46 protein-coding genes and 1 pseudogene are annotated in these 56,077 nt (G+C 32.1%); 13 read left to right on the top strand and 34 right to left on the bottom strand.

Translation table 11 applies throughout. The annotated features are described in order from the left end of the window. The 5 genes from FH144_RS10960 to phoU all read left to right on the top strand — a co-directional run. Window positions 1-523, top strand: a 523-nt coding sequence (locus tag FH144_RS10960) for a substrate-binding domain-containing protein (RefSeq protein ID WP_242315850.1), incomplete at its 5' end; no start/stop codon positions are given. A 183-nt stretch (window positions 524-706) separates the two neighbouring features. Continuing rightward, window positions 707-1,633, top strand: coding sequence for a phosphate ABC transporter permease subunit PstC (gene pstC, locus FH144_RS10955; RefSeq protein ID WP_242315848.1), 927 nt, complete (start codon window positions 707-709; stop codon window positions 1,631-1,633). Window position 1,634: 1 nt separating this feature from the next. Beyond that, entirely contained in the window at window positions 1,635-2,555 is a 921-nt protein-coding gene (pstA, locus tag FH144_RS10950; protein WP_107507950.1) for a phosphate ABC transporter permease PstA, read from the top strand. A 92-nt stretch (window positions 2,556-2,647) separates the two neighbouring features. Next, on the top strand, window positions 2,648-3,529 hold the full coding sequence (gene pstB, locus FH144_RS10945) for a phosphate ABC transporter ATP-binding protein PstB (protein ID WP_107507951.1): 882 nt from the start codon (window positions 2,648-2,650) through the stop codon (window positions 3,527-3,529). Window positions 3,530-3,538: 9 nt separating this feature from the next. Beyond that, window positions 3,539-4,177: a phosphate signaling complex protein PhoU gene (gene phoU / locus FH144_RS10940; protein ID WP_242315846.1), complete on the top strand. Its 639-nt coding sequence runs from the start codon at window positions 3,539-3,541 to the stop codon at window positions 4,175-4,177. An 85-nt stretch (window positions 4,178-4,262) separates the two neighbouring features. Here phoU and pepF read toward each other — a convergent pair whose 3' ends face one another. Then, entirely contained in the window at window positions 4,263-6,071 is a 1,809-nt protein-coding gene (gene pepF / locus FH144_RS10935) for an oligoendopeptidase F (RefSeq protein ID WP_242315844.1), read from the bottom strand. Window positions 6,072-6,239: 168 nt separating this feature from the next. Between pepF and FH144_RS10930 the strand changes: the two genes are divergently transcribed. Then, window positions 6,240-6,584, top strand: a complete 345-nt coding sequence (locus tag FH144_RS10930) for a hypothetical protein (RefSeq protein WP_242315841.1) — start codon at window positions 6,240-6,242, stop codon at window positions 6,582-6,584. A gap of 75 nt (window positions 6,585-6,659) precedes the next feature. On the opposite strand, the gene FH144_RS10925 is transcribed toward FH144_RS10930, so the two are convergent. The 12 genes from FH144_RS10925 to FH144_RS10870 all read right to left on the bottom strand — a co-directional run bounded on the left by FH144_RS10925 (window position 6,660) and on the right by FH144_RS10870 (window position 20,589). Continuing rightward, entirely contained in the window at window positions 6,660-7,673 is a 1,014-nt protein-coding gene (locus tag FH144_RS10925) for a siderophore ABC transporter substrate-binding protein (RefSeq protein ID WP_242315840.1), read from the bottom strand. A gap of 85 nt (window positions 7,674-7,758) precedes the next feature. Then, window positions 7,759-8,532: an HAD-IIB family hydrolase gene (locus FH144_RS10920; RefSeq protein ID WP_242315838.1), complete on the bottom strand. Its 774-nt coding sequence runs from the start codon at window positions 8,530-8,532 to the stop codon at window positions 7,759-7,761. 1,146 nt (window positions 8,533-9,678) lie between these two features. After that, the gene (locus FH144_RS10915; RefSeq protein WP_242315836.1) at window positions 9,679-10,938 is read right to left on the bottom strand and encodes an aminoacyltransferase; all 1,260 of its coding nucleotides are present in this window, start codon (window positions 10,936-10,938) and stop codon (window positions 9,679-9,681) included. Between the two features lie 27 nt (window positions 10,939-10,965). Continuing rightward, a complete protein-coding gene (locus tag FH144_RS10910; RefSeq protein WP_242315834.1) occupies window positions 10,966-12,219 on the bottom strand; it encodes an aminoacyltransferase in 1,254 nt (417 codons plus the stop codon). 503 nt (window positions 12,220-12,722) lie between these two features. Next, on the bottom strand, window positions 12,723-13,457 hold the full coding sequence (gene trpA, locus FH144_RS10905) for a tryptophan synthase subunit alpha (RefSeq protein WP_242315832.1): 735 nt from the start codon (window positions 13,455-13,457) through the stop codon (window positions 12,723-12,725). Then, window positions 13,450-14,661 (bottom strand): tryptophan synthase subunit beta, encoded by a 1,212-nt coding sequence (gene trpB, locus FH144_RS10900; RefSeq protein ID WP_242315831.1) that lies wholly within the window; start codon window positions 14,659-14,661, stop codon window positions 13,450-13,452. Before trpB ends, trpA begins: the two co-directional genes overlap by 8 nt. Further along, on the bottom strand, window positions 14,636-15,289 hold the full coding sequence (locus FH144_RS10895) for a phosphoribosylanthranilate isomerase (protein ID WP_242315828.1): 654 nt from the start codon (window positions 15,287-15,289) through the stop codon (window positions 14,636-14,638). Before FH144_RS10895 ends, trpB begins: the two co-directional genes overlap by 26 nt. Continuing rightward, the gene (gene trpC, locus FH144_RS10890) at window positions 15,286-16,068 is read right to left on the bottom strand and encodes an indole-3-glycerol phosphate synthase TrpC (RefSeq protein WP_242315826.1); all 783 of its coding nucleotides are present in this window, start codon (window positions 16,066-16,068) and stop codon (window positions 15,286-15,288) included. The genes FH144_RS10895 and trpC overlap by 4 nt, the downstream gene beginning before the upstream one ends. Window position 16,069: 1 nt before the next feature. After that, entirely contained in the window at window positions 16,070-17,068 is a 999-nt protein-coding gene (trpD, locus tag FH144_RS10885; RefSeq protein ID WP_242315824.1) for an anthranilate phosphoribosyltransferase, read from the bottom strand. Next, the gene (locus tag FH144_RS10880) at window positions 17,043-17,642 is read right to left on the bottom strand and encodes an anthranilate synthase component II (protein WP_242315822.1); all 600 of its coding nucleotides are present in this window, start codon (window positions 17,640-17,642) and stop codon (window positions 17,043-17,045) included. Before FH144_RS10880 ends, trpD begins: the two co-directional genes overlap by 26 nt. After that, window positions 17,639-19,048, bottom strand: a complete 1,410-nt coding sequence (locus FH144_RS10875) for an anthranilate synthase component I (protein ID WP_242315854.1) — start codon at window positions 19,046-19,048, stop codon at window positions 17,639-17,641. The genes FH144_RS10880 and FH144_RS10875 overlap by 4 nt, the downstream gene beginning before the upstream one ends. A 503-nt stretch (window positions 19,049-19,551) precedes the next feature. After that, complete coding sequence (locus FH144_RS10870) at window positions 19,552-20,589, bottom strand: M42 family metallopeptidase (RefSeq protein WP_242315820.1); 1,038 nt, start codon at window positions 20,587-20,589, stop codon at window positions 19,552-19,554. A 153-nt stretch (window positions 20,590-20,742) separates the two neighbouring features. On the opposite strand from FH144_RS10870, the gene FH144_RS10865 reads away from it, so the two are divergent. After that, window positions 20,743-21,837, top strand: a complete 1,095-nt coding sequence (locus FH144_RS10865; RefSeq protein WP_242315818.1) for a prephenate dehydrogenase — start codon at window positions 20,743-20,745, stop codon at window positions 21,835-21,837. Between the two features lie 82 nt (window positions 21,838-21,919). On the opposite strand, the gene FH144_RS10860 is transcribed toward FH144_RS10865, so the two are convergent. Further along, the gene (locus FH144_RS10860; protein WP_242315816.1) at window positions 21,920-23,182 is read right to left on the bottom strand and encodes a Y-family DNA polymerase; all 1,263 of its coding nucleotides are present in this window, start codon (window positions 23,180-23,182) and stop codon (window positions 21,920-21,922) included. Between the two features lie 146 nt (window positions 23,183-23,328). Here FH144_RS10860 and FH144_RS10855 point away from each other — a divergent pair, with 146 nt between their 5' ends. Next, window positions 23,329-23,514, top strand: a complete 186-nt coding sequence (locus FH144_RS10855) for a 2-hydroxymuconate tautomerase (RefSeq protein WP_103166971.1) — start codon at window positions 23,329-23,331, stop codon at window positions 23,512-23,514. Between the two features lie 217 nt (window positions 23,515-23,731). Here FH144_RS10855 and FH144_RS10850 read toward each other — a convergent pair whose 3' ends face one another. Then, window positions 23,732-24,709: an LCP family protein gene (locus FH144_RS10850; protein ID WP_242315814.1), complete on the bottom strand. Its 978-nt coding sequence runs from the start codon at window positions 24,707-24,709 to the stop codon at window positions 23,732-23,734. A 146-nt stretch (window positions 24,710-24,855) separates the two neighbouring features. Between FH144_RS10850 and msrA the strand changes: the two genes are divergently transcribed. Next, window positions 24,856-25,368 (top strand): peptide-methionine (S)-S-oxide reductase MsrA, encoded by a 513-nt coding sequence (gene msrA, locus FH144_RS10845; protein ID WP_107508603.1) that lies wholly within the window; start codon window positions 24,856-24,858, stop codon window positions 25,366-25,368. Between the two features lie 89 nt (window positions 25,369-25,457). Here msrA and mprF read toward each other — a convergent pair whose 3' ends face one another. From mprF to parE, 6 genes and pseudogenes are all read right to left on the bottom strand, one after another. Then, window positions 25,458-27,980, bottom strand: coding sequence for a bifunctional lysylphosphatidylglycerol flippase/synthetase MprF (gene mprF / locus FH144_RS10840; protein WP_242315812.1), 2,523 nt, complete (start codon window positions 27,978-27,980; stop codon window positions 25,458-25,460). 196 nt (window positions 27,981-28,176) lie between these two features. Beyond that, window positions 28,177-29,406, bottom strand: coding sequence for an AI-2E family transporter (locus FH144_RS10835; RefSeq protein ID WP_107508601.1), 1,230 nt, complete (start codon window positions 29,404-29,406; stop codon window positions 28,177-28,179). A 77-nt stretch (window positions 29,407-29,483) separates the two neighbouring features. Beyond that, a pseudogene (gene glcT, locus FH144_RS10830) lies at window positions 29,484-30,337 on the bottom strand (glucose PTS transporter transcription antiterminator GlcT). A 154-nt stretch (window positions 30,338-30,491) separates the two neighbouring features. Next, the gene (alsT, locus tag FH144_RS10825) at window positions 30,492-31,958 is read right to left on the bottom strand and encodes a glutamine transporter AlsT (RefSeq protein WP_242315810.1); all 1,467 of its coding nucleotides are present in this window, start codon (window positions 31,956-31,958) and stop codon (window positions 30,492-30,494) included. Between the two features lie 232 nt (window positions 31,959-32,190). Then, window positions 32,191-34,590, bottom strand: coding sequence for a DNA topoisomerase IV subunit A (parC, locus tag FH144_RS10820; RefSeq protein ID WP_242315808.1), 2,400 nt, complete (start codon window positions 34,588-34,590; stop codon window positions 32,191-32,193). Then, a complete protein-coding gene (gene parE / locus FH144_RS10815) occupies window positions 34,587-36,587 on the bottom strand; it encodes a DNA topoisomerase IV subunit B (RefSeq protein WP_242315806.1) in 2,001 nt (666 codons plus the stop codon). Before parE ends, parC begins: the two co-directional genes overlap by 4 nt. 200 nt (window positions 36,588-36,787) lie before the next feature. On the opposite strand from parE, the gene plsY reads away from it, so the two are divergent. Together plsY and FH144_RS10805 are read left to right on the top strand one after the other, a co-directional pair. Continuing rightward, window positions 36,788-37,396 carry a glycerol-3-phosphate 1-O-acyltransferase PlsY gene (plsY, locus tag FH144_RS10810; protein WP_198611369.1) on the top strand — a complete coding sequence of 203 codons (609 nt, stop codon included), beginning with the start codon at window positions 36,788-36,790 and terminating at the stop codon, window positions 37,394-37,396. Between the two features lie 207 nt (window positions 37,397-37,603). After that, window positions 37,604-37,903, top strand: coding sequence for a HesB/YadR/YfhF family protein (locus tag FH144_RS10805; RefSeq protein WP_242315805.1), 300 nt, complete (start codon window positions 37,604-37,606; stop codon window positions 37,901-37,903). A gap of 118 nt (window positions 37,904-38,021) precedes the next feature. On the opposite strand, the gene menI is transcribed toward FH144_RS10805, so the two are convergent. From menI to FH144_RS10790, 3 genes are all read right to left on the bottom strand, one after another. Further along, window positions 38,022-38,492 (bottom strand): 1,4-dihydroxy-2-naphthoyl-CoA hydrolase MenI, encoded by a 471-nt coding sequence (menI, locus tag FH144_RS10800; RefSeq protein WP_242315803.1) that lies wholly within the window; start codon window positions 38,490-38,492, stop codon window positions 38,022-38,024. A gap of 92 nt (window positions 38,493-38,584) precedes the next feature. Then, on the bottom strand, window positions 38,585-41,290 hold the full coding sequence (gene acnA, locus FH144_RS10795) for an aconitate hydratase AcnA (protein ID WP_242315801.1): 2,706 nt from the start codon (window positions 41,288-41,290) through the stop codon (window positions 38,585-38,587). A 295-nt stretch (window positions 41,291-41,585) separates the two neighbouring features. Continuing rightward, a complete protein-coding gene (locus tag FH144_RS10790; protein WP_242315798.1) occupies window positions 41,586-43,226 on the bottom strand; it encodes a glycine betaine uptake BCCT transporter in 1,641 nt (546 codons plus the stop codon). Between the two features lie 213 nt (window positions 43,227-43,439). Here FH144_RS10790 and mscL point away from each other — a divergent pair, with 213 nt between their 5' ends. Then, complete coding sequence (gene mscL / locus FH144_RS10785) at window positions 43,440-43,793, top strand: large conductance mechanosensitive channel protein MscL (RefSeq protein WP_107508591.1); 354 nt, start codon at window positions 43,440-43,442, stop codon at window positions 43,791-43,793. Window positions 43,794-43,868: 75 nt separating this feature from the next. Here the strand turns inward: mscL and sbcC are convergent, their stop codons facing one another. From sbcC to sosA, 7 genes are all read right to left on the bottom strand, one after another. Further along, window positions 43,869-46,904 carry an exonuclease subunit SbcC gene (gene sbcC / locus FH144_RS10780; protein WP_242315796.1) on the bottom strand — a complete coding sequence of 1,012 codons (3,036 nt, stop codon included), beginning with the start codon at window positions 46,902-46,904 and terminating at the stop codon, window positions 43,869-43,871. Window positions 46,905-46,908: 4 nt separating this feature from the next. Beyond that, window positions 46,909-48,033 (bottom strand): exonuclease subunit SbcD, encoded by a 1,125-nt coding sequence (gene sbcD / locus FH144_RS10775; protein WP_242315794.1) that lies wholly within the window; start codon window positions 48,031-48,033, stop codon window positions 46,909-46,911. 187 nt (window positions 48,034-48,220) lie between these two features. Further along, entirely contained in the window at window positions 48,221-48,688 is a 468-nt protein-coding gene (locus FH144_RS10770; protein WP_107508686.1) for a CcdC family protein, read from the bottom strand. A gap of 491 nt (window positions 48,689-49,179) precedes the next feature. Continuing rightward, window positions 49,180-49,416, bottom strand: a complete 237-nt coding sequence (locus FH144_RS10765) for a YneF family protein (protein ID WP_103165796.1) — start codon at window positions 49,414-49,416, stop codon at window positions 49,180-49,182. A gap of 261 nt (window positions 49,417-49,677) precedes the next feature. Beyond that, complete coding sequence (gene tkt, locus FH144_RS10760) at window positions 49,678-51,666, bottom strand: transketolase (RefSeq protein ID WP_242315792.1); 1,989 nt, start codon at window positions 51,664-51,666, stop codon at window positions 49,678-49,680. A 205-nt stretch (window positions 51,667-51,871) separates the two neighbouring features. Next, on the bottom strand, window positions 51,872-52,114 hold the full coding sequence (locus FH144_RS10755; protein WP_242315790.1) for a DUF896 domain-containing protein: 243 nt from the start codon (window positions 52,112-52,114) through the stop codon (window positions 51,872-51,874). Window positions 52,115-52,252: 138 nt separating this feature from the next. Then, window positions 52,253-52,486, bottom strand: a complete 234-nt coding sequence (gene sosA, locus FH144_RS10750; RefSeq protein WP_242315788.1) for a DNA damage-induced cell division inhibitor SosA — start codon at window positions 52,484-52,486, stop codon at window positions 52,253-52,255. A gap of 143 nt (window positions 52,487-52,629) precedes the next feature. Between sosA and lexA the strand changes: the two genes are divergently transcribed. Continuing rightward, the gene (lexA, locus tag FH144_RS10745; RefSeq protein ID WP_242315786.1) at window positions 52,630-53,253 is read left to right on the top strand and encodes a transcriptional repressor LexA; all 624 of its coding nucleotides are present in this window, start codon (window positions 52,630-52,632) and stop codon (window positions 53,251-53,253) included. A gap of 229 nt (window positions 53,254-53,482) precedes the next feature. On the opposite strand, the gene FH144_RS10740 is transcribed toward lexA, so the two are convergent. The 3 genes from FH144_RS10740 to rpsN form a co-directional block, all read right to left on the bottom strand. Further along, a complete protein-coding gene (locus FH144_RS10740) occupies window positions 53,483-54,499 on the bottom strand; it encodes a CAP domain-containing protein (protein WP_242315852.1) in 1,017 nt (338 codons plus the stop codon). A gap of 23 nt (window positions 54,500-54,522) precedes the next feature. After that, on the bottom strand, window positions 54,523-55,500 hold the full coding sequence (gene guaC, locus FH144_RS10735) for a GMP reductase (RefSeq protein WP_107508582.1): 978 nt from the start codon (window positions 55,498-55,500) through the stop codon (window positions 54,523-54,525). A gap of 149 nt (window positions 55,501-55,649) precedes the next feature. Then, window positions 55,650-55,919, bottom strand: coding sequence for a 30S ribosomal protein S14 (rpsN, locus tag FH144_RS10730; protein ID WP_107508581.1), 270 nt, complete (start codon window positions 55,917-55,919; stop codon window positions 55,650-55,652). Window positions 55,920-56,077 lie beyond the last annotated feature (158 nt).

Genomic DNA, 56,077 nt, shown 5'->3' with positions numbered 1-56,077 from the left:
AATCAACACTGGCGAAGCTAAAACTTGGAAAGATGTAAACTCAAGTTGGCCAGATAAAGAAATTAAAGCCTTTTCTCCAAACTCAAGTCATGGTACTTATGACTTCTTTGAAGAAGAAGTAATGGATAAAGAAGATATCAAAGCTGAGAAAAACGGTGACACTAACGTAATCGTTCAATCAGTTGAAAAGAACAAACAAGGTATTGGTTACTTCGGTTATAACTTCTATGAACAAAATAAAGATAAATTAAAAGAAGTTAAAATCAAAGACGACAAAGGTAAAGCAACTGAACCAACTAAGAAAACAATCAAAGAAGGCTCTTACGCTTTAAGTAGACCATTATTCTTATATGTTAAAGAAAAATCATTAAAAGAAAATGATGTAATGAGAGAATTCATTAAATTCACTTTAGAAGATAAAGGTAAAGCGGCTGAAGATGCTGGTTATGTAGCTTCTCCAGAAAAAACTTACAAAGATGAATTAAAAGAACTAAAAAAATATGACAAAGATTCAGATAAATAATAATCAATTTTAATATCAAAGGGCTGGAAATTATTCAAGGGGGAGGACAAGGTGGCATTACCGCTACCTTGTTCTCGATTATATGGGTGATTGTTAAAATGTTGTAGATTAATTTGAACTCATTATTTACCTGATAATTTCTCGCTCTTTTTTATACATTGGGAGAAAAAGAGAGGGTTATATATGGCATCAGAAACAAATGTTAGAGAATTGATAGCTAAGAATAACGCCAAAAAGGGTGGTTTCAGTGATAAAATTGTTCCCATTGTTTTAGGAATTATAGCTGCTATCTCTATCTTAACTACAATTGGTATCTTATTTACGCTAGTAACTGAAACGATTACATTCTTTACACGAGTATCATTAGCTGAATTCTTATTTACTAAAAATTGGAACCCAACAGGCTCTGATCCTAAATATGGTATTTGGGCATTAATTCTTGGAACATTGAAAATTACAGTTATCGCTACAATCGTAGCCGTCCCAATTGGTTTAGGCGCTGCAATTTACTTAAGTGAATATGCAAGTGATAAAGCACGTCGTATTATTAAACCGATTCTTGAAATCTTAGCAGGTATTCCAACTATTGTTTTTGGTTTCTTTGCATTAACTTTTGTAACACCAATTATTAGAACAATTATTCCTGGCCTTGATAGTTTTAACTCTATTAGTCCTGGGATTGTAGTAGGAATCATGATTGTTCCAGTTATTACAAGTATGAGTGAAGATGCTATGGCATCTGTTCCTTCAAAAATTCGTGAAGGTGCTTATGGATTAGGTTCTACTAGATTTGAAGTAGCTACAAAAGTAGTTTTACCGGCGGCCGCTTCAGGAGTTGTTGCATCTATCGTATTAGGTATTTCAAGAGCTATCGGGGAAACAATGATTGTATCATTAGCAGCTGGTAGTTCACCAACATCTTCATTAAGTTTAACTAGTTCTATCCAAACAATGACTGGTTATATTGTAGAAGTTGCAACTGGGGACGCAACTTTTGGTTCAGATATGTACTACAGTATTTATGCTGTTGGTTTTACATTATTTGTATTCACACTAATCATGAACTTAATCTCATATTGGATTTCTAAACGCTTCAGAGAGGAGTATTAATATGACAGCTACTACAGATGCTAACTCAAAAACGTTAGTAGACCAAAACAAAGTTGAAAAGAATATAACGAGTCGTAGTAAAAAAAATAAACTTAATAAATGGTTGTTTTTCACTTGTATAGTGATTGCACTACTTGTCCTTGTAGCATTACTCGTTCAAACGCTTGTTAAAGGGATTGGTTATTTAACACCCGAGTTCTTTACAAGTTTCTCTTCTTCTACACCATCACAAGCAGGTATTAAAGGGGCCTTAGCGGGAACTATCTGGTTAATGCTAAGTATCATTCCTATTTCAATTATTTTAGGTGTAGGGACAGCAATTTACTTAGAAGAATATGCCAAAGATAATTTCTTCACTAGTTTCGTGAAAATCAGTATTTCTAACTTAGCAGGTGTACCTTCAATCGTCTTCGGTTTATTAGGTTTAACTCTATTCGTACGTGGTGGAGGTATTGAGGCCTTATCATTAGGTAACAGCGTTATCGCAGCAGCATTAACCATGTCTCTACTTATACTACCAATCATTATTGTTTCAAGTCAGGAAGCAATTCGCGCAGTACCTAATTCAGTACGTGAAGCTTCATATGGTTTAGGTGCTAATAAATGGCAAACTATTAGACGTGTCGTATTACCAGCATCATTACCTGGTATCTTAACAGGTTTCATCTTGTCTCTATCTCGTGCATTAGGTGAAACAGCACCTTTAGTTTTAATCGGTATTCCAACCATTTTATTAGCAACACCAACAAGTATCATGTCAATGTTCACTGCGTTACCAACGCAAATCTATACTTGGGCTAAAATGCCTCAAGCTGAATTCCAAAACGTCGCTTCAGGAGCGATTATCGTATTACTTGTTATCTTATTATTAATGAACGGCGTAGCGATATTCTTACGTAATAAGTTCTCTAGAAAATATTAATACTAATACAACTACACATAGCTTAAATTAGGGAATAGAGAAGGCGATGTTAAAGAAACTTCCTTCTCTCAGATATAAAAGGAGTTTTAATAATGACAAATACAAACTTAAAAGAGAAAAAACAAGAAGTAGCAGAACACACTGATCGTTCACAAGAACCTGTTTCAACAGTCGTTTCTTCAAATGAGCACCAACACATTCAACATAATGATAGCGATAAAAAAGTCGTTTATTCTACTCAAAATTTAGATTTATGGTATGGAGATACACATGCATTACAAAATATCAATTTAGATATTTTAGAAAATAATGTTACTGCCATTATCGGACCTTCTGGTTGTGGTAAATCAACATACATTAAAGCATTAAACCGTATGGTAGAATTAGTACCTTCTGTGAAAACTGCCGGTAAAATTTTATATCGTGACCAAAATATTTTTGATGAAAATTATTCAAAAGAAAAATTAAGAACTAATGTAGGAATGGTCTTCCAACAGCCTAACCCATTCCCTAAATCAATTTACGATAATATTACTTACGGACCTAAAACACATGGTATTAAAGACAAAAAATTACTTGATGAAATCGTAGAAAAATCATTGCGTGGCGCTGCAATATGGGATGAATTGAAAGATAGATTACACACAAATGCTTATGGCTTATCTGGTGGACAACAACAACGTGTTTGTATTGCTAGATGTTTAGCAATCGAACCAGACGTCATCTTAATGGATGAGCCTACATCAGCATTAGACCCAATTTCTACTTTAAGAGTGGAAGAGTTAGTTCAAGAATTAAAAGAACGTTACTCTATTATTATTGTTACACACAACATGCAACAAGCTGCACGTGTATCTGATAAAACTGCATTCTTCCTTAATGGTTATGTTAACGAATACGACGACACTGATAAAATTTTCTCTAATCCTTCTGATAAACAAACTGAAGACTACATTTCAGGACGTTTTGGTTGATATTCGATAATGGCCATTATTAGACAGAAATACGAAGGCCAACTTGGCGATTTAATTAAAGATATTCGTCGACTTGGTCTTCGTGTTTATTTTAATATCGAAAATGCATTAGTGTCGTTAAGTGAAAATGATAGAAATTTTGCAAGAGAGATTATTGAAAAAGATAAAACGATTAATAACCTAGATTACGAAATTAATGAAAAAGTAATTATGCTAATTACTAAACAGCAGCCGATTGCTACAGATTTAAGAATGATGATGTCGGCATTAAAAATTTCAACTGATTTTGAGCGTATGGGAGATAACGCGGCAAATATCGCACATATCCGTTTACGTGTGAAGATCACAGACCCTTATGTATTAACACGATTAAAAACAATGGGGAAATTGGCTATGCTGATGTTACAAGACTTAGATAATGCTTTTAAAAATGAGGATATCACTCTAATTAAAGAAATCATTGAACGTGATCATGATATCGACGATTTATATGTCAATATTGTTAATACGACGTATCTTATTGATAATGATCCATTTGTAGCTGGACAAGCACATTTAGCTGCGCGTAACTTAGAACGCGTAGGGGATCATGTAAGTAATATTGCTGAGAGTGTTTATTACTACTTTACTGGTGAATACTACGAATAAATTTTCTTCATAATAACCCAAATAAATAGAACGTAAAAGACCTGCTACTCATTGAATGATGAATAGCAGGTCTTTCATAATATCATTAATTTTGTTGTTCTATTTGATCCGTTAAGGTTTCGACTTCATTAACTAGTTCAGAAATATACTTAATGGTTGCTTTTAATGGAGCGTCAGTAGTGATATCCACGCCAGCAATTTTAGCAAGTTCTACTGGAGATTTGCTACCACCAGCTTTAAGTGTATTTAACCAAGCATCTACTGCAGGTTGGCCTTCTTGTTTAATTTTCTGAGAAACAACTGTACCAATAGTTAATCCGGCAGAATAAGTATATGAATATAATCCCATATAATAGTGAGGTTGGCGCATCCATGTTAATTCGGCACTGTTCGTTAATTCAACCGCGTCGCCAAAGAATTGTTCGTAAACATCTCGCATAATAGAATTAAGTACCGGAGCTGTTAACGATTCACCATTATCGACTTTACGATAAACTTCACGTTGATAGGCCGCTTCAAGTAGGTGAGTTACCATATTATGATAATACGTACGGGATAATATTGAACCAATCACCCAACGTTTAAATTTAGGGTCTTCACTGTTGCTAAATAAATAATTGGCCATTAACATCTCATTCATTGTTGAAGGTGCTTCAACGAAATACATAGATGCTTCAGAATCTAATAGTTTTTGGTGTTGTTGCGCAAGAGTGAAATGTCCTGCGTGGCCTAACTCATGTGCCAATACAAACGTTTCAGCCATTTTACCAGTCCATGAAATGAAAACATATGAGTGAGTAAAATAAGGACTAGCACAATAAGCTCCTGTGTCTTTCCCTTTATTTTGAGCAAAGTCAATCCAACGTTGATTATAAGCATTATCAATCATTTGTGCGTAATCATCACCAAGTACATCTAATGCACCATGAATATACTTTTTAGAATCTTCTATTGAAATTTCAGGTTCATAACTAGGATCTACTGAAATTTTTAAGTCTTCAAAACGCATTTTATCAAGGCCATGAATTCGTTGTAATAACTTCGCATATTTCTGCATCACAGGGGCTAAATCACTCATAATTACATCAATTTGACGGTCGTACATTTCACGAGTCACTTCTTGGTCATGTAATAAGTAATCAATGACTGAATCATAACCTCTGAGATCAGCTTCAATTTTTTCTTGTTGTACATGCTGATTATAAGTAGCAGCAGTCGTATGTTGATACTTACGTAACGCATTATTAAAACTTTCAAAACTTTTTCTTCTGAATTCAGGATCTGCATTGTCTTCGTATTCATTTTCAAACGTAGCGTAATCCATTGGATAATTAATGTGGTTATGTTCAAACGATTCAAATGCGATATCTAACATTTTAGTAGTTCCATATAGTTCATATGCACTTTGAAAAGTAGGCGACAGACTTGCTAACACTTCTTCAACTTCTGGTGATAATTGATATGGTTTTCTTTCAATTAACTTTTCAAGATAGTGAGGAACTTCTGAATTAGCCATTATACTTTCAATTTCGCTACTTGGTAATAGTAAAATTTCAGATTCTACGAAGGATAATTGACTCGCTATTTTACCGTAACTGGTAGATAATTTAGCGCTTAGTATTTGAGCATCTTCACTTGTAGTATCCACGCTTAATCTTAGTTCAGCATAGTTACCTAAACGGTCTAACTGTATAAGTATTTCTTCAAGTTCAGCTAATACTTTTTCAACTATACTTGCTTCTATTTTATCTTTATATGTTTGATTAAATGCTTTAGAAGCCTGTAATACTTCTTTTAAAGTAGTATAAAACTGTTCATCACTTTCAAATAAGTCTTTTAAGTCCCATGTTTCTTGTGTCGGAATATCTTTTTTAGATGGTAATCCTGTTGACATATATATCACTCCCTAAACTAAGTCTTACGCATATTATACACAATATTTTTTTCGAACTCATTATTAAGCCTTTAGCCTGAGTTGATGATTTATAGAAAGGTGTATAATTTATTTAAATAATATTGTATCATGAGTTAATAATTCATTTTATTATGTTAGGAGAGTAATATGACTATTTTTGATATGCCAAATTATCTTTGGGTTACTATAATAGCAATGATTATTTTAACTGTTTTTTGTTCACTTGTTTTGAAAAAGTGGTTCGCAGCTGCAGTCATCACATTTGTAGTGTTAGCTGTTTTAGCATTCTTTATACCAAATTTTTATGATATTTCATTCCAACCATTATTAGGTTATGCAGCTTTTTTAGCAATCATCAGTTTAATCATTAGTTTCTTATTATGGTATTTCACCAAAAATTGGCGTCGCGAACGTAAAAAGATACAATTAGAAAAAGAAATTCAGAAATACGAGCACGATGAACCTCAATATCGTCGTCGTGATAGAAGATAAAACTAATAGAGCGAGTAGGCCACTTTTTGTGACTAACTCGCTCTATTTATTTAGTAAAAAGTGAAGGAGAATCCCTTACTTTTTAAACGCTTTTTCGATTTTATCTAATTGTTCAATAGTAGTATGAATACCGCCTTCACTGAAATACCACGCATTTGTTTCGAATTGATAGATTTGATTATTTTTTACTGCTTTCATATTTTTAATTACATCGTTGTTCAACACTGATGGTAAGGTTTTGTCATTACCATTTTTCGTACGATCTATAACCAATAATTTATCTGGATTAACTTTATTCAAATATTCATAAGTAACTGTATTACCCGCTGAATTCTCTTTCATATTTTTATCAGCATGCTGAATACCTAAATCCTTATTTAAGAAGCCACCAAATCGACCTGTAGAACCAAAGGCTTTAATTCCTTTATCATCTACATTTAAAAATAGAACCGTATCATTATTAATTGCCTCTTTAGTATCTTTTACTTTATTGCTTAATTTATTATTAAGCTCCTTGGCCTTATCTTCTTTTTTGAAAATTTTCCCTAATAATGTTGTATGATCTTTAATAGAATGAATATAGTCATTATTATCAGGACTAACAAATAATATCTTAGCATTAGGCGCTGCTTTCTTCATTTCATCTAGGGTTTTTGTATGAGCTTGTCTAAAAGAAGCAAATATTACGTCAGGTTTAGATTTAGCTAACGTATCATAATTAGGTCTTCCAGGATTACCTAAATTAGCGTATTTACTGTTTTTAAATTCAGAAAGGGAAGAGGGTAGAAATGACGCCCCTTTACCTTTAGCAATAGACACTATTTTGTCTTGTAATCCCATTTGTTGCATGATATCTAACGCACCGTAGTCTAATACAGCTACACGATCAGGATCAACAGGGACCTTAACTTTCTGAGTCTTACTTTCGCCACTGCTATGCGTGTGTTTTTGATCTTTAAATTCATAAGTGTTCTCAACTGTAATGGTTTCCTTATTAGAGGAAGATGTAGAATTAGATTTATTGCTACATGCTACAAGTATTAATATTGTAGTAATTAATAATATGCTTAATTTAAATGTATTTTTCATAATGTAACCTCCTAGGCAACATTATAATTGCAAATGATAATCGTTTTCAATAAAAATTTATTAAAAATCTCAATTATTCTTCTTATTATCTACTCATTAAACTGTCTAATACCTTACATACCGAATTAATATTAGCATCAATGAAAGTAATTGATTCTTCATTTTCAAATAAATAAGCGCTCATCGTACTGTTATTAATAAAATAGGCAGCTTGCGCATGATTGAGCATTTTAATATCATTATGATCATTTCCAAATGCAATATAAGTTGGATTTGTACCAAGTATATGAGTAATAGCAAAATATTTATTAATATGTTTAGCAGTGATATCGATATTCAATTCATTTGAGTGATTAATTAATTCTAGTTGTTTACCATTTGTAGCTAGATATGTAGCAATATCTTTGAAATTGTGTTCGTTAATATTTAATAAAATAGTCTTAATAGGTGATTGAATGTCATTCATTGAAAGCTTTTGAGCAAGACGATGAGGGTCTAAACGTTGATAAATAGTATTAGTTGTTGCTACTTCAGCAGCATAGTTCCAGTCATCATCGATAATATAATTTAAATTATATCTTTCAATAACTTCCTTAATAAGCGCAAAATCTTCATTTGAAATAGTAGCTAGTGTTTGAATATGATTATTTTCAGAAATAATCGAACCATTGCCGCCAATCAATGTAAATTCGTGAAACTGTGTAGGAAGTACTGGTAATAAGTCGCGTATAGGTCTAGCTGAAGCAAAAATAATTTTATGTCCTATGTTATGTAAACTAGAAAGTCGCTCTATAATTCTTTTATCTATATGACGGCCATCAAAACAAACCGTGCCATCAATATCGAAGATGATATTCATATACAAACTCCTTATATTACATATATACGTATATATGTATGTTATATAAAGAATTCTACCATAATGCCGTAGTAATAAGCGTACGAATATAAATGTGTAGTGAAAAGATTAATGTTTTATTTGAGCAATAATTATTAAAGTAATAATAAAAGGAGTGGCCCCCTAAAGCTCAATACATTACTTCCTATAATATATATTATGTAAACTAAAATATTGAAAAATATCTATACTGCTATTCTTAACGCTGTCACGACGATTTCTGAGCATTTAAACTTCTTAAGCCGTATAATCATCTGTTAACGTTTTGATATGAACTTTAATTTTAATATAATCATGATAAACAAATTGTCTAGTTCGTTGTTATGATGCCTATATGTACGAATACGTTGATTGGAATTCTAAACCTTTAACTTACAATACTTATTAATCATTAATAAATTATTAGCCAATTCGAATTACAAGACTAAGACATTAGTAACTTATACTTTGAAAAATTCACGGACTATAATCCGATAAGTTTGAAAACATCAACATAGCTTCAATATAATCATTAAATTTGCTAATATACGGCCGTTAAATCAACATTTATTCAAATCGTAATAATTACGTTATAAATATTGATTGTTTTATCTCAGATAAAATGTTAACTTAACCAAATTTTTCGTTTTACAGATAATTTAAATTTTACTAAATAAAATAGTTTATCAATATTATTGTTAAAAATTATAAGTGTGCTATTATAAAACTGTAGGAATCAACATGCTATAACACCTAGAATTTTACCTACAACATATTGTAACTTGTCTCTATCACTCGTTACGATAAAAAAGCAAGATATTGAAATCTAAAGTTTTCGCAGGTTTTATTATCTCGCTCTAGCAAGGTTGGGGAGAGATGCAGAATGTATAATTTCAACGCCTCTCCCTTTCTCCCTCAACCTTCGCTAAAAGCATAGGAGTGGGACAGAAATCTAGGGAGCGAGACAGAAGTCTAATGTAATTTCAAAGATTTCGTCGTCCCACCCCGGCAAGGTTGACTAGAAATGAAGAACGTGAGGTTCAAACACCCCTTCATTTCAGACAACTACTGCCATAACTAAAGGCTGAACCATTTTTTTATATTAATGGCTCAGCCTCTTCTTAAAAGTTATTTTTTTATTTTCTTACGAATACTATTTAAAGTTGTGAATAGCCAATATTTCACTTTATTAATCGGTTTATAAAAATCTCCTATCAATTCTTCAATATAAACATTAAATCCTCGTTTAAAGCGATAAACACCATAATCCTCACTATTTTCAGTAAAGTCACCAGATAAACCATAGAAATTATAGCGATCATAACCATGTTCAAAGCAATAGTTCATCATGTGCCAGTGCATCATGTATGGCCCCATATAATTGTTGTATTTCTCTGATGATCCTCCTGAGAAGTAATTCACTTCATAGGCATTCGCAAAGAAAATACCTGAAGCTAGATTTAGAATTTGACCATCTGTTTGACGCAATTCGCTCGCGTTTAAGAGTTCTTTTTTATCGTGTTCAATTTGGCTATCTAAATCGGCAATTTTTCTTAATTGCTTATCATTTTTATTTTCTTTTGCCATCATTTGATCACGACGATTTTCTTTATCACTTAAAGCGTCTTGTAATGATTTTATGTATTCGTCTAAATCAATATAAGCTAGTGGAACAAGAACTTTATCACCATAGGTATCAAAGAAATTGTAGAAATATTCGTCAGTTTTTGATACAAATCCAGTACGTGCTTCTGTTTCACGATATAAATCTAAGAATAGATGGAATTCATCTCTACCAAGAAATCTAACTTTAACTCCGTAGTTTATCGCTTTATTTATATTACGTTTACGCTGGCTATCAAATTGTTTTCTTAACGATGCAGGCGTTTCACCTTTTAAGTAGCTGACGCCCATCCATCTCGCTTGACTTGAAGTATCATATTGAGTTGTAAAACCATGATGATTATAGCCGTGTGATTTAAATAAATTAACAATCGCATCATTTTTTTCGCGACCTTCAACAGGTTGTACATCTTTATCATAGATTTGGTAAATCCAATAAGGGTCAAGTTTAACGTATAAACATTGATGTTGATGTAGATACTTTTCTAATTCACGTAAATAGAAGTCTGCAAGACCTAAGTCAGAATAGTCCATGACTGGTCCACGGTTTGAGTAGTATACATAACTTCCCATAGTTGGTATTTTAGAAAAAAGACTAGCAGCAATGACTTTATTACTTTCATCTTTAACTCCTAACAATACTACTTGGAACCCATCATTTTCACGGGTCTGGATATTTTCTTTAGTTTGAAAGTAATGACTTTCTAATGATGGATTTTGTACAAAGTTTTCATACTCTTTTACTGTTAACTCTGTAAATTTCATATTAGTCTAATCCCCTCTTAATAAAATCTATTTTTTAACCCTTTTAAGTGTCTTATAAACAGAATACATTGGTTTGTTAATTGGTTTCACAAAATCACCAACATATTCAATTACATCTGCGTTAAAGCCTTTTTTGAACTTCACAACTCCTGCGTCTTCTGCGTCTTCACTGAAATGACCACTTATTCCATAGAAATTATATCTATCAATACCATGCTCTAAGGCATAGTTAATCATTGTCCATTGAACCGCATAGCTACCAGCAAAATGTCTGTATTTATTAGACGTTCCACCAGCATAGTAAACCACTTCGAATGGGTTAATAAAGAAGAAACCAGCTGAAATTGGTAATTCATTGCCATGTTCCTTTTGTAATTCTGTTGCTTCATCAATCTTTTGTTGATTAGCCTCTAATTGTTGTTCTAAATTGACTTGTTTATTTTGTGCCTTTTTATTTTCAGGACGTTTTTCTAAATCTTTGATAGCTTTATTTAAGTCTCTTTTTAATGTTTCTCTTTCATTTTGAAGTTCTTCAATGTATTCATCAAATTTAATGTATGCTAATGGGACTAATACTCTATCTTTAAAATGTTTAAATCGAGTGTAATAGAAACTATCTTCTCTATCTTTAAAATCTTTAGTTTCTGTTGTATCTTCCATAAACGATCTAAAGATTGGCAATTCTTCTTCAGTTAAAAATTTAACTTTAACACCATTTTTTTGAACTTTTTTGGTATTGCGTTTTCGTAAACTGTCCATATTATTCAAAATATCTTTAGCTGTTTTATCTTTTAAATCAAGCACAGAATGGAATCTAATTTGGAAAAGAGAATCGAAACCTGTTGTAAATCCTTGGTGTTCAAATCCTAACTCCTGCATCTTATCAAAGAGCCAATCATTACCTGCATCATTTGTAATTTCACCATCATGATTACGATATTGATAAGGTAAATAAGGGTCAACTCTTACATACAAACAGTTATGTTGTTTTAAATATTTAGTTAATTCATTAAAGAAGAAGTGAACAAGTTCTTTATTTTCATAATCAATCACAGGCCCACGATTTGAATAAAAGTATTTAAAGAATTTCATTACAGGCACTGCTGTTAACATACATGCTGCAATGACTTCATTATCCTTGTTTTTAATACCAACTAGGTGGGTTTCTGTCTTTTCAGCAACTTTCACTTCATAATTTTCGACCGTTTGCGTAAAATGACTGTACGGCATTTTATCTGTAAAATCACCGAATTCAGTCGCTGTTAAATTTGTAAACTTCATTTTTTTATAACTCCCATTTTAAAGAATCTTTCTCTCTTGACGTTCACTATTTGCATTATAGTTTTAATAATTATTATATGTATCATTAATAAAAATTTTTATCTTTCTAATCTCGTTAATTATACAATAGTTGACTATAAAACTGAAATAGAAACCATTTCTATAAGAGAATTATTAAACTACATGCAAATTAATAGCCTAGAATGTTTAATAAACATTCTAGGCTATTATAGTAATTATCTTGTCACTTATTCTAAATCATTTTGCTTTAATTTTCCAACCATTAAAACAAGGGAGCGAGATAGAAATCTAATGCAATTTCTAAGATTTTATCGTCCCGCCCCGGCAAAGTTAACTAGAGATGAAGAAAGTCCAGTTTGGATGCATCTTCATTCCAGTCAACCCCTGCCTAATCACATAGATTATAAATTTCACTCATGATAATTTAATAGGTTACAAGTTATCATAATGTAAAAGTCACGTTATTATTTTAAATTTCTTATTTATTCATACGAATCCAGTGTGGCCCTAATCTCGTTTAGATATGCTTCAAATTCCGTTGTATTCCCTTCCTCAATACGACGTACGATTTCACTTCCGATTACAATACCATCTGCTACAGCAGCTATACTGCGAACATGTTCAGGTGTTCGAATACCAAAGCCAGCTACTACTGGAATAGAAGTATATTCTTTTATCTTGTGTAGCTTTTCTTTGAGTTCAGGATGAAACGTACCATTTTCTCCAGTTGTTGCATTCATAGTTACTGTGTATACAAATCCTTCTGCACTTTCAGCAATTGTTTTGATTCTATCTTGGGAAGCGGTCATTGCTATAAGCGAAATAATCTTTACAGAAAATTTAGACACTTTGGCTTTCAATTGCTCTGTTAATTCAAATGGTAAATCTGGAATAATCACTCCATAAACATTCACATTTTGACATCGTTGGAAGAATGCTTCTTCGCCATAAGACAATATAATATTATAGTAAGTCATCAAAACATATTTATTTTTAATTTCACCTTTATGTTTTTCTAATTCTTCAAAGATGTAATCAATCGTTATGCCATCTTCAATTGCCTTATTACCTGCCTTCATAATTGCTGGTCCATCCGCTACTGGGTCTGAAAAAGGAACCCCAATTTCTATAATATCGGCACCATGTTTATCTAGTAATTTAACATCTTCGATAAAGCCTTTCGCTCCCATTAAATAAGGTATAAATAATTTAGTCATGTAAATCACCTCTTTCTTCAGTGTATTGACGAATTGTTTCCATATCTTTGTCTCCACGACCTGAAACAGTAACCACAATAACTTGATCCTTATCCATCGTTGGAGCTAATTTTTCAACATAGCTTAGTGCATGCGCACTTTCAATTGCTGGAATAATTCCTTCACATTGACTGAAGCGGATAAGTGCTTCCATAGCTTCTTCATCGCTAGCATTTTCATATTGAACTCTTCCTATATCATGATAATATGAATGTTCTGGTCCAATACCTGGATAATCTAAACCTGCTGAGATGGAATGTGCTAATTCAATTTGACCATGATCATCTTGAATAAGGTACATCTTAGAACCATGAAGTACGCCTGGACGCCCTTTTCCAATAGCCAGAGCGTGTTTATCTGTATTAACACCTTTACCAGCTGCCTCAATACCATATAGTTTTACATCATCTTGAATAAACGGATAGAACGTACCAATTGAATTGGAACCGCCACCCACACATGCAACCACCGCATCCGGTAAACGCCCTTCTTTATCAAGTATTTGAGTTTTAATCTCTTGGCCAATGACACTTTGGAAATCTCTAACCATAGTTGGAAACGGATCTGGTCCTAAAGCAGAGCCTAGCAAATAATGTGTATCGTCTACATGGCTCACCCAATACTGCAGTGCTTTATTTACCGCATCCGATAATGTACCCTGTCCATCATCTACTGCTTCCACTTTCGCGCCAAGCAGTTCCAATCTAAATACATTAAGTTGTTGGCGTTTAATGTCCTCTCTGCCCATAAACACTACTAGTTCCATATCGAAAAGTGCTGCAACGGTTGCACTCGCTACTCCGTGTTGCCCTGCGCCAGTTTCAGCAACCAACTTGTTTTTGCCCATACGTTTTGCAAGTAACGCTTGTCCTATCGCGTTATTAATTTTATGTGCTCCTGTATGATTTAAATCTTCTCTTTTTAAATATATTTTTGCGCCACCTAACTTTTCAGTGTAGGATTTCGCGTATGTTAATGGCGTTTCTCTACCTACGTAGTCTTTTAAATAATAAGCGATTTCTTTTTGGAATTCTTCATCTTGCTTAGCTTTCTGATAAGCTTGCTTTAATTCGATAATCGCTGGCATCAATGTTTCTGGTACATACTGTCCTCCATATTCTCCGAAAAATCCTAATTCATCAGCTTCTGTTTGTATATTTTTCATTTTTTAACACTCCTTTAACTAGTTTAACGATAGTAATCATTTTGTTTTTATCTTTATTTCCTGCTATTTCGATACCGCTCGAGATATCATAACCTGCATGTTTAAGACCCATTTTCTCTATTTGTGTAATCTTATTAGCGTCTATGCCTCCAGCAATTAAATAAGGTACTTCAATATCAATATGATTTAATAAACTCCAATCAAAAGACTCTCCAGTACCTCCATATTGAGTTGAAGGTGTATCAATAATAAATAAATCGACGAAGTCTTTATATAGTTTCATAGTTTCTGCAACTTTATGATCAGCTGACAACGCTTTAATTATCTTAATATTCTTGAAATTATCCCTAATATTTTTTATAAATTCTGGTGATTCTCTTCCATGAAATTGAATCGTATTAATTGCTGTATTTTCAATTAAATTTTTTACTTTTTGAAAAGTAGGATTCACTACTACCACAACTTTATCTATATCATTAGACATAAGAAGTGACATTTTGTTTATATGACTGATATCAACATGTCTTTTGCTTTTAGGATAATGTATAAAGCCGACCATATCTATATTAAGTAAATTGACTTTCTGGATATCTTCTTCCGTCTTAAATCCGCAAAATTTTAATATCATATGTTCACCTTACGTAACTTAAGGTTAGGCATAAATGATGATAAATCATCACAATTCATCAAGGCACCGCCAATTAATAAACCATCGATTCCAGAATTAACGATGTTCTGAACATCTTCAACTGAATTAATGCCACTTTCAGAAATATAGTAATGGCCAGGTTGCTTACATTGCAATATTTGATTCGTATGTTCAACGTTCGTTACAAATGTTTTTAAATCTCTATTATTAATTCCAATAATTTTAGCATTTAAATGATAAGCTCTTTCTAGTTCTTCTTTATCATGCACTTCAACCAATACTTCTAACCCTACAGATGTTGCATAGTTATACAATTGCGTTAATTGCGTATCTGTTAAAATATTAACAATTAACAATATAATAGATGCGCCAGCTTTTTTAGCAACATCAATTTGAAGCGGGTCTACGATAAAATCTTTACATAGTACTGGTAACGTAGTTTTAAGTGAGAGCTTTTGTAACCTTTCAAAGCTTCCCCCGAAGTACTGTTCATCGGTTAGCACTGAAATCGCATTCGCACCGTAACGTTCATAATCTTGCACTTGTTGAACTAAATTACGTTCATGAAAAGCTTTGACTGAAGGACTTTTAGATTTTATCTCTGCTATAATACTCAAATCATTGTTCTTTTCTAGGGCCTTCGATAACACGGATTTAGTAGGCAAGTTAATTTCGCTTAATGTTTTAAGTTTAGACGCATAATATCCCTCATTTAACAGTTGCTTTTTATAACTTACAATCTCGTTTAAAATCGTCATATTAATTGCCCTCCATGACTAAACATTGTTTCATGGCACAGCCACTATCAATTAAATCCTCAGCTAATTTTATTCCTGCTTTAATCGTTTCTACTTTTCCAGATACATAAAACGCTAATGCTGAATTTAGAACGACTACATCTCTTTTGCATGTTTTATCGTGTCCACTAAGAATGTTGAGTGTGATAGTTCTATTGTCTTTAGGTGTGCCACCTTGTAGTTCATTATTATCAGCATATTTCAGACCATAATCTGTAGCATTTAAATAATAATGCTCGATGGTGCCATTTTCTGTTATTTCATAGATTTCGTTATCTCCAGAAAGCGATGCTTCATCCATACCATTTGCGCCATGTACGACTATAGCGCGTCGTCGACCTAAATCTCTTAGAGTTTCAGCCACCATTTTTAACTTAGTAGGATCATAGACGCCCATCACTTGATAGGATAATTTGAAAGGATTAATTAATGGTCCTACTAAATTGAATATCGTTGGCGTACTTATCATTTTTCTCAGAGGTTGAATATACTTCATTATTGGATACGATTGTGTCGCGCTAATAAATGCTAAGCCTTTTTCGTGTACTTGAAAAGGCACTTCCGACACATTAGTCGTAGCAATATCTAACTCTTGAAGCAAATCTGTACTTCCAGAATTTGAAGTTATACTTTTATTACCATGTTTAATTACCGGAACACCTGCACTTGCCACTACAAATGCTACTGTGGTAGAAATATTAAAGCTATTCGATCGATCACCGCCTGTGCCGCATACACATATACTGTCTTCGTAAGTTGGTTGTTGTGGGTACATAATTTGTATTAAGCTATTCACTACATAAGTCAATTCTTGTTGTTGAATATCTTTCTTTGTGAATTGTAGTAAAGCTTCAACCTTTTTATCATTATCAATTGATGGATTAATTAAATATTCAATAAATTGGGTAATTTCTTGTTGATTTAACGTTTGATGTTTATTGAGTTGAGCTAAATTTTTCATTTATGGTGCCCCTTTCACTAACGATGTTGATGAAATTTTGAATGATTTGAGTGCCAAATTCTGTCGCGAATGATTCAGGATGGTATTGAATACCGTAATGAAGCTTTTGAGTGTCTTCAAAAGACTGTAGCGCATCTTTACTTTCGCCAGTAATTGTTAAATTAGGTGGAAACGTTTTGGTATCACTAACAAGTGAATGGTAACGCATAATTTTAAATTGTTTAGGTAGACCTTGGTATAACCTTGTTTCATGGGTTACCTTCATTGTATCTACCTTGCCATGCATAACCTTTTCCCCTTGAATAACCTTGCCTCCGTAGTAACAAGTTAAGGCTTGTGCACCTAAACATACGCCTAAAATAGGCAATGCCTGATATGCTTCAATAATTTTCATTAAACAATCTGTGTCTAATGGGTGTCCCGGCCCAGGTGAGATGATGACGCCGTCAACCTTAGACGTATAAGTTAATACATCTTCATCATCAGGATATTTAATAATGGTTTCTTCTATTTGATTGACGATATCTACTAAGTTATAGGTAAAAGAATCATAGTTATCTATCACTAATATCATGGTGTCACCTCTAATAAACTTTTGGCTTTTAATCGCGTTTCTTCTAATTCTTTTTCAGGGACGGAATCATAAACTAGGCCACACCCTGCTTCAACTTGTATAGTGGTATCATCGACGAGCATTGTTCTTATCGCTAAGGCAAAATCTAAATTTTGATTACAATTGATGTAGCCTATACCTCCACTATAAATTCCTCTTTTATACGGATGAACTTCATATATACGTTCTATCGCTCTTAGTTTTGGGGCACCAGATACCGTACCTGTTGGTAATAAATTGGCTATAACTGTCATAGGAGACAATTCCTTTTTAATTTTTCCTTTCACTTCACTTACAAGATGGATGACATGTTCATATTTTTCTATTTCCATTAGTTTTGTTAGTTGTGAAGTACCAGTAACGCTCACTCTGTGAATATCATTGCGACCTAAATCTACTAGCATGCTATGCTCGCTTCTTTCTTTTTCATCTGCTAATAACTGTTGCGCGTTTCGGTCATCCTCTTCAGGCGTTGCGCCTCTTCGAATCGTCCCAGCTATTGGATTAGTGATAACTTCTCCATTATGCACAGCAACGAAACTTTCGGGAGAACTCCCAATAATCATCTCGTCATCCATGTTGATATAGTACATATATGGACTAGGATTTTGTCGTTTTAAATTTTGATACAATTGATAGCTCAATCGATATTTATCTTGCCCAAAGTAATGTTGGTAACTATAAATTCTTGAAGGCACAACTTGAAACATATCTCCTTCAGTAATTTTTTGCTTTAGGTATTTAACTATTTCTATAAATTTATCATTCGAAATATTAGGAACTATTTCAGATCGTTTAGGCGGTAAGATATAGTTTTCTTCATAAACTTTTATTTGAGACAATGCCTTAATATTCTTTTTCACTCTAGCTTTTAACTGTTTATTGTTATCTCCTGAAAATTGATTAGTTGCTATCACATACAAGTTTTCTTTGTAATGGTCAAAGACATACACATCTTCGATCATATAAAATCTCACGTCATAATTTTTGTTGTTTTCATTTACTACTTTTTTCTTCAAAACTGGAAATTCATGTCTTACTAAATCAAAACTACAACCACCGATAAATCCAGAAATAAAAGGCAATTGTTTTAATTTGTCATCTGTAATTGTATGGTTGAAGCGGTTAATATAGTCTTTCAAATAATTATATGGATCATCACTTATCACAGTAGTTGTATCACGAGTTGCAATTTTTAATTCTTTGTCAGTTAGTGTCAATGTCCCATAATTATCAAATGCTACTATGGAGTATCTGCCCTTTACTTGCTGCTGGCTTGCACTTTCTAGAATAATTTTCTTTTCTTTTAAATCACCTAAAACTTCTGGGGTGATTTTTGCCTTTAAAACTTCATAATAAAATTCCATATTTAATCCTTTCTCCACAAAAAACGCCAACCTCCTTGTTTACAAGGACGCTGACGCGCGGTACCACCTTAATTAACTAAATATTTTAAATAATCAAAATATTTAAAGTTCACTCATATTTCATTTAATTGTCTTTGTATAAACCCAATTTCATTATTAGAGGTGTTAGTTTACATCAACCACTAACTTTCTATCGCTACCGTTCTAATAATTACTACATTTATACTGATTTAATTGTATACAAAAAACACCACAACTAACACGTCTATCATAAGGACGCGTTACCGTGGTGCCACCTTACTTAACATAAAATTATGTTCACTCATCATGTATAAAATATTGAAATTCTGAGCCCATTTCGAACGATATGTTGTGCTAATTTACATCACCCATTAGCTTTCTTCTTACTACAAATCATATCATCTACTTAATTAACAGAATTGTTTAATAATTCTTATATTTCAGTATAATACACACTTATAATTTATTTGTCAACATTCATTTTATAAATTAATTGGAGATAAGCAATATGCATATAGTAAATCTTGAGTTGCCTTTATCGATTCAATATGTGTGCGTTCAAGTGCATGAGAAGATTCAATTCCTGCACCAAATAACCCGTGACGAATATCTGATCCGGCTTTTAACGCCGCTGAAGCATCTGAGCTATAGTAAGGATAAATATCAATCTTATAAGGAATATCATGAAGCTTACACAAATTAACTAAATGTGCTTTTAAACCTTTATGGTATGGGCCCGAACCATCTTTTGCACAGATTGAAACAGTATATTCATCAGACGCTTGGCCATCTCCTAAGGCCCCCATATCAAAAGCGATAAATTCGACGATATTCGGTGAGATAGATGCGTTGGCTCCATAGCCAATTTCTTCATTATTTGAGATATAAAATTGAGTTGTATGAGGTAACTTAATATTCTCCGTTTTAAGCTTTTTAAGCAATTCCATTATCATTGCTACACTTGCTTTATCATCTAGATGTCGAGATTTGATGAAACCTGAAGAAGTAATTTGAGTTCTAGGATCAAAACTTACGAAGTCTCCTACTTCTATCCCTAAATTTCTAGTTTCTAATGCTGTTGTCGTCTTCTCATCTATACGGATTTCCATATGTTCTATATCTCGTGGAATTTGATGGTTATCTTTATAGACATGAACACTAGTTTCGTGTAAACAAATTGTTCCAGTATACACTTCGCCAGCTTCAGTTTGGATTTCACAATATTCTCCTTCAATAGCATTATAAGTAAAACCACCGATTAAGCTAATAGCTAGACGACCATCTTCCTTTATTTCTTTAACCATTGCACCTAATGTATCTACGTGCGCCGTAATACATCTTTGCATTTCATAATCTTCACCTTGAGCTGTAATAATCAATGCACCTTTGTTAGTGAGTTGAGTTGGATAGCCTAATTGCTCTACTTTTTCTTTAACATAGTTAATAGCATTTGTAGCATTTCCTGATGGACTATTAATCTCAGTTAACTCTTGTATCGTTTGTAAAATTGTTTCGCTCATTCAAATTCCCCCTCTATAAAAAATGTTATTTATTGCCATTTTAGCTTATTTATAATTCTATCTCTATTATTTCTATATTCTCTTATTGTTTAAATCTTAAGTCTAATTTACAATGTATATATTCTGAAAATTTCGAAATAAGGTGATTCTTTTATGGTTAAACATATTTTATTTGTAGGTCTAGGATTAATTGGCGGGAGTTTAGCTAGTAATTTAAAGTTTTATAGATCAAATTTTAAAATTTCAGCTTTTGATACTAATACTAGCCAACTACATAAGGCCTTATCCATTGGTATTATTGACACTATTGTTGAAGATTACGCTACTGGTGTTAAAGACGCAGATATAATTATATTTGCTACGCCAGTTCAACAGACTGAAAACTATTTAAAAGAATTGCCTAATTATCAAACTCGCCCCCACCCCATTATTACAGATACCGGTAGTACTAAATTAACTATTCAAAGATACGAAGATAATCTTTTAAAACATAACATCCATTTAGTTAGTGGTCATCCTATGGCAGGAAGTCACAAATCTGGTGTTTTAAATGCTAAAAGTCGTTTATTTGAAAATGCCTATTATATTTTAATTTATAACAATCCACGCAATGCTAAGGCAGCAGAGATTTTACAAGAATTATTATCATCAACTTCAGCTAAGTTTATAACCTCTTCAGCTGAAGAACATGATTTTGTAACTAGTATTGTGAGCCATGTCCCTCATATTTTGGCAGCAAGTTTAGTACACGTGAGTGAAAGAAATGCATTTAGCCATCCCTTAATTAAACAATTAGCAGCCGGTGGTTTTAGAGACATAACCCGTATAGCTAGCAGTAATGCTAACATGTGGAGAGATATTGCACTAAGTAATAAAGAGAATATTTTACAAGGTCTAGAAATGATTCAACGACAAATTAAAGATATTTCTAACCATATTAAAAACAATGATTCTAAAAAAATATATGACTTTTTTGACAATGCAAAAAAGTACAGAGATCAATTACCTGCTAAACAACAAGGCGCCTTAAATACTGAGTATGCACTATATATTGATATTCCGGATAAAGTGGGTATGATAAGTAAAATTACTACTATATTAAGTTTACATAATATTTCTATAAGTAACTTAAAAATCATTGAAAATCGTGAAGATATTTTAGGTGCCTTACAAATTTATTTTAAAACTCCTGAACACCGAGACTTAGCTATTAAAGTCTTGAGTGATTTCGAAACACATATTCTATAAATAAAAGCATCCTCCTTTAATTCAATGCTGTTTCGACAACTATCGAATTGCAGCATTAGTAATTAATTTGGAGGATGCTTCTCTACATTTTATGTCCTGCCATTAATCCTAACCGTCCATGTTTCGTTCCTGGATCGGTATATGAAATAGCCTTAGATACGATGCCTTTTCCATATTTACTTTGTAAGTAATCAATTGTTTTAGCTAGTTTTTCATCTCTTTTTCTCGCATATTCATCAATAAATAAATTTAATTGTCTATCGTTTTCACTAATTAATTGTGTCAATGATACGCTAAGTGTTCGATACAGTGCTTGCTTATCACATAATTGATTAGCATAATAATTAACGACTTTAAAAATATCTCTTTCTAAATTAGTAGCATCTGTTAAAGTATACTGTTTGTGTACACCCCCGCCTTCGGTATATCCAAATGAAAAATGGATTGTACGCGCTAATTGCTTACGTGCTCTTATACGACTTGCAACATCTTCTATAAGTTCTTGCATTACCACTTTAGTTTCTTCAAATCGGTAATCTCTCATTAAAATTTGGCTTTTACAGATTGAGGGATTAGTAATATTATATTTTTCTCTTACTTTACTTTGGTCAATGCCATTAGCGTGTAAATGCATATCAGTTCCTAAAATTCCAAAGTCTCTTTTTAAATATCTATAAGAATATTGAGCTAAGTCTCCTACCGTAATAATCCCTTTTTTATTCAACTTCATCTCAGTTTTTCTATTTATTCCCCAAAAATCTCTTAGCGGCTTTATTTTCCATAACTTCTGTGGTATGTCATGATAACGCCATTCAGTAATACCATTTTTTGTATGCTTAGCTTCAATGTCCATAGCGACTTTACTTAATAACATATTAGAGCCAATGCCTATCGTACAATATATACCTGTTTTATCTTCAATCTCCTGTTGCAATCGTTCAGCAAATGAAATGACAGTAGAATTAAAACGATGATAGCTATTTGTCACATCCATAAAAAATTCATCGATACTATATTGATGTAAATCTTCTCCCGGAACATATTGCAATGCAATTTTAGAAATTTCAATTGATACTTCTAGATACTTTCTCATACTAGGATTAATAATATAAATGTCATTTCGATGTGGAATTTCAAATAATCTTGAGCCTGTTTTTATTCCAATTTCCTTTAACTTAGGCGTAGCCGCTAAAACTACTGACCCTTGTCGTTTAGTATCAGCAACTACAGCTAATTTGGCTTTTAGTGGGTCTAAACCTTTTTCAATACACGCAACACTCGCAAAAAAACTCTTTTGATCAATACACAATACATCTCTGTCTTCAAGTAAATTATAGTCATACACATTAGCAACCTCCCTTAGACACTTTCATTATATACGAACAAGTGTTCTATTTCAATACATAAAAGAACGAATGTTCTATTATTTTTATGGAGCGCTTTTCAAAAAAATGCTATAATAACTATAAATTCAGAAAAGGAGGCCTATATATGCCGATTGTAAATGTTAAATTACTTGAAGGACGTTCTGATGAACAATTAAAAGATTTAGTAACTGAAGTTACAAATGCTGTAGAAAAAACAACTGGTGCTAATCGTGAAGCTATCCACGTGGTTATTGAAGAAATGCAAAAGAACCATTATGGTGTAGGTGGAGTAAGAAAATCTGATAATTAATGCAAAGTTTACATAATTATCTTATTGTTACATTAAAACAAAGATTTTTATTAATTTTATGGCTTACTCTTTTAAAAATTCATTGAAGTAACATAAAAAAATGGCGTGAAGATATTTTCTCATAATGAGATGATCTTCACGCCATTATAGTAGCGACTAAAAAATTTATCACTTTTGCTTAAAAGCTGTTAACTAGCTTTTATCACACTTTCTTTTATTATTCGTTAAAGAACTTTTTAATTGCTTCTTTATTTTTTTCTTTATCAATCTCTAAGGCGCTACCGTCGTTATTAGTATTTATGTTTTGATAAGAATTCTTCACTGGAACCGTTAAGGATTCAACATTCTTATCTCCTCTAATACCAAAGCTAGTTCCTGTTTGGAAGATTGCTGAGTTAGGCATGTTTGTATTAATGTAACCTCTTAATATACCAGCAACCTTTGGTAATTTAACAACCGTACTAGGTGAAACAAGTTCTTGTTTTAAAGTTTGCATCACTTGCTGTTGTCGTCTTACACGGCCAAAATCGCCTTCTTCATCATGTCTGAATCTTGCATAGCCAAGTAATTCTTTACCATTTAAACGTTGATGACCTTTCTTAAGCGCTACGCCTATATTTTCAGACATATTTTTTTCAACATCGATTGGTACACCATTAGGTTCTAATTCATCAATCATTTTTTCAAAACCTTTAAAGTCAATAACAGCATAATATTCTGGATTAATACCTAAGTTTTTATTTAATGTCTTTCTTAATAATTCTGGTCCTCCAAGTGAATATGCCGCATTAATTTTATAGTTCTGATAACCAGGGATTTCTGCGTAAGTATCACGCATCACTGACAACATCTTCATCTTTTTATGTATGTAATCATATTGTACAACCATAATTGAATCGCTACGTGATTGCCCACCATTTGCCTGGTCAGCGCCTAGTACAAGAACTGAAATTTTCCCGTCATTTTTCACTGGGCCGTTAAATTTGTGCACTTTAATATCTTTAGCATGTTTTTCTGCATAATCAACACCGCTACGATAACCGTGAACAATATAGATAATAGCTATTATTAATAATAATGCTAAAATCAATATTATAAAAGGTAACTTGCGAAGCTTCTTTTTCTTTTTTCGTCTGGAAGGTGTTTGTGTCTCTACGTGTCGTCTGTATACTGTCTGATCCTTCTCTTCTGTCATATTTACCTACCTTTTATCTTTTAAATATCTTCAAAATTGTATATCTATGTATTATAATTATATATAACAAAGTTATAGAAATTACTTCAAAAAATCAAGTAATTGCTAAATAAATGGTACTAAGGTCCAATGAAAGGATGGCATAAATGAATATTAATACAGCATATTTTGCTGGTGGTTGTTTCTGGTGTATGACCAAACCTTTCGATCAGTTTGATGGTATAGAAACAGTTACATCTGGCTATATGGGCGGTTCAACTCAAAACCCAACGTATGAAGAAGTAAAAAGTGGAACTACAGGCCATTACGAGATTGTTAAAATTGAATATGATGTAGCTTTATTCTCCTACAATAAGTTACTCGAAATCTTCTTTTCTGTAATTGATCCATTAGATGACGGTGGCCAATTCCAAGATAGAGGTTCGCAATATCAAACAGCCATATTCTATACAAATGATCATCAAAAGAAACTTGCTGAAGAATATATAGAGCAATTAAAACACAGCATATATTCTGATAAAGCAATTGCTACAAAAATCTTACCCGCTTCAACTTTCTACAAAGCCGAAACTTATCATCAAGACTTTTACAAAAAGAATCCTGAACGCTATGCTCAAGAACAACAAGATCGAGCTAACTATAAATCATCTAACTATTAATTAAATAAGGCATCCGAACAAGTGAGTAACGCTATTCCTATCTTTCCCACTCTATCGGATGCTTTTTATATTTCATTTTTTAAATCTTCTTATTTATGACGAATTACTCTCATAATTTTTAACATACTGTACCATAGTGAACTGTCTTTTCTATAAACTAAAAATCTAGGTTCCCAACCAGGGCCATATTTTTCCTTATATCTACGTAAGCCTTGGAAACGGTATAAGCCATTAAAGTGTTCAAATACGCGGCCAGCAATACGTTCTCTAGGATAAGAGTAATCCAATTGACCTACATTAGATAAGGTTGCCATACCCATGTTAAATGCTTTATATCCTTTTTCCTTGCCCCACAATAACATATGCAAGTATAAACCATCCATTAAAGGTAAATCTAAATCCGGTAGCCATCTAATTAAATCAACTGAAATTGCTTCATTATAGTAAGTTGGCATTAATGTACAAAACGCGATAATTTTACCTTCATCATTTTTCATAACCCCTATTGGCGCTTTTTCTAAATAATCTTCAGTAAATTGACCTACTGAGAAATGCATTTCATTTCTACCGTCTAACCATTGATCACTCACTTCTTTTAGTTCTGAAATTAATTCTTGTGAAAATGGTGGTTCAATAATATCAAATTTAATATTTAAATCCTCAAATTTATTTAGTGTAGCACGGAAACCACGACGTTTCTTACCAGAAGTTGTGAACTGTGTTAAATCAATAATTGCTTCTTCACCTAATTTGAAAAATTGATTTCCAAAATTATGGTATAAAGGCATATATCTATCAGACACTTGATAGAAGATAATGTCATATCCTAATTTTTCAGCATAACTATAAAAATCAATTAATAAAGATTGAAATACTTTATCATCACCGATTGGATCACCTAGTACAACAAGCGCATTCGATTTATATCGATACATCATAAAGGCTTGTTTACTCTCATCCATGAAAATATCTTTATCATCACTGTAAATTAAATGACTTAAATAGTTACCTCCATATGTTTCAATAATAGAGATACACTGAGATAAATCTTTCACCTTATGTGGTCGATTAAAACGAACTTCCATTAACCACGCTATTGTCCCTACTAAAAGTACAATAACTAAAATAGTTAGCCAGAAATAATATCTTAATAACGACGTATCCACTTCAAGATGATAAATATCTAAGGCATAAAGTGTTTCTGAAATAAATAAATGATTGATGTATAACACAACTACACTTACCAATAACGTAAGTACTAACTTTTTCAATCTAAATGGTCGTTTAACAACCTTAGCACGTCGATAAGCAATGATAAGTAACACAAAGATTAAAATTAACCACGCTAACAATAAGAACGATGCATACGTATATACCGTAGCAACAAAGATTAAAATCAAAGAAATCATCACAAAAATAATGGCGCGTCTACTTTGTTTAAAGATTCCTCTTATATTAATAAATAGTAATAAACATGCACTCGTATGAATACATAACATAATGTAATATACAAAATGATTAGCATCGTATAATCCATCATACACAATAGTAATGTTATTAATGAAAAAGATTAAACTTGTAAATAACACAAGTACCGCAAGTGCAAATGAAGGAATCTTCGCTACGATATCTTTTTGATAAGAAAATAAAAATGATGTGACATCTTTTGCTGGAGCATAATATTTAGATTCTTCAAAGTATCTGCGAGCCGAAGAACCAAATTCAAACGTTGATAAAATAAGCGCAATAATCACTGGTACAAAGTAATAAGCAAATCTATAAAGTAGTAATGCTAAGAGTTCCTTTTCTTCAGGAACACCTAATGACTTAAGCCCTATTATTACGACTAAATCAAACGCCCCAAATCCTCCAGGGATAAAACTAACCAGACCAGCAAGTGCCGCAATGATAAAAATACCAATCACAGTAGTAAAAGCAATATGAATATCTACTGTAAGTGTAGATAAATATAATACTGTTGCTGCAGCTAACCATTCTAAGCTGGAAACAAGTGTACATGAAACACCCATCGTTTTATGTTGTTGATCAATTGGCTTAATAATTGTATAAGTAATAAAGATAGGTAAAAAGAGTGCTACAACATATAGTATCCATCTAACCCAATTTACTTTATCAAGTATATGGGAAGCATCGAAAATATGTAGTACTACGAGGATGGATAAAAGGCTTAACCCTGTCAACATAGAGATTAAAACGATTGAAATGGCGTGAACTAATTTCTTACGTTCTGAAGTATAGTTCTTATAAACAAATGCTCTAAGACCCGCACCAATAAAACCACCGAATCCTATAATGGCATTTAAAGCATTAATAATATAACTCACTCTGAATACTTTGTTTGTAGCTATATCTAATTTCAAAGTTTTAACTAGAATCAAATCATATAAACTTAATAAAATCATTGAAGCGCCACCACAAACAAATAATCCGAATAGATGCCAACGATTAATTCGATCAAAGGATTCAAGAGTTTGCTTAAAATTAATATCAGATAGTTCATGGTATAGCGTTATTACCACAACAATAAACAATATTGCTGCGAATAAAAATTTCAATACTGATAATATTCTATTTTTAATTTCTTCAGACATATTTTATTTCGACCCTTCGATTTATATTATTTTAAAATATATCACACCTTTTTAAGTATGAACATATATAATCAGTTGTATTGGGCTAACAGAATTGTAATGTATGACTTATTAGCATAGTAATTAAGTATAAGCATACAAAAAGCCACGATAAACGTGATCGAATATCGTGACTTTATTACTTTTATTTAGTTTATTAATCAGCTTTAGTGTATTCTTTTGATTCTTCTTTGCTAATCTCATACTCACCTGAATCATTTCCATAATATTTATTATAGCGACGTTTAAATATTAAGAATAGATGAGAAACTAATACTTTAAGAATGGCATAACCAGGAATACCTAGAATAACCCCAACAATACCTAATAAATTACCTGCACTTAATAAAATAAAGATAATTGTAAGTGGATGAATTTTCAATGTTTTACCCATAATATTTGGAGAAATAAAATGGCCTTCGATAAATTGAACAAGCGTCCATACTACAATCAATTTTAATAACATCAATGGAGATGTGATTAAAGCAATAATAATAGCTGGTGATATTGCAATAGTAGGACCTAAGTAAGGTACTACACTCGTTACAGCAGCAATAGAAGCTAAAACTAAACCATAATCTAAACCAATGATTGTATAACCAATGTATAATAAAACACCGATACAGAATGAGACAATAATTTGTCCTTGAATATATGAACCTACTTGCACGCTCATTTTTTCAATTAAATCATGATAATCTTTTCTAAATCTAGGTGGCATAATTTTTGTAGAATAATCTTTAAATTTATGGCCATCTTTTAACATAAAGAATAAGACGAATGGTGTGGTTACAATTACTACACCCACATTAACGATTGCTTCAGCAAACGTTTTAATTTTAGTGCCAAAACCATCAGAATAATTAGATACTACTGAAGGGATTTTTTTCGAAACTGAATCTAGCCAGTTCTGTATTTCACCGTAAAATGAAGATAAAAATGAAAAATGAGTTATCTTATCAATTACATTATTAAATTTAGATACGTATCTAGGGATGTTATTAGCTAAACGTGTAATCTGATCTCCGATAACTGGAATTAATAGAGTAACAATTAATGTAGCTCCTCCTATAATTAATAAGAAGACAATTGTTATTCCTAGTAGCCGCGGTATATTGTATCTCTCCATTAAGTTGATAATAGGATTAATAAGATAGAATAAAATCAATGATACAATGATTGGTGCGGCTATTGTATTAAAAACAATAATAAAGGGTTGGAATACATACGAAACTTTATCAAATATAAAAATAAAAATACCTAATAATACAAGAGAAATTAACGCAAATATTAAATCTTTTCCACCTAAAAATTTCATAAATCTTGTTTCAGTGAAATTCAATTTCTGATTTGCCTTTTCTTCACCTTGCTTCTTTTCTATTGCCATGCTTTTCACCATACCTTAACTAACAATATTAAATTTAGCTATTATTCATCATAACACAAAACGATTCAAATGATTGCTTAGTTCTGTGATGAATTAATCTGAGATTCGAAATGATAAATATGTAATGCCATATAAACGATTTCTGATTCATTTACGGGAACATTAAGATATTTTTGAATCATTTTAGAAATTTTGAAGGCCGTATTATAAGAATTAGGATAAAAAGTTTTCACCATATTAATAAAAGCGTCTTGTGCATGTACGGCTTCTTTATTGTTAAATCGGCGAATTAGAAATTGCATATGTCTAATAAAACGTTGATATTGTACCGTTTGATTATCAATCGTTGACCTAAATCGTTCTCTATAATGACAATACTCTTACTAATTAGTTTATTGATTAATGACATATCATGAAGAGATAAATCCTCAGTATTTGAAGCAATGTGAAGTGCTATAAAGCCTATTTCATCAGGAGGAAATTCAACATCTAAGTGCTGATTTAATCTATCTATTACTTGACTAGCAATATCATACGCCTCACTATACAAATGTTTCGTTTCTATAGCGAAAGGATTACTAATAATTTGATTTTGCTTTAATCTATTATATGCAAAAATAATATGATCGGTTAATGCTACAACTAGATTCTTATCGTCAATAGTATGCGTCGCACTTGTAATAAAGTTTACTGATTCGATAACTGCTTGTAAGACATGGTCGTCTGCTAATTCTACTAATGTTTTATAGTATTCTTGTTGCTGTCGTTGCTCTAGTTTGTAAACTTTTTCAATTGAAGCATCATCGTCTAAGGTCATTCCAACTTTTTTATTAAATCCAATCCCTTTACCTATTAAAATAACCTCTTGATTATTATAAGTGCATATGATGACGTTGTTATTTAATGTTTTAGAGATATAGTACTCACTCATCATAATCACCTTTCTTAGTATTAATAAAATTATATAGCTAAATATTAAAATTTAAAAGGTATCTTTTTTTAAACAAAATACTCCTTTCAAAGTTTTAACAAATAAGTTAATCACTTTGAAAGGAGTATAATATAGATTTGCTTTGTCATCTAGACTAAGATTTATATTTTTTAGGAATCTTGTTTTCTCGTCCCCAACTTTCAATACCGAACAAGTTAATTTCTAAATTCTCGGGTTTGAAGACGGGTCTCATGCCAGCTTTACGTTGTTTTTGATAATCCTTCATTACGGCAATTGCAATGTTTGAAAGACCTATAATGGAGACTAAGTTTACAACGGCCATTAAGCCCATGAATAAATCGGCAGTACTCCATACAGTTTCAGTTTTTACAACTGCACCTACAAATACTAAGATAACTACTAAACATCTAAATATGAATAGTACAACTTTGTTAGTTGATAAGAACTCAATATTTGATTGACCGTAGTAGTAATTACCAACTACTGAAGAAAAGGCAAATAGTGTTATTGCTATTGTTAAGAATATTCCTCCAGCTGAACCTAAATGTTCATTAAGAGCTGATTGAGTCACTTGGACACCTTGTGGCGCATTGTCTCCAAATTTTAATCCTGAATATAATAAAATCATAATTGCTGTAGCTGTACAAACAAGCATTGTATCGAAAAATACACCTAATGATTGTATTAAACCTTGTTTAACTGGATGAGATACGGCTGCAGTGGCAGCTGCGTTAGGTGCAGAACCCATACCAGCTTCATTTGAGAATAAACCACGTTTAATCCCTTGCAGGATTGCAGCACCCACGGCACCACCTGTTACTTGTTCAAAGCCAAAAGCACTTTTAATAATTGTACCAATCATTGGAACAACTTGATCAATATTTAATAATAAAATAACTAATACCATACCAATGTAAATAATTGCCATGATTGGTACAACTAATGATGAAAGTGTTGCAATACTTCGTACACCACCAAAAATAATTATACCTGTAATCACTGCTAAGACTACGCCTGTAATCACAGGGCTGATGTTGTACTGAGTATTTAATGACTCAGCAATCGTGTTAGATTGTACAGTATTAAATACAAACGCAAATGTCACAGTAATTAAAATAGCGAAAAATACACCTAGCCATTTTTGGTTTAAACCTTTAGTTATGTAATATGCTGGACCTCCACGGAAGCCACCTTCTTTATCATGTACCTTATAAACTTGAGCTAACGTTGCTTCCATAAAAGCACTTGCTGCTCCGATAAAGGCGATAACCCACATCCAAAATACAGCACCTGGACCACCTAAAACAATAGCGGTAGCTACACCAGCAATGTTACCTGTACCTACACGTGAACCAGCACTGATAGCAAATGCTTGGAAAGGCGAAATACCTTTCTCACCACTGTCTAATCTTTCAGGCTTTTCAGTTAAAGCTCTAAACATTTCAGGTAGCATACGCAACTGAACAAACTTAGAACTAATTGTAAAGAAGAAACCAACTGTTAATAATAAACCTATTAGATATTGCGACCATATTAAATCATTACCTACCTGGACGATGGATTTAAACCACCCAGGAATCAAACTATCAAAATCACTCAATTACATCCCTCTAATCATTTTTAAATAATATCCTAAAATATGTTACAAGAGATTTATATTGTATTGAATAAAAATCCTTGAGGCTAAGGATAACCACAAAAGTTTATACCCTAGCCTCTTAATCTCTAATCAAAATCAATACAAATCTCTTGAGAATTTATGCATAGTTCAATTAACAAAGTTAAGTTTATCATTTTATGAATAAATTGAAAATAATAACTTTTAAAGTTTATTAACTTAAAGTCATATTAATGACTTCACCAAAATCTTTAATATCAACGATAAATGATCCATTTGTATATTGTTCAGACTGATGAATATTAGCAATTGCGCCTGTTTCTGCATGGCTATTAGAGAAAATAGTATATGTTTCTTCATCTTTAATAACATGGCCAGCTACAAGACGATGAGGATTTTTCTTCAATTCTTTAAGCAATGTAATTCCTCTTTGAGCACGTTTAGCTTCTTGAAGTACTTTGAAATTAATACGTTTTACTGCACCTCTTTGAGTAGCCATAATCACTGAACTGTCTTGATTAACAGCATCAGTCATAATAACGTAATCCTCATCTTTTAGATTAATAGATTTAACACCTGCTGCACGCAATCCAGTATCTGATAATTCTGCAGTAGAATAAGTTAATGACATACCTTTATATGTTAATACGCTAATTAAGCTGTCTTTAGATAAACGTATGACGTTAACAATTTCATCATTATCTTTTACTTTCATGGCAACTAGTGGTTTGTTATAGCGCGTAGTTTTAAATAGTGATAGTGTACTTTTCTTAATCATGCCATTTTTAGTAGCTAGTATATAAAAGGCATCGTCTTTAAAATCTTTCTCGTTATACACATCTACAACCATTTCGCTATCTTCTATTGGCACAATTTGGGAGACATGTTGTCCTAATTCTTTCCAACGTATATCTGCTAATTTATGAACAGGAATAAATAAATATCTGCCTTTATTAGTAAAGACAAGTACTGTGTCCTGTGTATTTACCGTTTGGTATTTAAGCAGACTATCTCCATCTTTTAGACCAATCTCTGATACGCCACTCGCATTAAAACTACGAGTAGAAGTTCGTTTAATGTAACCTAGACGAGTAATACTTAGAACAACATCTTCACTAGGTACCATAACTTCTTTATCAATTTTAATTTCCGAAATTTCCGCTTCAATAGATGATAATCTTTCTGTTTTAAAACGTTTTCGAATGTCTGTTAATTCATCTTTAATGACTTTAAGTAAAGCATCATGATTATCTAATATATGATGATAACCTTTAATCAATTCTTCTAATTCATTGTGCTCATTTTCAAGAGCGACAATATCAGTATTGGTTAAACGATAAAGTTGAAGCGTAACAATAGCTTCTGCTTGTGCTTCTGTAAAATCAAACTCAGCTATTAAATTCTCTTTAGCATCTTTTTTATTTTTTGAGTTACGGATTAGAGCAATTACCTCATCTAATATAGATAAAGCTTTCATTAATCCTTCAACAATATGCATACGTTTCTCAGCGTGATCTAAATCGTATTTAGTTCGATTCGTTACAACTTCGATTTGGTGACTAAGATAACTATCTATAATTTTTCGAATACCCATTAACTTAGGACGACCGTCGCTAATAGCTACCATGTTAAAATTATAAGCAATTTGCAAATCAGAATTTTTAAAGAGATAGTTTTTAATCGCTTCTGCATTAACATCTTTTTTAAGTTCAATGGCAATTCTTAAACCAGTACGGTCTGTTTCATCACGCACTTCAATAATTCCATCTACTTTTTTATCAGCACGTAATTCATCGATACGTTTTACAAGTGAACTTTTATTTACTTCATAAGGGATTTCAGTCACTATTAATTGTTTACGTCCATTACGAAGCGCTTCTTCCTCCACTTTAGAACGTACGACAATTTTACCTTTTCCAGATTCATAAGCTTTTTTAATCCCATCGATACCTTGGATAATACCACCTGTTGGGAAATCTGGTCCTTTAAGATATTTCATTAATTGGCTTACTGTAATATCAGGATTATCAATATATTTTAATGTAGCCTGAATCACTTCACCTAAATTATGCGGTGGAATATCCGTAGCATAACCTGATGAAATACCCGTTGAGCCATTTACTAATAAATTAGGAAAACGAGCTGGAAGAACCATTGGCTCAAGTGTTGTATCGTCATAGTTTGAAATAAAGGATACTGTTTCTTTATTAATATCACGTACTAATTCTTCAGATAGCTGACTTAATTTCGCCTCAGTATAACGCATAGCGGCAGGAGGGTCGTTATCAATACTACCGTTATTCCCATGCATTTCAATCAACACACGACGTAATTTCCAATCTTGGCTTAGACGCACCATTGCCTCATAAACTGAAGAATCACCATGAGGATGGTACTGTCCAATTACGTCCCCAACTGTTTTCGCACTTTTACGGAAATTTTTATCGTAAGTATTACCACTACTGTGCATTGCGAATAAAATTCTACGTTGAACCGGTTTTAATCCGTCACGTACATCCGGTAGCGCACGCTCTTGAATAATATATTTACTATATCTTCCAAAACGATCGCCTATCACATCTTCAAGTGATAAATCTTGAATTATCTCACTCAATTTGTTTCCTCCTCAGTGTATTCTTCAGTCTCTAATACTTGTACTTCATTGTTATCTAGAATATTTTGATCTTCTTGCATACCAAATTCCACATGACTTTCAATCCATTCACGACGTGGCGCAACTTTATCACCCATTAGAGTAGTTACACGTTTAGATGAACGCATTTCGTCCTCTATTTGAACACGAATTAAAGTTCTCGTTTCAGGGTTCATCGTTGTTTCCCAAAGTTGTTCAGGGTTCATCTCACCTAAACCTTTGTAACGTTGTAACATAAATCCTTTACCTAGATTTTTCTGAAGCTTATCAAGTTCATCATCTGTCCAAGCGTATTCCACGCGTTTTGATTTGCCTTTACCTTTTTCTAATTTATATAGAGGTGGTAAAGCGATAAACACTCTACCTGCTTGAACTAAAGGTTTCATATATTTAAAGAAGAATGTTAATAGTAATACTTGAATATGCGCCCCATCTGTATCGGCATCGGTCATAATTATAATTCTATTGTAATTACTATCCTCTATCTTAAAGTCATTACCTACGCCAGCACCAATAGTATGGATAATGGTATTAATTTCTTCATTTTTGAAAATGTCTTCAAGGCGTGCTTTTTCAGTATTAATAACTTTACCTCTAAGTGGCAAAATAGCTTGAAACTTTCTATCTCTACCAAGTTTAGCAGAACCACCGGCAGAGTCACCCTCAACTAAGTAAAGTTCATTTTTTTCAGTGTTTTTACTTTGCGCTGGTGTTAATTTACCAGAGAGCAAGGTATCTTTACGTTTATTCTTTTTACCTGAACGAGCATCTTCACGCGCTTTACGAGCCGCTTCTCTAGCTTGTTGTGCTTTAATAGCTTTTTTTACAAGAGATTTAGATAGTTGCCCTTTTTCTTCTAAATAGAAAGGTAATTTATCAGAAACAACTGAATCTACTGCACTACGCGCTTCTGAAGTACCTAACTTAGATTTAGTTTGTCCTTCGAATTGTAATAATTCTTCAGGAATACGGACTGAAATAACTGCTGTTAATCCTTCTCGAATATCGTTACCATCTAAATTTTTATCTTTTTCTTTAAGTTCACTAATACGACGAGCATAATCGTTAAACACACGAGTCATAGCTGTTTTAAATCCAACTTCATGTGTTCCGCCATCTTTAGTACGCACGTTATTTACGAAACTTAGAATACTTTCTGAATATTGATCGTTGTATTGAAACGCGACATCAATTTCTATACCATTTGATGTTCCACTAAATGTTGTAACATCATGAAGTACTTCTTTACCTTCATTGATATAACTTACGAATTCTTTGATTCCTTCTTCATAGTGATAGACTTCTTCACGCTCTTTACCACTACGTAAATCATTTAATACGATTTTTAAGCTTTTCAATAAGAATGCAGATTCTTGTAGTCTCTCACTCAATGTATCGAAATTAAAAGATGTTGCAGTTTTGAAAATTTCAGGGTCAGGTTTAAATGTTACTTTAGTACCAGTTTTTTTAGTTTTACCTGCTTTAACTAAACCAGAAGCTGGTATACCCCCATTTTTAAAACTTTGTTTATAAATATTACCGTCTCTATGTATCTCAACTTCTAACCATTCACTTAAAGCATTTACTACAGACGCACCAACACCATGTAGTCCTCCAGATGTTTTATATCCACCTTGTCCAAATTTACCCCCTGCATGTAACACAGTGAATATAACTTCTACAGTTGGCTTTCCAGAGGCATGCATCCCCGTCGGCATTCCACGTCCATCATCTTCAATTGAAATACTATTATCTTGATTGATTGTTACATTAATTTCGCTACCGTAACCATTTAATACTTCATCAACGGAGTTATCGACAATCTCATATACTAAATGATGTAATCCTCTTTTATCAGTGGACCCTATATACATACCTGGTCGCTTTCTAACAGCTTCTAAACCTTCTAGAACCTGAATAGAATCATCTGAATAATGATTTGTTTTTTTTGTTGCCAATGCGTTCGCCTCCTACAAACGTACGTTCGTTTTAAAAACTATACAATAGTTATTCTTATATAAATCGGGTTAAATTGCAAGTGTGAGTTATACACAATCACTGATTATACTTATGTATTAATTATTTTTTAATTTCAGTCGTGGTTAATCTAAGATTATGGTAAAATATAGCTACGTTATTAAAGGATGTGTAAAGTTATATGATGATAGTTCTCATGCTTTTATTAAGCTATCTCATCGGTGCTATTCCTAATGGATATGTAATAGGAAAGCTCTTTTTCAAAAAAGATATACGACAATTCGGAAGCGGTAATACAGGAGCGACTAATAGCTTTCGTGTACTCGGTAAACCTGCTGGCTTTATAGTTACATTCTTAGATATATTTAAAGGGTTTATAACTGTATTCTTTCCTATTTGGTTTCCAGTTCATGCAGATGGACCGCTTAGCACGTTCTTCACACATGGCTTAATCGTCGGTTTGTTTGCTATTTTAGGTCATGTCTATCCTGTCTACCTTAAATTCAAAGGTGGTAAAGCTGTAGCAACAAGTGCTGGTGTAGTATTAGGTGTGAATCCTATTCTATTATTAATCTTAGCACTAATATTTTTCGGTGTATTATATTTATTTAAATATGTTTCACTTTCAAGTATTGTTGCTGCAATATGTTGCGTTATCGGTTCACTAATTATCCAAGATTATATATTATTCGGAATGAGTTTAGTGGTGGCGATTTTATTAATCATCAGACACCGAACGAATATAGTGCGAATTTTCAAAGGTGAAGAGCCAAAAATTAAATGGATGTAAATGAATATTGATTGAGCCTGGAACTCTTATATGTTCTAGGCTTATTAATTTGTCTATTTTTTATGTAGACTGAATTCAATTTATTACTCTGTTAAGTCAGGTTGTGAGTATTAAACGTTTTTAAAAGTAAGCAATGTGTTATAATTCAAAGAGTTCTAATTTAAAATTATTTAACATTTATAGATATATAGTGTAGGAGGCTTTTTAATGAAAATCGAACTAACCGATCAAGCTGCAGAATGGTTCAAAGATGAACTAGATTTGCCAGAAGATAATAAAGTCTTACAATTTTATGTGAGATATGGTGGCGAATTCCAACTTAAACAAGGATTTAGTCCAGCTTTTCGTGTTGAGCCAAGAGAAGATGTAGAAATTGGTTATGAGGAAAATTATAACGGCTTAGTAATCGTCGTGTCCGCAGAAGACTTATGGTACTTTGAAGATAATGAAGTACTTGTAGAAAAAATCGATCACGATGATGAAATAGCTTATTCTAAAATAAAATAACAATTATATAGAGGCTAGGACATTGATATTTAAAATGCCCTAGCCTTTAATATGTCATTGTTCAGGAGAGAGAACGAAATCATGAAGTTATATTAGATTTCTGTTTCGCTCTTTTTTATTAGAAATCAAGATCACTACTTTGTGTTATTTCAAAATCTTTACCCTCTTGGTTTAATTGCTCTACTTTACTATAGACTGCATGCCATTCAGGGAAAAATCGATCTAATCGTACAGGTCGGAAATTTTCACCTTTTATACAAATCAATGTTGTTGATCCAGTTGTAGCAAGTTCTCCATTTTCATTATAAATTTCATAATTATAGACAGAACGTAATCTAGAATATTGACTTACCCACGTTTTTATAGTTACTTTTTCTGGGTAAAAGACAGATTTTTTATATTGAATTTGTAAATCAATAACTGGTGAGATAATGCCTTCTTTTTCCATATCTGCATAACTAAAACCTAATTTGCGGATATAATCAGTACGTGCTACCTCAAACCATGTAGCATAATTGCCATGATAGATAACACCCATTCTATCTGTTTCTTGATATCTAGCTTCAATTTCAGTCATACTGTAAATCATACTTAAGTACCTCTTTTCAAATATCATTCACAAATAATAGTAACATAAAAAAGCCATGCTAACATATTGCTAGCACGGCTTAAGACTTTAGATTATTGAGCAAGTTTATTTCTTAAAACCATTTGTAAAATACCACCATGACGGTAGTAATCTAATTCTACTAATGAGTCAAAACGAACAATCGCCTCAAAATCAACAACGTCTCCGTTTTCTTTTTTAGCATGAACTTTAACAACATCGTGTGGACGTACTGTTTCATCGATATCTACTGAAATTTCTTCTTTACCATCTAAATTAAGTGATTCAGCTGAGTCACCCTCTTTAAATTGTAATGGTAATACGCCCATCATTACTAAGTTAGAACGGTGAATACGTTCATAACTTTGAGCAATTACAGTTTTAACACCTAATAAATTTGTACCTTTAGCTGCCCAGTCACGAGAAGAACCCATACCGTAATCGTTACCTGCTAAGACCGCTAAGCCGATGCCATCTTCTTTATATTTCATAGCTGCATCATAAATTGGCATCACTTCATCTGTTGGCCAGTAAGTAGTATAACCGCCTTCAGTACCAGGAGCTAATTGGTTTTTAATACGGATATTAGCGAATGTACCACGTACCATTACTTCATGGTTACCACGACGAGAACCATATGAGTTAAAGTCACGAATTGGCACATCATGATCTAATAAATATTTACCTGCTGGCGTGTCTTTACCGATAGCCCCAGCTGGAGAAATATGGTCAGTTGTTACTGAGTCGCCAAATTTACCCATAACTCTTAAATCTTTTAAAGGCTCGATTATGCCAGGTTCTTTAGATAATCCTTGGAAGAATGTTGGGTTTTGAATGTATGTTGAATTAGGGTCGAAGTCATATAATGGTGCGTCAGTGACATCAATTTCATTCCACATTTCATTATTATTATATACGTTCTCATATTCTTCTAAGAACAACTCAGGCGTTACTACTCTATCAACCGTATCAGAAACTTCTTGGATTGATGGCCAAATATCTTTTAAGTATACATCTTCTCCATCTTTATCTTTACCAAGAGGTTCATTTTGTAAGTCAATGTCCACTGTTCCCGCTAATGCATAAGCCACAACTAATTGTGGAGATGCTAAATAGTTAGCTTTTACAAGTGGGTGGATACGACCTTCAAAGTTACGGTTACCAGATAAAACAGATGTTACAAGCAAATCTTCTTGAGCTATAGCTTTTTCAATTTCAGGTAATAAAGGACCTGAGTTACCAATACATGTTGTACAACCATAACCAACTAGGTTAAAGCCTAAGTCATTAAGATATTCTTGTAATCCAGAGTCTCGTAAATAACCAGTTACAACTTTTGATCCAGGTGCTAATGAAGTTTTAACAAACTCAGGTACTTTTAGACCTTTTTCTACTGCTTTTTTAGCAACTAAACCTGCACCTAACATAACGTAAGGGTTAGATGTGTTTGTACATGAAGTAATGGCAGCAATAGCTATATCACCAGTCTTCATAGTTGCAGTAGAACCATCATTAAAGTTGATTTCAGCTTTTTTATCAAATTCACTTTCTTCTAAACCGTGTCCTTGGTTACCTGCTGGAGCAGTAACAGATTTTTCAAATTCTTTTTTCATATCACTTAAGAAAATTAAATCTTGAGGACGTTTAGGGCCTGAAAGTGATGCTTCAACAGTTGATAAATCTAAATCAATTACATCACTGTACTCAGGATCTTCTTTATCCACTGTGAAGAACATATTATTTTGTTCTAAATATGCTTGAACTAATTCAACGTGTTCTTCTTTACGACCAGTTAATCTCATGTATTTAAGTGATTCTTCATCAACTGGGAAGAAACCACAAGTTGCACCGTATTCTGGAGCCATGTTAGCAATTGTTGCACGGTCTGCTAGTGGTAAATCTGTTACGCCTGGTCCGAAGAATTCTACAAATTTACCTACAACGCCTTTTTTACGTAGTTCTTGAGTAACACGTAAAGCTAAGTCTGTTGCCGTAGAACCTTGTGGTAATGCATTTGTTAAACGTACGCCGATAACTTCTGGGATTGGGAAATATGATGGTTGTCCAAGCATGCCCGCTTCAGCTTCGATACCACCAACGCCCCAACCTAAGACACCAATACCGTTAATCATTGTTGTATGTGAGTCAGTACCAACTAATGTATCAGGAAATGCCGTTTGTTCACCATCTACATCACGTACATGTACCACATTTGCCAAATATTCTAAGTTAACTTGGTGCACAATACCAGTTGCAGGTGGAACTGCATTATAGTTATTAAATGCTTTAGTTGCCCAATTTAAAAATTGATAACGTTCATAGTTACGTTCAAACTCTAATTTCATATTTCGTTCTAACGCTTCCGGATTAGCATAGCTATCAACTTGAACTGAGTGGTCGATAACTAAATCTACCGGTACTTCTGGATTGATCTTATTAATATCCCCGCCAACGTCATCCATTGCTTTACGTAATGACGCTAAGTCCACAACTGCTGGAACGCCTGTGAAGTCTTGTAAGATAACACGTGATGGCTTAAATGGAACTTCCCCTGAATTGTCCGCTTTGCCGAAATTACCTAATGCCTTAATATGTTCATCAGTTATAACGAAATCATCTTCTTGTCTCAATACCGACTCTAATAACACTCGAATTGAATAAGGTAATTTACTAATGTTTGTCAAACCTTGATCTTCTAAGCTTTTTAAATCGTAATACGTGTATGATTGACCATTTACTTCAAACGACTTTTTGGCTTGTTGCTTCATGTTAGAAGTCATATGTTTATCCCCCTTGAATATTAAAATTTCATAATTATATGCCTTTATTAAATTGTATAATTATATGATTTTCAAAACAACTGTATACCCTTAGTTTTCTCTCAATTTAGCTTTCACTTTTATAATCAGACTATATAAGCAAATGTTATCATACACATTGAGTATAATAAGCAAATATTATTAATTGAGAATGATTTTCATTAGTAAACACTTTTAGTAGGTCTATTAAAAAAAGCCCTTAAATACTTTTATCATAAAAGCATTTAAGGACTTTTCTAAAATTAAATGAAATTAATTATTCTTTTTCAGCATTTCTTCTTGATTCACGTTTTTCTAAAATATCAGATTCATAATCTTGTTGTTGATGTTTAACGTAGTCTTCAAGTCGATGCTTATTAGGTTGTAATGTTAAACCTAAGAATTTTCTTTCTTGGTTAGCATCTTTATAGAAACTAACCATCATCATTATAACGACGAATGAGAATGGGAATGCACTAATAATTGCCGCGCTTTGAATCGCATTTAAAGCATGTGCACCATTTCCTCCACCAGCAAGTAATAAGATGAAGGCAATTAATGATTGCGCTACACCCCATGTTACTTTGATAACTTTTGAAGGTTCAAGTGAACCATAAGATGTTTGCATACCTAATACGAAGGTTGCTGAATCGGCAGAAGTGATAAAGAATGATGAAATTAATACTAATGCTACAAGTGATAAAGCCATTCCTAAAGGTACATGGTTAAATACCCCGAATAATTGAGTTTCTGGAGTCATATTGAATAATTCAGGGTGTTTTTTACCTGTATCGATACCTAACACACCGAATACACTGAACCATAAGAAACTTACGATTGCAGGAACAAGTAATACACCTGAAATAAATTCACGAATTGAACGTCCTTTAGATACACGTGCAATGAATACACCAACGAATGGACTCCAGCTTAGCCACCAACCCCAATAATAAAGTGTCCAAGAAGACATCCATTCACTTTTCTGATTATTTAAAGGCGCAGTGTCAAAACTGTTAAATAAGAATGAATTAAATAAACTACCAGTTGAAGTAGTAAACATATTTAAGATGAATACTGTAGGTCCAATGACTAAAGCGATAATCATTAACACAGTACCTAAACCAATGTTTAAGTTACTTAAGTATTGAATACCTTTACTTAGACCAGACCAAGCACTTATAAGGAATAAGATTGTTACTACTACAATAATAACAGATTGTACCCATACGTTATTTGGTACTCCAAATAAGTAGTTTAAACCACCATTGATTTGAAGTGCACCCATACCTAGTGATACAGCTACACCAACTACTGTGGCGAATACAGATAAAACATCAATGATTGTACCAATAGGGCCTTCTACTTTGTCCCCTAAAATAGGGCGTAATGTTCTAGAGATTAGCCCTGGTTCATTCTTTCTAAATTGTGCATAAGCTAGTGCTAGTGCAACTACACCATACACTGCCCAAGCATGGAATCCCCAATGGAAAAATGTTGAACGTAAAGCTTCAGTGTAAGCTTCAGTAGTTTTTGGATCAGCACTTGGTGGAGAAGCAAAGTCAGCCATAGGTTCTGCTGCACCATAGAATACTAAACCAATACCCATACCTGCACTGAATAGCATAGCAAACCATGAAATAGTATTAAATTCAGGTTTATCATTAGGTTTACCTAGCTTTAATTTACCAATTGGACTAAAGATCAAGAATATACAGAAGAACACGATAACTGTAGTCAAAATCATGTAATACCAACCAAGTTTTTCAGTAATCCAGCCACTAATTTGGCTAGTCACTGAGTCAAATTGTGTTGGCAAAAATGCACCGATAAGTACTACAATTGCAACTACAATAGCACTATAAATAAAAACCGGCGAAAACTTCTTTCCTTTTTTGTTTAACTCAGAAGAAGAATTCATAATTAATATACTCCTTTCATTCCCGTTATTAAATTTTCAAAGTATGAAAATAATAAAGAATTATTTTCGTAAAGCTATATAATAGGATAACAAAGCCCCTATTTATTATCAAATTTCATTAATTTTACTATTTACTAAATAATTTATACATTGTATAATCATTTTTATTCATGTATTTCGATTTTATTCATGTCTAAAGAGAGGAATTATGTCATGTTAAAAGAGTTTAAAGAATTTGCATTAAAAGGGAATGTACTAGATTTAGCTATTGCTGTAGTTATGGGTGCAGCCTTCAATAAAATCGTAACGTCATTAGTTACGTATATAATCATGCCTTTAATTGGTAAGATTTTTGGTTCTGTAGACTTTGCTAAAGATTGGGAATTCTGGGGAATTAAATACGGATTATTTATCCAATCAATAATTGATTTCATTATTGTAGCACTCGCATTATTTATATTTGTAAAGATTGCGAATACATTAATGAAAAAAGAAGAGCCTGAAGAAGAAATAGAAGAGAATACTGTTTTATTAACAGAAATTCGCGATTTATTAAGACAAAAATAACTTTTAATTAGACATCATAACGTTTATTCATGTATGAAAAACAAACGTTATGATGTCTTTTAAATTATACTAATTTTAATTCCATTTAAATTGAGTGTAACTTTGGTACTGGTTAGTCTTCACTTCTAAGATTAACGGTATTCGTTGCTTCAACTCACTCACATGAGAAATGATACCTACCATTCTGCCTGTGGTTTTTAATTTTAATAAGGTATCTAAAGCTGTTTCCAATGTTTCCTGATCGAGTGTACCAAACCCTTCATCTATAAACATTGACTCTAAAGTAATACCGCCAGATTCTTGTTGTACGACTTCGCTTAAACCGAGTGCTAATGCTAATGATGCTTGGAAAGTCTCTCCACCTGATAATGAACTAATGTGTCTTGCTTTATTTGAATAAAAATCAAATACGTTAATTTCTAAACCGCTATATCCTTGAGAAACTGTTTGACTTCTTTGTAGTTGATAACGTTTACCACTCATATTTGCCAATCGAATATTGGCTTGTTGAATAATACGTTCTAGATAATAAATCAAGACATAATTTTCTAATGTTAGCTTTTGACTATTTTTGCCTGAAAGAACTTCTGCTAACTCGAAAATTTGTTGTTGTTCTTTAAGTTCATTGTTTAGATAAGTTATATGTTCTTCAATGCTCTCAAATTTTTCTCTATTTTTTTGAATTTTAAACTGAATTGTAGCGCTAGTTTCGACATAACTATTATATAGTTTTTCAACTTCATTTCTTTCATTTTCTAAAGCAGAGATATCTTCTAATTCTTTGCCTTCAGTTAATTTGATTAAACGATCTATTTCAAGAGAATATTTTTGATGTTCACGGTTATAATTATCAATTTCATTTTCAATTTCTTTTTTTGAACTTAATCTACTTAATAAGTCATTTACTTCTTCAGAAGAGTTTAAACCGATTCTTTCCATCTCATCTTCAATATTAGTTTCAAAATCTTTTATTTCATTATCTAAATCTTCAGAGGCACTAACATAATTATTTAAATTATTAGTTTCAAGTGCCAAATTGTGTTTAGACTGTTGAATGTCACTATTTATAGTTTCTATTTTAGTTTTATATTTATCTACTTCTGAATCGTATGTGATGTAACACGTTTTAAAGTCTTTAATTTTAGAGAATGTCGTTGTATTTTCAAAATCATTAATTAATATTTCATATTGTTGTTTTTGTGAAGATAGTCTTTCAAATTGAAGTAGTAAATTATTCTTATTATCTTTAAGATTTCCTAAGTCTTTTTCTAATTTATATAATTTTTTAGATTGTTGTTGGAGGAATTCTATTTCCTCATTTTTCGTATCTAATTCTTTCTTTAATATTTCAATATTTAAATCTTCATCCTGCTTAATCTCTAACTCATCCATTTGTTTTGATAAGAGCTGAGCAGTGGTTTCAAGTTTTCCAATTTTATTATTCTTAATGTTAATATCATTAGTCAGTTGTTTGATAGCTTGTTGGTTCTTACTAATTTTGTCAAAATCGATGTATTCATTAAGCGATTCAATTGTGTTACCACAAATAGGACAAGTATCACCAATATGTAAAGCCGCTTGAATTTCTGTAACAAAAGTTTGTTTATTATTCAAATCAATACTTGTCTTATCAACGGATTCAAGTTGTTCAGATAAATGTTTAAATTCATTTTGAAGTTCTTCCATGTCTTTAATAGTGCTATTTTTTTGATTATTCAAATCGTTATACTTATCTCTGTTATTTTTTACTATAGCTTTTCTATCTAACTCACTTTTTAGTTGAGAAATATATTGGGATAATTGATTTATTTTATCATCATCTATATCGATTTCTTTAATATTATTTTGTAAATTTAAAATCTCTTTATCATTTTCCTCTTGCTTTTCTTTATTAGACAATAATTGTTGTTCAATTTCTACTACTTCCTTATATGCAGAAGAATATTTACCTAAGTTATCAAAAAATTGCTTAGTTTTATTGATATATTCCTCTTTGCTTTTAATATCTTTTGAACTTTCTTCCATAAACTCATGTTCTTTTTCGAGTGAAGTCAATTGTTTCTTAATGTTAGCAATGTCATTTTTAGCACTAACTACTTTCGAATTAGTTTCCTTGAACTTTTGTTCTTTAGCGTTTTTTTGCTGATACAGATTGTCTAATGTTTTTACTTCATTTAATCGTCTTAATTCTTTTTTCAAACTATCAATTTCGTCTTTTCGTTCTTCAATTTTTTCTCTTTGATTCTTGTTATATTCAAGTTCGTTTCGGGCTTGTATTAATTTTTTATTATTTTCAATACGGACATTTAAAGAAGATAGATGAACATGTTGTTCTGATTTTAATTTTTCAAATTTTTCGTTAACCTGTAAGCCTATTTTTTCAAATTGAGGAATAGATTTGATAATTTCTTTCGTTTGCATACTGTTTAATTGCTTTAATTGTATTAATTCTTCATTTTCAAACGTCTCTATATCTTCCCAAAGTGACTGAATTTGATTATAACGAGTTTCAATTTGTTTTTTTTCATTTTTCACTTCATCTAGTAGAGTATTTTGCATTTCTTCAAATCTTATACTATTAAATAATGTTCTTAGTATACTTTGTTTATCTGAACTATTAGAGACTAAAAACTTTTTAAATTCTCCTTGAGGTAAAATAAATAGTTGTCGAAATTGTTCTGCGTTAATACCTAATAAATTCTTAATAAAGTTATTTCCAGTATTAATTTTACTTTCTTTCAGCTCATATTGATTACTTTGTGAGTTGAATTCAAATACGTCTAATTTTCCAGCTGTTTGAGATGAATTCCCCTCTTTTATATAGCTACCTTGCCTAACTATTTTAAAATCTCTATCGTTAAGTTTAAACTCATAAGTTACACTCATAGGTGATTTTCCATCTGCAAAATGGCTTCTTAAATCCCCTTCATTTCTTCCTTCTGTAGAGGCTTTTCCAAATAATGCAAATACAATCGCATCAAATAACATAGTTTTACCGGATCCGGTTTTACCACTTATTAAAAATAAATGTTCATCTTTAATATGTTGAAAATCAATTGTTTCATTTAAAAATGGTCCAAAATTACTAAGTGTTAATTTTAATGGTTTCAATTTATTAAGCCTCCTTATTCAAAATTTTATTTAGTAAATCATCGATTTTTTTCGCTTGATAGTCCGTTAGTTCCTTGTCTGTAATGCTGTTATAAAACTTTCTTACTATCGTTGCATCCTCTTCTTGTTCTAACTCAACGTGTTGAAAATCCCCTTTATATTCAAAATTTAAATTACTAAGCGCTAATGTATTAGGATATATATGCTTTAAATGCATGATTGGATCAGTAACATGCGACATATTTTCGAGTTTAAAATGGAAATAATTATCTTTATTTTTAACAGGTAAATCACCTTGGATAACTTCTTGATAGTCTCCTTTAACTTCTTCAAGTTCTCTCATAGGGGTTAATTGAATAAACTTAGTTGTTATACTATCTTTTGAATCAATGATTATTTGCTTATAGCCTTTAGGTTGATTGACTTCAGAAAATGAATATTGTAGTAAAGAACCACTATAATCGATGACATCATCTTGAATACTAAAAGGATGATGTAAATGGCCTAATAAAACTCTATCAAATATATTAAAATTAGATTTATTAACACTTTCAACAGTACCAATCGTCAGAGGTCGTTCTGAATCAGATGTCTTTCCTCCATTAATTGTTAAGTGTCCTATTAAGATATTGATAGATTCTGGATTCAATTTTTCTCCAATATATTCTATACATTTATGTGTTGCTTGTTCATAAGTTTTAATTTCTTCATCATCAAAGAACTCTTTAATCTCACTAATTGTGGCAAACGGTAATGTATAAAAATTAACGTTATTAAAAGTAATAGGCTTATCCATACATTCTAATTGCGTACGTATGTATAATTTAGAATATTGAAACCATGTCGCCCCATAATTTAATCTCTCTCTACCATCATGATTTCCATTCGTTATAATAGTTGGTATCCCCATTTCAATATTTATTAATCCAATTACCTTCTCAAATAATTTTATTGTCTCTTTACTTGGATATGAAGTATCATAAATGTCCCCAGAAATCACAAGTAAGTCAGGCTTTTCTTCTTCTAATTTATGTATAAATTTATCTAATATGTATTCTTGATCTTCTAAAAATTGCTTTCCGTTAAGAATCTTGCCTAAGTGCCAATCACCTGTATGAATAATTTTCATAATAAACCTCCAACAAGAACGTTTGTTCGTATAAATTATACTCTGTCTTTCTACTATATGCAAATGAAAAAGAGCCCAGACATTTATATTATAAAATGTCTTAGGCCCTACTTTCTATGGTTAGTCTATTTTGTTAGAACGTAACAGAATCTTTGAAGTATATTAAATTTCTGTCCTACTTCATTATCTAAAGAACTATAGTATTTTTTAACTTTTTAAATTTGTATAACATTGCTAATCTCCAAGGAACAATCATACTAAAGGCAATTAAAAAGAACATTCCACCTATTTCTCCTGGATCGATAGTACTACTAATAAATATTTTAATAACTGTACGTATAATTAACAATGAAATTAAGATTACTGGAAAAGCTTTAGATCTTTTCATGTAAATTTCACTACCGTGAACCTCAAAACGACTTGTCCATATTAATACAGATGAAAAGACTACACCTAGAATAATAGATTCTAAAATTTCTGAACCAGTTAACCTAAAATATGGTACGACGTACATAAGTGCGCCGGTAGACATAAAAAATGGTGGTAAAATGATTTTCTTTTCATTGACTGGAAATTGTTGTGCTTTCATCCGTATCACAATAACAACAATCCCCATAACTAATGCAACAACTACTGAAAAAATTAGATATGCCAAAATTACACCTTCTTATATTCATAAACTAATACTATTAATTTGTTCTTTAGTGAAGTATGAACATTTAAATTTTGTTTAACTTTAAGTAACACTAAAATTGTTTTACTACAAAAATGGATGATTGTAAACCTTTGAGACTATAATTATTATTGGTCACTTCATACATTACAAAAATAGAACCTACTAAAAGTAAACAGACCACAAAAAATATAGTCAGATGCTCAATTATCTCTGCAAATTATTTCTATATTCTTAGTTTTATACACTAATAGAAGTTGATTAAAGACGCATTCAACATTTCTAAGTAGGATATCATCAATTAAATTTACCACAAAGATTATTATTTTGCATTTTATAACTAATTTATATCTCATCATTACTGTTCTAAAAATATATTATAAAGAAAAAAGTTATGCCAATTTTATGCCAGTAACAAAAACGGGCGTTGCAACGAATTTTCAAAATCGTTGTAACGCCCTATATGATAGGTTTTATTTACCTTTCATGTTTTGATCCATATTTTTATTCATCATTGTCATCATTTGATTGATTTTCTTTTGAGATGGTTTTTGACCCATTTGCATCATCATCATACGTAACATTTCTTCATTAATAGGTGGGTTCTTTTTTAAATAATCCATCATGTATTTTCTCGCTAAGAAGAAACCACCAATTAGTCCACCAATAAGTGCTACAATGATTAAAATAATTGCTAACCAAGTTGCCATTGTTTCACCCACTTTCTATATCCTACTGAATTTTACTAAATTACTATCTCATTTTCAAGAGTTAGTTCAAGAATAAACTATTCATTTGTAATCATAACAAATTGTTGTAGAAATGTAATTCTATATTTATAAAATTTAAATGTAAAAACTTAAGTTTAGACAATCAAGTCTTCTATATTACAAAACAAAGAAGACTCCCACATTGAGAGTCCTCTTCGAATATATCATTTGTTCTACCTAAATTTTCACAATACATTAAAACTAGAATGTGCGAATTTGATTTAAAACATTTTCTTTTGTAAATCCATATTTTTCTACTACTAAATCGCCAGGGGCACTTGCACCAAAGCCGTCAATACCAATAACTTTACCTTCAGTACCAACATATTTATGCCAACCTAATGAAGAAGCCATTTCAATTGCTACACGTTTAGTAATATCTTTTGGAATTACTGATTCTTTATATTCGTCTGATTGTTGTTCAAACGCATTCCAGTTAGGCATTGAAACTACTCGAACACCTTTACCTTGTTTATCTAAATCTTTTGCTGCTTCAATAGCTAAACTAACTTCTGAACCAGTTGCTAATAATAAGTACTCAGGAGGTGTTTCAGTTTCAAATACAACATATGCACCTTTGCGTACGCCTTCTTCAACAACATCTTCAGCTACGTCTAAATAAGGTAAATTTTGACGAGTTAATACTAATGAAGTTGGTGTTTGCTCAGATTCTAATGCTACTTCCCAAGCAACACGAGTTTCGTTACCATCAGCAGGACGAATAACATTCATATTAGGGATTGCTCTTAAACCAGCTAATTGTTCAATAGGTTCGTGAGTTGGACCATCTTCACCTACTGCAATTGAATCATGTGTAAAGATAAATGTTGAATTTAATCCCATTATTGCAGATAGACGAAGTGCTGGTTTTAAGTAGTCACTGAATACGAAGAATGTTGCACCATATGGATGTAATCCACCATGTGCTGCCATACCATTTACAGCTGCACCCATCGCAAATTCTCTAACACCAAACCAGATGTTTTTGCCTTCTGGAGTATTACGGTCATAATCAGTCGCTTCTTTAACGTTCGATTTGTTAGAACCAGCTAAGTCAGCTGAACCACCAAAGAATGAAGGTACTGATTTACTTAATGCTTGAATAACTTCTCCAGAATCAGCACGTGTCGCAGCGTTATGATCACTATCAAATCGAGGTAATTCATCTCTATAGTTTTTAGGTAATTTGCCACTAATTGCTAATTTGAATTCCTCAGCTAATTCAGGATATTTATTAGTGTATTCTTCTAATTTTTCTTTCCATGCTTCTTCGTTTTCATTGGCACGTTTAAGCATTGTTGTTTGGAAAATTTCATACACTTCTTCAGGAACGTTGAAACGTTTTTCAGCATCTAGACCATATGCTTCAAAAGTTAATTTTCTTTCTTCGTCACCAAGTGGAGCACCGTGGACGCCGTTTGTACCACTTACGTTTGGTGCACCGTAACCAATAACTGTTTTAACTTCAATCATAGTTGGGCCTTTTTGAGATTTAGCTTTAGTAATGGCTTTATCAATAGCTTCTAAGTCATTACCCTCTTTTACTAAGATATGGTTCCAACCATAACTTTCAAAACGTTTTTTCACATCTTCTGAAAATGCTTTATTTAATTCGCCATCAAGTGAAATATCATTTGAATCGTATAAAACGATTAATTTATCTAATTGATTATGGCCAGCAAATGAAGCTGCTTCGTGAGAGATACCTTCCATTAAATCACCGTCTGAAGCTAATACATACGTATAATGATCAACGATGTCGATATCTTCTTTATTAAATTTACCAGCTAAATGGTCTTCAGCTAAGGCCATACCAACTGACATTGCAAAACCTTGTCCTAATGGTCCTGTTGTAACTTCTACACCATCAGTATGTCTGAATTCAGGATGACCTGGTGTTTTAGAACCCCATTGTCTGAACTGTTTAAGTTCATCTAATTCTAAACTTCCAGAAACATGTAATAGACTATATAATAGTGCTGAACCATGTCCAGCTGATAAGATAAAACGGTCTCTATTAAAATAATCTTTTGATTGAGGATTGAAGTTTAAATGACGTGTCCATAATGTGTACGCCATAGGCGCTGCCCCCATAGGTAAACCTGGGTGGCCAGAATTTGCTTCTTCGATTGCATCAATACTTAAAGCACGAATCGTATCAATGGCTAATTGATCTTTCTCATTAAACATCTAAATACTTCCCTTCTACTTAATAATCTTCGTTACATTATAACTTAAATACAATGTAATTGATAAGAGATTAATCTCATAATATGAACAAACTCTTTTATACTATAGAAATCTTCTATTTATACATTATAATTACAAAACAATCTTATTATTAAACAACTAAAAGTGCCATTCTAATAAAGAGTCTTCTATAACAAAATGAATTCTAATTTTTTTGGTTTCTATTTTGTTCCTGTATTCTCTTTAACTTTTCTGGAGTAACATCGTTACCTTCCGGATCAATTACTTTTGTACTTTCAATTTGTTTCTTAAACCCTTTTCTGAATGCTTCTAGATATTGTTTACGTAACTTTGATTGTTCTTTAGCTTCAGCTTCAGTTAAGCCCTTTTCTTTTTTCTTTCTAGCTAATTCATTAATTCTATCTATATTTAAGTTCTCTTTAGTCAATACAACCACTCTTTCTATAAGTAAATAAAACGTACTTATTAAACCATTTTTATTACTTCATAGAATATAACAAAAAAGAGATTAGGACAAAAGCTTTAGATATAAAAGCAAAATATTCCTAATCTCTATATATTATATTTATTCTACTAAAGCGAACACTTTATAGTCATTTAGTTCTGTATTTTTCTCTTTTACGTTCTTACTATTATCATTAATGATGGCCTTTTTAGAAATAGTATGATCGGTAATTTCGTACGTTTGTTCCGTTTGAGAGTTATGATATAAATTCAAGAAAAAAACTAGAAAAACAATGCATGACACTGCTAATACGACTATATTTGTGATGAATTTACTAGTATATTTGTTTAACATTTATTTCCACTCCTAGAACGTTCGTTTGTATTAATACCTTATCAGAACATCTGTTCTTAGTCAACACAAAAACGAACAAATGTTTGTTCAACAATAAAATAAATGCTATAATATGATTAAATAAAACTAGGGAGTGCCTATATATGAGAGAATTAACTAAAAGACAAAGTGAAATATATGATTATATAAAACATGTCGTGCAAACGAAAGGTTATCCACCAAGTGTTCGTGAAATTGGAGAAGCGGTTGGATTAGCCTCTAGTTCAACAGTACACGGTCATTTATCTAGACTTGAAGAAAAAGGTTATATTAAGAGAGATCCTACAAAACCGAGAGCCATTGAGATTGTAAGCGAACAATCTAATGATGCAGTAAATATGGAAGAAACTATATATGTCCCTGTAATTGGTAAAGTTACAGCCGGTATTCCTATTACTGCAGTTGAGAACATTGAAGAATATTTCCCATTACCAGAACACTTAACATCTACACATAATAGTGATATTTTTATTCTAAATGTTGTTGGCGAAAGTATGATTGAAGCTGGTATTTTAGATGGAGATAAAGTAATTGTGAGAAGTCAAACGATTGCTGAAAATGGAGATATTATTGTAGCCATGACTGACGAGGATGAAGCTACAGTAAAACGATTTTTCAAAGAAAAAAATCGTTACAGATTACAACCTGAAAATGCTACTATGAGTCCTATATACTTGGATAACGTTACTGTTATTGGTAAAGTAATAGGTCTTTATAGAGAATTATAGGCTATATTTGTTATCTTTCGTTAAAATCTCTCTTATATATTTAATATAAATAGTAAAGAGCTAGGAAAACATTTAAATGCTTTCCTAGCTCTTTTGTTTATCAGATTCTTTTTTATTCAAAATTTCTTTTACTTTATCTAGAATATCTTTTTTATTTTTATCTTTAGTTGTCATAATATCAACTTCCTTATCAACTAAAAGATACCCCAAATAGTTCACTTTGAAACTATTAACCTGTATAATTTTCCGTCCAGTATGGTTGGCGCTTGTCATTAAAGTCTACTCCAACACCTAAAGTACTAAAACTTGTGTTTAGAATATTTTTCCGATGTCCTAATGAATTCATCAAACCTTCATGCGCAAAAATACTACTTTGCTGGCCATATGCCAGGTTCTCGCCTGCAGAATTAAAATTAATATTATCTTTTTTTAATCTATCGAAAGGTGAATCCCCGTCTAGATTTGTATGATCAAAATAATTATTTTCGGCCATATCCTCACTATGTTTTCTAGCAGTATTTGAGATTGACTTAGAGTAATTTAGAGTATTCAACCCATGCTGTTTTCTTTCTGAATTTACTAAATCAAAGTTTTGATGTTCGTAACTCTCTTTTAATTTAGAGAAAGGTGCCCCATATTGTTGTTGTAATCTATTCTCCATAGCATCACTAACTTGAAGTAAAGCGGTAACACCATCATTATTGTGCTCGTCGTAAAAAACTGTGGAATAGACATGCGAATCATGGAAGACATCATATTCATCGTTGTCAATTTCTATTCGATATCTGCCTTTGGTCATTTCTTCGATTGGTTTACCTAGTCGTTTTTCAACTACATCTCTTGGTGTATTATACTTAACTTTTGATTTCGAAGTAATTACGTTCTGATTGCTGTATAATGCATTGACTTTATTATCAATGTAACTAATCATAGTAAAGTTTTCGTAGTCACTATCGTAGTATGTATACCACTTAGTACCATACTCATTCGAAGTTACACGTTTAGGCTTACCAACTTTAGATTCAACTTCTTTTTTCGTCATATTCATTTGAATGTTATTGACTGCAAATTCCTGTTCTTGAGGCGTTTTTAGCGCATTAGTTTTAGCGCTAGTATCCTCATTCATAACTTGCTCAACTTTGTCTCTAACATTATTTTGCAAATTAACTAATGTTTGGCTTTCTTTCAGTGGTACAAATAAGGTAATTGATAAAAACACTAAAGAAAACAAAAGAAATTTTTTGATATTTTACACCTACCGCTCAAATTTTAATCTTTATCCCCATTGAAAATTGAGTTCCTAACGATTACATAATCAACTGTAGTTAATGATTTGAGATCTTTACCACCAGCATATGAAATAGAACTTTGTAAATCTTGTTGCATTTCAATGAGTGTATCCTTTAATGAACCTTTATGTTCGACAAACATTTTCTTACCTTCAACGTTTTTGTGTTCACCTTTTTGGAATTCAGATGCACTACCAAAGTATTCTTTATATAATTTTCCTTCTAATTCAACAGTTTCACCTGGTGATTCTTCATGAGCGGCAAATAAAGAACCAATCATTACCATACTTGCACCAAATCTGATTGATTTAGCGATATCGCCATGAGTTCTTAATCCACCATCTGCGATAATTGGTTTACGAGCAGCTTTACTACAAATATTTAATGCAGCTAATTGCCAGCCACCTGTACCGAAGCCAGTTTTAATCTTTGTAATACATACTCTTCCTGGTCCAATACCAACTTTAGTAGCATCGGCGCCAGCGTTTTCTAATTCTCTAACCCCTTCAGGCGTGCCTACATTACCTGCAATAACAAATGATTGAGGAAGATGCTTTTTAATGTGTTTAATCATATTGATGACTGGATCAGAATGTCCATGTGCAATATCAATTGTAATATATTCTGGAATGATGTTTTTAGATGCTAAAGTTTCAATGAAATCAAATTCATTTGATTTAACACCTACTGAAATAGATGCAAATAAACCTGCATCTTGCATTCTTTGAACAAATGGAATTCGAGCTTCTTCGTCAAAACGGTGCATAATATAGAAATAATCGTTTTCTGCAAACCATTGTGCTAATTCTTCATTCATAACCGTTTGCATGTTAGCTGGTACTACAGGTAATTTAAAAGTCTTAGGTCCAAACTTAATAGAAGTATCACATTGAGATCTACTTTCAACAATACATTTATTTGGAATTAACTGAATATCTTCATAATCAAAAATTTTCATACTTTTTAGCCCCTATACAATTTAATTATATTTTTAAAAAACGAACGATTTTTATATAAAATATATCAATCATTCATAATTCTTACCATTGTATACTTTACAATCTTTTAAATGTATTGTAAATGGACTAAAGTACTACTTTTTACACATTACCAACTTGATTTTTTCACACCAGGAATTTGTCCTTTATGTGCATGGTCTCTAAAAGCAATTCTAGACATTTCAAATTTACGCATTACACCTCTAGGACGCCCTGATACACGGCATCTTCTAGTCAATCTAGTTGGTGATGAATCTCTAGGTAATTTTCTTAATGCTTCATAATCACCTTTAGCTTTTAATTCTTTACGTAATTCATAATATTGATTAACAAGTTTTTCTCTTTTTTGTTCTTTAGCAATTTTAGATTTTTTAGCCATATTTTGTCACTCCATTTTCTTAAATCGTAATAATTACGTTTTATATCTTAACATATGATTTTATAATTACAAGAGTAATGGGGTTCTGTTGCAAAGTTGAATTTATAGTATAATTTTAACAAAAAGGAGTCTTCTGTATGAACTATTTCAGATATAAA

Origin of the sequence: Staphylococcus sp. acrmy, from assembly GCF_022690565.1 — a bacterium.
Taxonomy (GTDB): Bacteria; Bacillota; Bacilli; order Staphylococcales; family Staphylococcaceae; genus Staphylococcus; species Staphylococcus caledonicus.
The sequence above is the reverse complement of the archived record's forward strand: the minus strand, read 5'-3'. Positions and strand labels throughout refer to the sequence as shown.

Excerpts from the sequence above, each read along its gene's own strand:
- trpD (WP_242315824.1), bottom strand. The coding sequence starts at position 17,068 with ATGAAAAATTTAGCTCAACTCAATAAACATCAAACGTTAAATCAACAA.
- pepF (WP_242315844.1), bottom strand. The coding sequence starts at position 6,071 with ATGTCAACAGGATTACCATCTAAAAAAGATATTCCGACACAAGAAACA.
- pstB (WP_107507951.1), top strand. The coding sequence starts at position 2,648 with ATGACAAATACAAACTTAAAAGAGAAAAAACAAGAAGTAGCAGAACAC.
- pstA (WP_107507950.1), top strand. The coding sequence starts at position 1,635 with ATGACAGCTACTACAGATGCTAACTCAAAAACGTTAGTAGACCAAAAC.
- rpsN (WP_107508581.1), bottom strand. The coding sequence starts at position 55,919 with ATGGCTAAAAAATCTAAAATTGCTAAAGAACAAAAAAGAGAAAAACTT.
- FH144_RS10915 (WP_242315836.1), bottom strand. The coding sequence starts at position 10,938 with ATGAAATTTACAGAGTTAACAGTAAAAGAGTATGAAAACTTTGTACAA.
- plsY (WP_198611369.1), top strand. The coding sequence starts at position 36,788 with ATGATGATAGTTCTCATGCTTTTATTAAGCTATCTCATCGGTGCTATT.
- FH144_RS10880 (WP_242315822.1), bottom strand. The coding sequence starts at position 17,642 with ATGATATTAGTGATAGATAACTATGATTCTTTTACCTATAACTTAGTA.
- FH144_RS10920 (WP_242315838.1), bottom strand. The coding sequence starts at position 8,532 with ATGAATATCATCTTCGATATTGATGGCACGGTTTGTTTTGATGGCCGT.
- lexA (WP_242315786.1), top strand. The coding sequence starts at position 52,630 with ATGAGAGAATTAACTAAAAGACAAAGTGAAATATATGATTATATAAAA.
- FH144_RS10870 (WP_242315820.1), bottom strand. The coding sequence starts at position 20,589 with ATGAGCGAAACAATTTTACAAACGATACAAGAGTTAACTGAGATTAAT.
- trpB (WP_242315831.1), bottom strand. The coding sequence starts at position 14,661 with ATGAAAAATATACAAACAGAAGCTGATGAATTAGGATTTTTCGGAGAA.
- FH144_RS10855 (WP_103166971.1), top strand. The coding sequence starts at position 23,329 with ATGCCGATTGTAAATGTTAAATTACTTGAAGGACGTTCTGATGAACAA.
- mprF (WP_242315812.1), bottom strand. The coding sequence starts at position 27,980 with ATGTCTGAAGAAATTAAAAATAGAATATTATCAGTATTGAAATTTTTA.
- FH144_RS10865 (WP_242315818.1), top strand. The coding sequence starts at position 20,743 with ATGGTTAAACATATTTTATTTGTAGGTCTAGGATTAATTGGCGGGAGT.
- sosA (WP_242315788.1), bottom strand. The coding sequence starts at position 52,486 with ATGTTAAACAAATATACTAGTAAATTCATCACAAATATAGTCGTATTA.
- msrA (WP_107508603.1), top strand. The coding sequence starts at position 24,856 with ATGAATATTAATACAGCATATTTTGCTGGTGGTTGTTTCTGGTGTATG.
- tkt (WP_242315792.1), bottom strand. The coding sequence starts at position 51,666 with ATGTTTAATGAGAAAGATCAATTAGCCATTGATACGATTCGTGCTTTA.
- FH144_RS10930 (WP_242315841.1), top strand. The coding sequence starts at position 6,240 with ATGACTATTTTTGATATGCCAAATTATCTTTGGGTTACTATAATAGCA.
- FH144_RS10835 (WP_107508601.1), bottom strand. The coding sequence starts at position 29,406 with ATGGCAATAGAAAAGAAGCAAGGTGAAGAAAAGGCAAATCAGAAATTG.
- mscL (WP_107508591.1), top strand. The coding sequence starts at position 43,440 with ATGTTAAAAGAGTTTAAAGAATTTGCATTAAAAGGGAATGTACTAGAT.
- FH144_RS10895 (WP_242315828.1), bottom strand. The coding sequence starts at position 15,289 with ATGATATTAAAATTTTGCGGATTTAAGACGGAAGAAGATATCCAGAAA.
- guaC (WP_107508582.1), bottom strand. The coding sequence starts at position 55,500 with ATGAAAATTTTTGATTATGAAGATATTCAGTTAATTCCAAATAAATGT.
- trpA (WP_242315832.1), bottom strand. The coding sequence starts at position 13,457 with ATGACTAAATTATTTATACCTTATTTAATGGGAGCGAAAGGCTTTATC.
- acnA (WP_242315801.1), bottom strand. The coding sequence starts at position 41,290 with ATGACTTCTAACATGAAGCAACAAGCCAAAAAGTCGTTTGAAGTAAAT.
- phoU (WP_242315846.1), top strand. The coding sequence starts at position 3,539 with ATGGCCATTATTAGACAGAAATACGAAGGCCAACTTGGCGATTTAATT.
- trpC (WP_242315826.1), bottom strand. The coding sequence starts at position 16,068 with ATGACGATTTTAAACGAGATTGTAAGTTATAAAAAGCAACTGTTAAAT.
- FH144_RS10850 (WP_242315814.1), bottom strand. The coding sequence starts at position 24,709 with ATGACAGAAGAGAAGGATCAGACAGTATACAGACGACACGTAGAGACA.
- FH144_RS10790 (WP_242315798.1), bottom strand. The coding sequence starts at position 43,226 with ATGAATTCTTCTTCTGAGTTAAACAAAAAAGGAAAGAAGTTTTCGCCG.
- FH144_RS10765 (WP_103165796.1), bottom strand. The coding sequence starts at position 49,416 with ATGGCAACTTGGTTAGCAATTATTTTAATCATTGTAGCACTTATTGGT.
- FH144_RS10875 (WP_242315854.1), bottom strand. The coding sequence starts at position 19,048 with ATGGAATTTTATTATGAAGTTTTAAAGGCAAAAATCACCCCAGAAGTT.
- FH144_RS10805 (WP_242315805.1), top strand. The coding sequence starts at position 37,604 with ATGAAAATCGAACTAACCGATCAAGCTGCAGAATGGTTCAAAGATGAA.
- FH144_RS10925 (WP_242315840.1), bottom strand. The coding sequence starts at position 7,673 with ATGAAAAATACATTTAAATTAAGCATATTATTAATTACTACAATATTA.
- pstC (WP_242315848.1), top strand. The coding sequence starts at position 707 with ATGGCATCAGAAACAAATGTTAGAGAATTGATAGCTAAGAATAACGCC.
- sbcD (WP_242315794.1), bottom strand. The coding sequence starts at position 48,033 with ATGAAAATTATTCATACAGGTGATTGGCACTTAGGCAAGATTCTTAAC.
- menI (WP_242315803.1), bottom strand. The coding sequence starts at position 38,492 with ATGATTTACAGTATGACTGAAATTGAAGCTAGATATCAAGAAACAGAT.
- FH144_RS10910 (WP_242315834.1), bottom strand. The coding sequence starts at position 12,219 with ATGAAGTTTACAAATTTAACAGCGACTGAATTCGGTGATTTTACAGAT.